The following is a 57,671-nucleotide window of genomic DNA, read 5'->3' as shown; positions in this document are numbered from 1 at the left end:
ACGCCCTGTCACCTTTGGCTGCAAGGAAATAGGCGCTTTCCAGCTGCCCGTCTGCCATCAGGTGGGAGATGTAACGGCATACACTCTGGTAAGATGGGATGGGCCAGCCATTAGCCGTACCGATTTTCAGCAGCTTGTCATACAGCATCTGGCGCTTTCCTTCATTCCGGGCAAAGTCCTTGTCGAACCAGATGTTGTGTATCTTCTGCTTCACTTCCGGCGTAAAGGTGGGGAAGGTATTGGAATCCTTGGGTTTCCGGCACAAGCACAGGACCTTGTAATAATCGTAGTTGGCCCCGGTCTCCCGCAGCATCTTCAGGGCCCACCCTGCCGCCTCCAGGTATTTGTCCATGTGGCGGTACAAAGTCCTTTGGCTCATTCCCAGCTCCGCCGCCTTACGGATGATGTACTCCGTCTTGTCTGCATCCGAATAGTTGATGATGTCCTGCAGGAGCCGGGACAGCTCCACCGCCTTGTAATATGCCTGGCTGTGGTTCTCTATGTACCAGTTCACATCGGTATCCAGGTACCAGGGCTCCTCTGGGGGCAGGTTCTCCATCACGATATCACTTCCTTCTTCTGTATCTATCTTCTTCATGGCCCGGTAGGCCTTCTGGGCTTTGGGGCTTAGGTCAGTAAGTTTGATGTATTTTCGCTCTTGGCCTCCCTTTTCAGATTTCTCTGTTCTGATAACCAACCCCTCTTTTTTTACTCTTTGAGAAACCTGTTTTAAGAATGTTTTATACACCGCTTCTTCCAATTTAGATGCATCTTTCATGGATATATAAATTTCTTCCATCAGATTTCCCCCTTTCTGTTGCAATTTGGCTGTTGGTATAGTACAATGTAGATGAGTATTTATCGGAACGCCCGACCTTCCCCCAGAAGTAGGGCGTTCTTCTTTTATGCAAGTCCATATCCAGTCCCCTATGCCACATCATTCTCATTTATTTTGAGAATTTTCAGCATTTGCTTCCGATACTTATACCCAGGTCTCTTTCCTTTCAGCATCCGGCACAGTTCTTGAGGGCTTGTACCCAATATATTTGCCAGCTGGACCTGGGTCATCTCCAATTCAATCAGACGCTTCTTGACAATCTTTCCAAGCTCCCTTGTCTTTACATCTGCCATCTTACTCACTCCTGTATAATCTTCTGGTCCGTTTCCTGCCTGCTCCAATCCGCTTAAGTTCCATTCTGCTTACCACTTCCAGAAACTCCCTGGTATCCTTTATCACTAGCCAGTTCTCTGGCTGCAGGCCATGAAGTTTTATCTCCTTTTTCTGGCTTAAGGTTGGCTTCTTGCCATTTTTCATGAGATTTATCACCTCTTTTCTAATTTCCTTTATACTGATATAATCAACGTGAAAGGAGTTGGTTATGAAAATGAAATTCACATATCCCTCAAAACGTGACTTTGAAAGGAACTGCCCCTGTAGCCAATTTATAGAGTCATATGCTCGTTCTATATCACCACGTTCCGCAGTTCTTGATTTTTGTATGGGGCATCAATCCATACAAGATGAAAAAACCTACTTTGCTACTTATGATGTTTTCCTTGCTAATAATCAGGGCCATTACCGTCTGGAGGTATCCTGCACGATACTTCCGAATCGTAATTACAGCTACAAGACAATTAGTAAAAGTGAAATTCATCAATAAGAAGACAATCACCAAGTGCAATTCTTGTCTTAAGAGTTGCTATAATCTTTCTCTCAATCCCATCTACTATTGTCACTTCTGCTGAATCGGCAGTTCCACATATATGTGCAGTTGCCGATTCATTCAAAAGCTTATCAATTATATATTCCAGCCTACATTTATCTGTTTTACATAATGCCTTCATTTCCCTCTGAATCAGCTTCATGATTTTCATAAGCATATCTGCTCTTTCATATGCCTGACTCCACTCCTTCTCATACCCCGTCTTTGGAGAATTCGGAAGTGTATCCGAAGTATACTTTTTAATAAGTTCTTTTTCTGACAGATATAATTCTTCTAAATACAATAGTTCCTTCTGCATCTCTTCGCCTCCTTTTGATTTGTTATCCAATCTTGAATTTAGGAACCTAAATCCAAACGAATATTTCTTAAAATATAATCAGACTTGATTAGATGTGATAAACTCTTTCTCTTTATTGTGAATTCAGGAACCTGAATCCGTAAGAACATTATTCAACCAGATTTGGTTGCTCCGATATGATAATTTTGGTTCTTTATGTCCTGATAATTCGATTTCAGTGCCATTTAACATCTGGCACAAGGAACCATCAGCTTTGGTTGGTGGTTCTTTCCTTTTATAATCATAGGCCAGGAACCTGGCTTTCAAAGAATGTTGCTTATTCAATCAGACTTAATTGCAGATATGTGATGAATTAAAGTTCTTTTGCTTGAAGTAATCTTCAAAGTATGTTACTTTTGTAGTGGCTTATAAATCATCCATACAGATATAATATATCTAATTTTAGATATTGTCAATATTCTTTTTTAGATTTTATCTTAAATTAGATAATCTGTATCAAAATGGGAGGTCAAATGGATAATATTGATAAAATGGTTGGGATAAGAATTAAAACTCGTAGAAAAGAACTTAATCTAACGCAAAAAGATGTTTATGCTGCTACTGGAATATCTAATGGTAACCTTAGCGAAATAGAGCGTGGTAATGTTTTACCATCTTCTAAAGCGCTAGTTTCGTTATCTAAATTGCTTCAAACTTCTATAGATTGGATTTTAACTGGGGAAGCATCAATTATAGATAATAACTCCCCAGAAATATCTAATATTGAATATGGCCTGAAATTAAATGAATCAGAAGAACTCATAATTTTTATGTTGAGGAGCCTTCCCCTAGAAGAACAACTCGATGTAAAAAACTATCTTCGTGCAAAGGTTGCTAAGTATGAAAAATCGGAGTTGTCATCAACCTCGAATCATGGAAAAAACGTCATGGACGGAAATAGCGAAATAGCTTAATTTTTTTATTATATTTTGGCCTATAAATAAACCATAATTTGCGACTTGCAATTATAAAAGCAAAATGGCTAAATCCCTTTTAAAATGGGCAAGTCGCACGTTTTTTAGCATTATCCAAATTTGCGACTTGCTCTATCTTCAAAAACTTACATTTTATTAAGTATTTTCAGATTATTATTAACGCGTCAAATCCTGATTTTACGTACTTTTCACATAATTTTATAACATTGATTAACGTTAATTTTTAACGGCTCAAAAAAAGGACCTTTCCGGCAATTTTCTTGGAAAAGGTCCTTTTTCTATATTATTCTCATTTTATTTGTCAATAGCGATTTTCCTCTAAAAACTGCCGAAACCCTTGATATACCGTCACTTCCCGCCATATCCCACTCACTCCTCCTCTGTCTCGGTTTTGTCAAATATCTTGGTAACCTACAGTGATGTTCCGGGCCTTCATCTCCTGGCGGAAAGAAACGCCATAAATCCTTTCATATTCCTTCATCCCATGTATATTCCAGAATGTATCATAAAATGGCACGGCATAAGCGCGCAGCCAGTCCCACATGACTTCCGGGTCCGCTACATTGGGATTATCAAGATGACAGCGGCTGCATAGCAGGACAAAATCAGAAGGCGTATCCCGGCCTCCCAGGGAATCCGGTATGATATGGCATCTCGCCAGCCCTCTTTTACACCCACAGCGCCAACATCTTTCGTGTGCTTCAGCAAAATCCACGCTTAATCCGCATTCATCCTCATGGCCTATCCAATAATCTACTATCTGTTCTTTTGTGGTTTTTATTTTTTCCCTCTCAGACACGTCCCTGCCCCCTGTCGTTGATTTTTAACAGTCATAAGACAATTATAACAGAAAACAGCCATACTGTCGCTTACATTAAAAATCATCCATGATAGAGTCACTCTACCAAAAATACAGAATATACTAATCATAAATCAACCATTAGGAAATTATTATGAATCAATTCAAATCATTGCCGCTTACTGCTGCACAGCTTTCTGAGGACTCCATGAATCCGGACGTTACATCGAATCAAAACTTATCTGTTGACCCAGATTTTTTAATTGACCCTGATTTCTCAGTTCCGGATTACGATGTCATAGTCCCTCCATTTGATGATGATATTGACCCGGATTTTTCAGTCATGCCGCCATATTATCCGGACCGTCCAATCTATCCGCCCATTAACCCCACGCCAATGCCCTGTCTCTTCTGCAACAACAATCAATGGCAGCGCGGAGCTGTCCGTTTTCTTAATGCGGCAACCGGCTATAACGCATTTACAGTCTACATTGATAACCGTCCTGTTTCCTGGAACCTTAATTTTCCAGAACTGACCTCCTATGAGCGGATATCCCAGGGGTATCATACTTTTACCATAGCGTCTAATGGATACACCTATCTGCGCAAGTCCCTGTATGTTGGGGATGGAATGGCTACCATTGCAATCATCAACTCTTCCAGGGGACTGGATTTAACTTCAATCCCTGACACCACATGTCCTATGTCAGGTTCCAATTCATGCTTCCGTGTATGCAATCTGGCATATTACAGCGGAGCAATCAACGCCGCCATTGGAAATGTATATTTTAATTCAGTCCGCTTTAAGCAGGCGGCCAGCTTCAGTTCCATGATGAGCGGTAATTATACGGTCCAGGTTTCCCGCTCTGCCAGACCAGAGACAACATTGGTCACCACTACTGTCTCCATGCGTCCAAGACGTATCTATACACTTTATATACTAAACTGGAATCCGTCACCAGATACGATTCAGACGTTAATGGTTGAAGATAGAAGAGATTAATCATGTGATATCAATAACAGCCAGGATGACAGGGATCATCCCTGAAACAGCCGGCCTCAAAGAATAAAAAGGCCTCTTTACCGGCATCCTAACAGAAAAACCGGAAAGGAGGCTTTTTATATGCTGATATACCCCATATATCCTGATTATCAAAACCAGAACGGACTGACCTATAATCCGTCTGCCCGTTTTGACCTGAACCACATGAATGGATACCATGAAAATGACTGCGGCTACAGCCTCAATGATATGAATGGGCTGACTTATATGGATGCTGTGCATTTTTCTTATCCGCAGCATATGCAGAGGGCGGAATCTTAGGTGTGATGGGGAGGCTGACATCATGGCGGGCTCCCCATGTGGCGGTGCAGCCATGGAATGGTGTGACAGCCCCTTCTGCACTTATTGCCCCGCCTGCACTATACCCCAAATTTTCATTCATATCCATTTTTGTAGCAGGATAAAAAATAATCGATAAATAATTTAGATTTTTTATCTAGCTTATCGTAATTCTTAGATATAATCCCCAGCTCCCAATACATCCCTTCATCTGCAATTGGAAGGCACACCAGATTTTCATGTGCGCTTTCTTCATACACATGCTTTACACACAGCAAAATCCCCTGCTTCTGCGACGCCATTTTCACAAGCTGGCTTACATCCGATGATTTATAAATAATATGCGGAGTAAATCCTGCCTTTTTACAACTTTCCTTTGTCCTGTAATGAATATTATAATGGCTGTTAAAGAACAAAAAATTCTCATCCGCCAACTGGCTTACATGTATCTCCTTTTGTCGGGCCAGAGGGTGTTCCTTGTGCGCAATAAAGAACATTTTTTCGCGATGCAGCGGGTTATATTGTAATCCCCGGTCATGCCATGGTTTCGTAGACAAGGCAAAGCGATGGCTGTCCGCAAGCACATATTCTTCCATATCCAAATCGGGAAATTCTACCTGCTCCAGCTTTAAGCCAGGATACAGCTTTTCAAAATTTATAAGGTAATTGGCAGATAAGCTCCGGAATACACCCGGCGCTACGCCAATGGTTATGGTCCCTTGCTGGATTTGGAAATATTGATACGATTCCTTGACTGCTTCCTCATACCCTGCACACACTGAGAGGAATTTATTTTTCAGATATACCCCGCTCTTTGATAATTTAATCCCCTGATTGGTACGAAGGAATAAACGTGTGTTTAATTCTGATTCTAAATTTTTGATTGATTTACTTAAAGCCTGTTGGGATATGAACAATTCTTTTGCCGCCTGGGAAATACTTGTACTTTCAGATAATTTTATAAAATACTGGATTTGTCTGAATTCCATCACTTTTCTCCACCGAAATATAGAACATGTTCTTGCCGACTCAGCTTTAGTTTATCATAACTATGAATGATGGTAAATACATTTTCCCGCCATACTCCCGCATTTCCGGGCAGCTTTTGGGCACAACTCCAGATTGTGGCAATCACAAATACTATCTGCTGTTAAAATATTAACAATGCTGTTAAAATGGACGTACATAGAACATTATTAAGGAGGAAGTAACAAATGAAAAACAAATACTACCCCAATTTAGCCAGTCCCATCACAATCAATGGCGTCACATTTAAGAACCGGATTTTCGGCGCGCCAATGTCTAATCCAGAATTAGATCCGGATTGCCACATGAGGGAAGAGGACATTGCATTCCATGCAAACCGCGGCCGCGGCGGTTTAGCCAGCGTATGTATTGGTCTTGGCATTGTGGAAGCCGTAGGACGTTCACACACAAAAGAAGTAATCCTTTATGATGACTTGTCCCTTCCATCCTTAAAAAGAATGGCAAATGAATTTCATAAACACAACTGCATGGCTACCATGGAATTAGCCCATGGCGGAAAATTCGGTGCTGCCAGAAGCCATTCTGCTGCCAAAAGTACCCTGATTGGGCCAAATGGCGAATTAAATGCCCAGGGCGTTCCTGTAAAAGCCATGACAGAGGAGCAGATTGAAGAAACCGCCACTGCATTCGGCAATGCTGCCAAGCTGGTAAAAGAGGCTGGTTTTGATATGGTCTTAATCCACGGCGGGCATGGATGGCTGTTAGGCCAGTTTGCTTCTCCATACTTCAACAAGAGGACCGACCGCTGGGGCGGGAGCCTGGAAAACCGTATGCGTTTCTCACTGCTTGTGGTTGAGAAGGTGCGCGAAGCGGTTGGCCCGGACTTCCCAATCGAATTCCGTATGAGCGGTTCTGAGTGTATTCCCGGCGGATATGATATTGATGAAGCAGTTGAAATGGCTAAGATGATTGATGGAAAGGTGGATATCATCCACGTATCTGCCGGTATCCATGAAAATAATGACGTATTTGTAATCACACATCCTTCCATGTTTATTGAACATGGATGCAATGTCCAATATGCTGCAGAAATCAAAAAACATGTGAAAACACCGGTTGCTGCATTAGGCGGTATCAACGATGTGGATATGATGGAGGAAATCATTGCTTCCGGTAAAGCTGATATCATTGAAGTAGCCCGTCAGTCCCTTGCCGATCCATATTTCCCGGAGAAAGCATTTTCCGGTAAAAAAGACGATATCACACAGTGCTGCCGCTGCTATTCATGTTTCTACAATTACTTATCCAACAGGAATTACTGCTGCGCATTTAATCCGGTCATTGGCGACGAGCTTGAACATAAATATGGCTTCCCGGCAACAACACCGAAAAAGGTCGTGGTTGTAGGCGGTGGCCCAGGGGGCATGGAGGCAGCGGTCACAGCCGCCCAGAGAGGACACTCTGTTACACTTTATGAGAAGAACAGTAAACTTGGCGGACAGATTGCACATGAACAGCACATCCCCTTCAAAAAGGATATGTATCACTTTATTGAAGTCCTTGCAAAGCGCTGTGAGGATGCAGGCGTAGACATCCGCTTAAATACAGAGGTTACTCCTGAAGAAGTTGCAGAAATGGGCGCGGATGTTGTAATGACAGCAGTTGGCGCAAAACCCATCATTCCTCAGATTCCAGGAATTGACAATGCTAAGGTTACCGGCCTGAAGGCACTTGAAAGTGAGACGCCTGCAGTAGGACAAAAGGTGGCAATCCTTGGCGGAGGCCTTGTGGGCTCAGAAGTTGCTATCTATCTGGATATGATTGGGAAAGATGTAACAGTTGTGGAAATGAAGGATACCTGGGCATCTGACGCTTATTGGATGCATAAGGTTGCCATGGACAAATATATCCGTGACAGCAGGATTGATATCAAAGTAAACACAACCGCCAAAGAAATTACCGACGCCGGCATTGTATGCAATACTCCTGATGGTGAAATCCTCATTGAAGCGGATACCGTCCTTCTTGCCGCAGGTATGAAAGCGGACCGTGCTTCTGCGGACGGATTTCTCAATACGGCTCCCCGGGTATTTGAAATCGGAGACGCCATCAAAGCCGGCCGCGTGGTTGAAGCAGTAAAGCTCGGATACTATAGGGCATTGGATATTTAGTTGTCAGCAACCTGAAAGGAACGAAAATGATGGACATTCTTGTTACAATTTTCACTGCCTTTATTTCAGGCGTACTTGCAACTGCCATGGGGGCCCTCGGTTCAGTGATCCTTACCGCTCTTGTCTCTATTGTTGGAGTATTCTCCATTATGGCGGGATGTGAATATAACATCATCGGGAATATTTGCTTTGGAATGTTCCTGGGGCCGCAGGTAGCCTTTGGACCAGCCCTCTGTGCAATGAATTATGCATGGAAAAAGGGATATATACAGGACAGCAAGGGACTGGCATTTCCATTGGGCTCACTTCAGAAAACAGATGTATTAGTAGTTGGCGGTATCTGCGCAGTGGCAGGATGGTACATAAATACAACCCTTGGCACCTTCCTTCCGGGACTCTTTGACTGCGTTGCGGCAACCATTGTAATCCTTAATATAGTTACAAAAATCATGTTTGGAAATCAGGGACTCATGGGAAAGGTACCTGAAGGCGATAAGAGGTTTGGCTTAAACAGTAAAAACAAGTGGCTTCCGCATATGACCTATGGTCATGGCTCCATGTTCTGGCTGTTCGGCGGCAGCGTTGGTTTTATTGCCGCATGGCTATTGTATCAAATGTGCCGGTTCTCTGAACAGGTGGGCAATCCCATGATTGCAGGCATTTCATTTGTTCCGCTTTGGGCCATAGCAGTTGTGTTTTTAATCTTCATGTGCTGCGGGCTTCCCTGCCCTGTATTTCATCATGTAGGACTTGTAGGCGCCTATGGCGCCCAGATGGCATATAATGCCGGATGTTCCGAAATCAGTGTTTACCTGTGGGGCTTTGCATTTGGTATCTTTGCACATTATGCCGGCGATCTGCTTGCGGATCTTTTCTTTGTATATGGGGAAGGATATGTTGACCCGCCGTCACTTTCCATGCTATTCTGCTCCGTATTTGCATTTGCTGTCATTCCGGCGCTTGGATTGGTTAATCCCAATGGTTTGATTTCCGTCATTGCGCCCATAGCTATTATCCTGGCATTTGGGATATTTGCATTTTTCACAGAAAAATGCAAAAAGGCAAATGTGATATAGGCAGACAGAGGCGGTGGGGGTATTCCTCTGCAGATATATGGTTGATATCAAAAGGGGGGCTGTCATTGCGGCAGCCCTCTGTAACATTGAGATGCCTTTGACATCCCTTTGACATCCCTCCTCCTAAGGAACCATCCGCTTATCATTCCTTCATCCACGGAGTGGACCGGGGCTCCATAATTGGTCCATACAGTTTTCATCTATCGTATCATTTTCTACTTCCAGCAATAAACTATTTCCTTATTTTCGACACAATTCGACGCAAACTTCGCAGTGTACCGCTATCTCATTATTGATGACATTTCAGCATCTCATCCCCTTGCTAGTTAATCATCAACCTTTTATTGGTTTGTACTTTCGACATGGAACAACAAGATTCAACATGTGGTTTGTGTGACAAAGATTCCTACAAGGCATAGTTGGGCCTTGGCGGACATGAGTATAAACTCTATATTACAGTATTGTCTCATTACCTAATTATGCAACTACTCACCAAAATACATTTCTTTGGCTATATCTGTTATTTTATTCATAGATATATTATTTATAGTTTTCTTTTCCACAAGACCTAAATCTCTTAATTTGCCTGTCCGTTTTCCGATTAACTGATAATTTTGATCTATAAATGATGAAATATCACTCGCTCTCATGAATCGGTTTTCTGACATAAGAATCTCCAAAATTTCCAATTCAACTTTTTCCAACATTAAATCCTTATTTAACTGTTCTAATTCATGTATATATCCTTCTGACAAATTAACTACTTTGCAGACTCCTATTTTACATTCAGGACAAATCCACTTAAAAAACTCAAAATGTTCCTTTTTATCCACCGAAAAAGAGGCTCCACACTCATTACATGTTATAGTCTGATGATTTGCCAAAAAAGTATGCAACACTCGATTATATGAAAAACATCTCTGAACGAAGTAACTTCTATCATCCCGTCTTCCTCGCGGATATCCCCATGGAATATTTTCTATTTCACAAAGGCCATAATTTAAGGCATATATTGATATTTCATTACCATCTTTATCCCTCATTTCATGATATTTAGTCAGGAAAAAATTGAACTCCAATGATGATAATATGTTTTCCAAATCTCTACTAATCGAAAAATGACTTGCGGGTGGATTATTTATATCCTCAAAATACTTCCCACCTATCTCATTTGTTATAATTTTCTTTCTGACATTTCTCACTTCTACAATAATCGTATTTAATAATTCTTCCTGAATATGTCTATCTAATTTTCTTTCAAATGGTTCCAGAGCAAATCTATTCAGCCTTTCAAAATATTGTTTTATCACTGTTTCATAATACTTTTGCGCGGCTAGTTTAATAGCTGTAGTATTTATTCTTAATCCCTGGGATATTCTATCATTATAACAATAATTTAATACAAATCCCATGATTCTCGGCACATTAAATGAGCACTCAAATAAAAGTCTTACAAATTCATCGATATCTATTTGGGAATCAAAATAATCTTCCATTTTTATGTCAAATGCTTTAAATCTCCTAAGCAATAGTCGTTTCGTGTATTCAATAGATCTTCGTTCTGTCGTTTGAATATCCGCATCTTTATATAATTTATAAAAATCAAGATATATAATGTCGACCTTACCAGGATCTATTTTCCCAAAATATACTCTTCCCGGATATCCTGCTACTTTTATTTTAATTTTTTCATCACTTGAGTTATTTAATGGTGATAAAACTACATCCACAAATAAACGCTGATCAAGATATCCTATTTCAGAAAAATCATCGAAAAAAACTATGAGTTTATTCATTTTTATTTTTTGTAAATATGATTTAATTTTCTTTAAAATATCACTAAAAGGAAAAGAGTGTAGCACTGCATCAGAATAATCTTGATACACCTCATTATCTGATAATAATTCTTCAAAATTATTTGTTTTATAACCTCCTATAATCTTTAATCCACCATTAGATACTTCTCCCATCATTTCGCAATGGTCATCTAAATGTTCTGTATGTTTTGTTTGATCATGCTTCTTCTTAGACATAAACTGTAAAATAGGAATCTCAGTGCTATCCAGCCTTCCTTTTTTTACTTCTTTTTGTAATTCTTCAAATTGCTCTATAGCTTTGGATATTTCACCCTTACGCCCTTTCAATCTTTCCCAAATATTTAGTTTTTTTGATGTATCCGATAATTCACTTAATATCTGCGACAATACTTCTCCCAAAAAAGTTTTTCTAAGATAATGCTCATACAATACACCTTCTGAAATATTATTTATTTCATTGACTGGCACATTAAAATTACCTATCAAATCATGTATCGCTTTTACATCTAAATATATAGAAAGGCAATCCCCTTTTTTTCTTATTACAGACTGGGCTTCTGCAAAAATTGTACTTTTTCCCGTCCCCTTTCTTCCTAACAAAAAAGTAGTATTAGACGATAATACCTGTTCTAAAATAGCGTTTGATGGCAATGGATCCGTATAGAGCAAATCTATCGCAGGGCTATTACCCAAATCTTTATCAAAATCTTTAAGCTCTGCCCTCCTATATTGTCGAAGCGAATCGGAAACAGCCAAAAATTTTTCTTTATTCATTTGTATACCTCCAAATATTTTTACTTATGCGTAATTCATCTTATGGTAAAATCCAGCGTTCCTATTTTCGGCACAATTTGACACAAACCTCGCAGTATGCCGTTACCTCATTATTGATGACATTTCAGCATCACATCCCCTTGCTAGTAAATCATCAACCTTTTATTGGTTTGTACTTTAGACATTAAACAAACGCACTCACAATGTGGTGAGTGTATAAAAATGATTTCAAAAAGGCACAGTTTTCTCCAGGTTTAGCTGCCACTGTCTCCCCCCTGTTGATATTCATGCATACCTCAAAATAGCAAAATTTGTTTTAGATGATTCATTTAATTTCAAAGAACCAATAAAACTTGAAGATAACGGATGGTTACGGCCCAATCATCATAATTGTAGTTCTTCATATACATCCATTTTTTGATTGGGACGTGATTTAACTGCAAAAAAGTTTCTTAATGGTTTATGTATAATCATATCTTCCGTGACTGCTAAATCATCATCTTCCATAAATTTAAAAATCATTCTTTGTCCAGTATTTCCAATTACGCCATACTCAAACAAATCATCAAGAACATTTCTCAACCTTTGATTCTTTTTAAAATGTAACACCCTATCGTCTATCTCTGCCATTTTTTCAATTCTTAGCGATAAATACTGATATGTAAATGGCACTTCAACGTTATTCAAAATCAATTTCAAAGCTGCAATGTCATCTTCTGAATATTTTAATCTCAAGCCTTCTACTATCTCAATCCAACTTGAAGAAGAGTATTTTTTCATTGCGCGATCAAACATCTCCTGCGTAAATTTGCTCTCCGATGCCCCTTCAAATGTAACGCCATTCATAAGCCTCACAATATCTCTAGGATGCATCCAACTATAATTTAAAATATATCTTTTCGTTTCGACTCCATTAATAAATTTAGGGAAATATTTTTCCCATACATCTCCATGATTACTAATTCCTCTCGAATCTTCACACGCAATAATCTTATTTTCTATTATTTTCAATAACTGATTACTTTCATAATTTCCCCCTCTTTGATACCACGATATAATGATACCATAATCTTCTATACATTTATTTATCTCATAACCTGCTGTATATACACTTTTTATAACTTCAGTTCTTATTGAAGCTAAAGTATAAATTTCCATACCATTTAATTTACATATTTCGTTTAGTTTATCAATAGCAATTATTAAATCTCGAACTAATTTTATGTCTCTTTGATGTTCCTTTTGAGAACGAACTGACAACTCCAATTCATCAAAAATAATATATGCTCTGTTTCTATCATATCTTAATCTTGAAAATCGATTAACTATTGTTTTTGCAATTCTATTAAAGTTTATATTCTCATTCTTATTTTTATATCCTATTTCCAATTGTAATTTTGCATCCAACATCTTCAATAGACTAGTTTCTACATTCAACTGTCCTCCTTTTATTTGAGGAACAATTCTCTCCTTGTAATCAGGATAAACTATTTTGAGAAGTTTTCTTATCTGATTTAACTCTTTTGTATCTTCGAAAAAATGATATTCTCCTACTTCTTCGCATGTAACAAATAATTTATTTATTATATAAACTTGCCATACAATTACCGCATCAGAACTATCCTTAAATTCTTCCCACCCCTCTGCAATCGTTTCTCTTACATTTGCTGATGCTCTAATCAAAGCTTTTTTATCTTCGCTATCTAAATCAGATTTAAACCTAATAGGAATTATAAGATTGTTTTCATCTTCCTCCAAAACGCATTGTAAATATCTCAAAAAGGCCGTTTTTCCAGTTCCTTTTTCCCCGCAAATATAATAGCTTTTACCATCAATAAAATCGTCCATTTTATATTTGCTATAAATAAAAAAAGCCTTTTTAAACCAATCGGCCCCATATTCTTTTAACTCATTAAAGGCATCTGTTTTACCAAATTTCAAATCACATAGTTTCAAATTATCCCCTCCCATTTTTATCCCCTTTCATAAAACAACCTAAAAATATCTAAGTATTTTTATTGTATCTACCTCTTACAGTATCATATACTATGATAATTTGTTTGTTCAGTTAATTATTTTCATACAGTTTTCTATAACTCCCACCTTAATGCTGTAGGATAGAATTCCATTTTCTACTATTATCTTCTTAGCAAACATGTTGGAAATCTCGATAGATTGAACTATGATCTATCTCATCATCTTTGTAAGTACGTCTCTCTTTACCCACCTACCCCTGCATATGGATTCCATTTTCTCACCCATGCTACAGGCATTACAGAAACATAAGTGCCCACATAAAATCACTATAACAGTTGAATTTCTTCATATATTTTGACCTGTCATACTATTAATTCATCTGCCGCTCTTGCTGAATTATTCTCCTGTGCCGCAACTATTTCTTCTTTTGTTTTTCCTCTACTATCAATTATCTTTTTTTGTTCAATTTGTAATTTATCAAACAAGAAATCATAATTGAGTTCAAACTCCGTAAATATTTCACTCCATGTTTTAACATATATTTTGAAATTATCCACTGAATATACAAGTGATCTCTCTCCGTTATGTTTTAGATTCCTTATTTCATTCTCAATTTGATTGTTGTATTTATTACCGACCAAATAAAATTTCCATTCTATACTAGGTGCATTAAAACGCGGTTCTTGAAGTATAACATCTTTATATCTTTTTACTTGCTCTAATTCTTTGTAACCCAATGTTACTTTAGGATGCTTTAATTCTACAATAATACTACTTTTGACATCACCATTTTTCATTTGGCGCACAGCAAAAATATCCATTTGTTTCCATTTATCTGAATCATTAATGATTATATCTTTTTTCGTATATGTATCACCATCAAGAATATAAATATATCTTCTCAATGCCTCTTCAAAATCAGGTTCTTCTGCCGTAACTAAATGATATTGTTCACCAAACAACCAACAATGTTTCTCTATAAAAGGTTGTATTGCATTAATTTCACCCGCACCAAAATCCTTATTGAAAACCAACTCCTTTAAATCGGCAACAGCCTGCGCCCTATCCTTCAACATTATAATAGTTCTAGAAATATTCGACATCGTCGTATATTTTAATGCTTCGGCTAACTCTACTCTTTCATCTTTTGACATATTTACAACACTGTCTATTATCTTAACAAAACTGTCTTTTTCTCCTGATTCCATTATTAACGCAAACATCCTTATAATAGTCTTTAATTGTGTTTTATTCAATCCTGACAATATTTTGGGTTCAACATAATATACTGTTGAAATTAATTCATCTAAACATTCTTTCTTAAAGTTATCTACAGGACTATTTTCATCAAAATCGGGATATGCTTCTTTTGCTTCAACAAATTCCAAATACATTCCAACAACCCATCAAAATAATTTCCACTGCATAGTTTTTTAACGTTCATCATCCAGAGCAAAGTACTTTTCCAATACCCATTTCACTTAATTTTACCATACTCCCCCCGCCATTACCATCTGAAAAATTTTTTCATTCCCTTAACCCGTACCTCTTCAATCAAACAATCTCATCTGTCTATTATTCTAATTCACATATCTGATATCCCTCTTTTTCAGCATAACAAATTATCAACTGCTTCTCATAAACATCTATTCTCTTTACTTTATCTTTTATGACATTTTCATCATATTCCCCATTGCACATAACTTTTCCCAACATCTCTCTTACATATTGATTGTTCAAGGTCGGTGAATTTTCACACTCCGTTCTACGCCTGAATCCTCCCCCGCAATCCCCACATACTAATAAATTACTAAGCAAATATTTGCTGCTATATCGGTTACCACTGCTAACCTGATTGCCGCCATCCGTTCTAAGCAGTCTGGCTCTATTAAGCATTTCCTCCTGCACTTTATCAAATATCTCCGGAGAAATAATGGCAGGATGACTTCCTTTCACATAATATCTGGTACGCTGTCCTACGTTTTTCTTACGTATACCATTCAGATAATCCTCGGTAAATGTTTTCTGAAGCATCATATCTCCCTTATACTTTTCATTCTTCAACATCTGCTGGATTACATTTGCACTCCATACCTTTTTGCCTGTTACCGTTTTTATACCACTTTCCTCCAAGTGTTTTTTTATCTGCGAAAACGTGTATCCCCTCAAATATAACTCAAAAATTAATCGTACTACTTTAGCCTGCTCCGAAACGATTACCAATTCCCCTTCCACACACCGATACCCCATAAAATGTTTGTAGCTGCTAAATAGCCCTTCCTCAAATTTTCTTTGAATACCCCACTGAATATTTTCACTCAAGTTTCTGCTTTCTTCTTGTCCCATTGCTCCTGATAAGGTTATTGCCGCTTCTGCATCCGGATCAAACGAATTCACATTTTCAATTTCAAAATACATTTGAATACCCCTTTCTTTCAAATATCTCATAATCTGCAATAGCTCTACCGTATTCCTGGATACTCGTTTTGCTGATTTAGTGATTATGTAATCGAATTTCCCCTCTATTGCACTTTCTAACATATGTTTCAATCCGTTACGGCCCTTTTTCCTTAATCCACTTCTTCCACAATCCCAGAATACTCCTGAAAATACCCACCCCGGATAATCTGATATCTGTTCTGTATATGCCATAATTTGATGAGCCAAACTGGCTAACTGTATCTCTTTCTTAGTGCTTACGCGGCAATATGCCGCCACACGCAGCGGTTCCAAATTCTCTTTTTTCACAGGTATATAATATATCTTTTTCACAACACACCCTCCCCCATCTCATCCATAAGGAAAAGGCGCAAAAGCCAAAAGCCTTCACGCCTCACCACACGGCAACTATCCAATCTCACCTAATCATCATTTAACACTTTTTTGCAACAGGACAATACTTTCCGTATGCACCGTAGCCGGAAACATATCCACCGGCCACACCCCCTCTGCCGCATACCCCAGCTTCTTCATATACCTCACATCCCGAGCCAGCGTCTCCGGGTTACAGGACACATATACCACCTTCCCTGCGCCCAGCTTAGCAATTGAATCCATAAACTCTTCCGTACTTCCGCTGCGCGGCGGATCCATAATCACCACATCCGCCTTATCCCCGCGTTCAGCCATGTTCACCAGGAACCGGCCTGCATCATTGCAATAGAATCGGATATTATCAATATCATTCATCTTAGCATTATTCACCGCATCCTTCACCGCATCCTGATTTAGTTCCACGCCAATTACCTGTCCGGCCTGTCTGCTGGCGATAATACCGATTGTACCAATGCCGCAGTATGCATCAATTACCACTTCCTGCCCCTTAAGCCCAGCTAGTTCCAATGCCTTTCCATACAGGACTTCGGTCTGAACTGGATTTATCTGATAAAAAGATTTTGACGAAATCCTGAATTTGCACCCGCACAGTTCGTCCACAATATAACCTTTACCATATAGTACATTCTCTTTATTCCCCAATACCATACTGGTGCCGCGGCCATTTATATTCTGTATGATAGTAGTAATCTCCGGATGCTTTTCCCGAAGCGCTTTTACAAAGTTATTTTTAGACGGGAATACCGGGGATGCAGTGACCAGCACCACCATGATTTCATTTGTTGAAAATGCCCTCCGAATCAGCACATGACGGAGAAGACCGTATCCCGTGTCCTCGTCATAGGTGCGGATTTTGAAGGATTTGAGCATTCCCCTGATTGTACCGATGATTTCATCAGCCTTTATATCTTCAATCAAACATGTTTCCACAGGAATCACATCATGACTGTTTTCCTGATAAATACCAGAAATAATGTTCCCTCTTTTATCCCTGTCAAATACAGCATGTACCTTATTGCGGTAGTGAAATGGATTCTTCATTCCTATTATGGGCTTTACAGGACATATTCCCCGGAATAATTCCTCCACCACCTTCTGTTTGCGCTTAAGCTGCTCCGTATATTCCATATCCAGCATCTGGCATCCGCCGCAATGCTTTTCAACCGGACAAAGACTTCTCTTCTTCCCTGTTTTCTTCCATTCTGCATTTTTTCCACTGACGTTTTTGTTAACACCATCTTTTGGCACAATGTTCTTCTGCATTTTATATTTTAGGGCCTTATCCTCCTGTGCTGTGCCCCTCAGTTCTCCCCTTTTTTCCCCTACGCGGTTCTCCTTCATCCCATAGGCTGATTTTGTCTTATATCCCGGGTTCCCCATACCGTCCTTTTTCATTTTTCTCATATCACCACCATATTCACCTGTGCTGTTATATGAATTTCCTGGCTTTTTGGTCTTTCCCGGCTCTCCGAATTTCCCATCCCTCTTATATGAAACACTTTTATAAGCGGCGCCCCTATTACCCGCACCGCTAATGCCCGCGCCCCTATTACCTACACCGTTGTTATCGGCGTTCCCATTACCCGTATCACCGAAAGCCGTACTCCTATTGCCTATACGGCTGTTTCCCACGCCTCGGTGGCCTGCGCTGCCCTTACGCACGCTCCTATTCCCAGCATTTCCGCTACCATTCTTATGATTCCCAGCATTCTCAGCCATTCCCTCGTTCTCCTATCGCTTTCATTCATTTATATTCTTAATTCGAATTATATCTGTCATAAAATCCTATGGACATTTTACCACACATTCCATCAAATGTGTTAATATAACACAGCAGGAATACGATAGCATACGCTAATGACCGTGTTTATCATAGCCGTCTGTCTTGACAAATCTATTAACATTATCTATTGATTGACCGATTATCTCCTGTTGATTCATCTCATGGCTGCTCATCTCATAGCTAATCATTCCCTGGCTAACCATCTCATGGTTAATCATCCCTGACTAACCATCCCCTGACTAACCATCTCCTGGCTAACTATCTCATGGTTAATCATCCCTGACTAACCATCTCCTGGCTAATCATCTCCTGGCTAACTATCTCCTGGCTAATCATCTCCTGGCTAACTATCTCCTGGCTAACCATCTCCTGGCTAACTATCTCCTGGCTAATCATCTCCTGGCTAACCATCTCCTGACTGCATCAGCCCACCAACCTCCCTACCTCCTGAAACAATCAACTTACCTATCTCTTGACCAGCCAACCACTCATGCCCACCATCCCCCCCCCCCCATCCTCCCAAAAAAATATATATACAACCAAAACAAGAAACCGGAACCGCCCAAGTCCACCCTCCTGAAGGGGTCTGTTTCCCCACCCAGGCAGTAATTCCCTGAACCACATTCCGGTTTCTTCCCATATTTCTAATCTCTGTTCCCAATCATCCTATATTGCAGCCGTGGCCTCCTTCAGCCACTCCCTTTCATCCTCCGTCAGATGGGGGCCAATCTTCTCATATACCTGTTTGTGATATTCATTGAGGAGCTTCACATCCCGCTCAGTCATCAGGGACTTCTCAACAGCGTCCAGGTCAATGGGCACATAGGTCAGGAATTCAAATTTAAGGAACTGACCATACTCATTCTTCTCGTCCTTTACACACAGGGTCAGGTTCTCCGTACGGATGCCGTGGCTTCCCTCTATATATAATCCCGGCTCATCGGATGTCACCATTCCCGGCTCCAGGACACCGTTGTCCTGACGTTCAGGAACCATTTTGAAACGGATTCCGTTGGGCCTCTCATGACAGCTTGAAAGATAGCTGACCCCATGGCCCGTACCGTGTTCAAAATTAAGTCCCCTGCTCCACAATGGCTCCCTTGCCACATAATCAATACTCAGCCCACGGCAGCCATGAAGGAACTTTACCGCCCCCAGGCGCAGCATGCTCATAAGCACCAGGGTAAAATGCTCCTTTTCTTCTGCTTTCAGCGGCCCCACCGCAATGGTCCTTGTGATATCGGTGGTGCCCTCATAATACTGGCCGCCGGAGTCAATCAGATACAGGCCCCTTGGCTCCAAAGGTATGTTGGTCTCCTCGGTTGCCGAGTAGTGGCACATGGCCCCATGTGCTCCGTATGCGGATATGGTAGCGAAGCTGGGACTGAGGCATCCTTCCTGCTGCTTACGCAGGTTTTCCATGTATTCACATACGCTGAGCTCATCCATGGGTATCTTCCCTATGTTTTTCTTCAGCCAGTAAATGAATTTTGTCACAGCCACCCCGTCTTTGATATGGGCTTTTTTCTCATTTTCAATCTCCACATCGTTCTTAACACACTTCATCAACGCAGTCGGATTCATTTTGTCTATTATTTTATTGGAACTGTCAAGCAGCCGATAGATGGCATAGTTTACCCGGCTTTTCTCCAGCAGTACCTTCTCATTCCTGAGACCTTCTACCATGTCGTACACTTTGTCATATGGACGTATGGTAACTCCAATCCCTTCCAGGTATTCCCTGGTGGTCGTGTCATCCGTGTTATCCAAATATGGATATGCCTTTCCATCTATCACATCCTCATTGATAAACAGATACAACTGATCCATGGTGAGGACTACATAGGACAGCACAACCGGATTATAAAGGATATCATCCCCACGGATATTTAAAAGCCATGCAATGTCATCCAGCGTGGTCAGCACATGGACGGTTGCGTGTGCCTTTTTCATGGCTTCACGCACATCTGCGATTTTATCCCTGCTGCATTTGCCCGCATACTGCGGCGCCAGCACCCAGGCCGGCTGTGCAGACAGGGCAGGGCGGTCCTCCCATATTTTTCCAATTAAGTCTTCCCCATAGGATATCCTGATATTCCTGTCCTCCAACAGATCTTCCAGGTTTAAACCAGCGGCCGCATTGACCACGCGGCCGTCAAATCCAAGACAGCCTCCGGCCGGAAGCTTCTGGTCCAGATATTCCTCAACCTCGGGAACGCCTTCATGCCCCATTTTCATCATGGTGACAGATGAACCTTCCAGCTCATGGGATGCCTGGACAAAATACCGGCCGTCCGTCCACAGACAGGCCTGGTCCATGGTAACCACGGCGGTTCCGGATGAACCGGTAAACCCGGTTATATATTTTCTGCATTTAAAATGCTCCCCCACATACTCTGTTTCATGATAATCTGCCGTAGGCACCAGATATGCGTCCATGCCCTGTTCTTTCATCAAGGCGCGGAGCGCGCTCAGTCTCTCCTGAATCACATTCATTATTGTTCCCTCTCTTTTCTTTGCTTATATTCTCTGACCCAAACCGGATTTAGACCGGATTCTGACGCATGGCATCCTCTATGGCCGCCCCAATCCCCTCATTATATGTGGGCTGCGCCCTCATGGCAAAGGACATTTCCTGCGCTGTCAGACCGTTGGCAATGGCCGTTGCGATTTCCCCAATCATATCCGTTGCCCTGGGGCACATCATTTGGGCGCCCACAATGGTATTGGAGTATGCCTCAAACAACAGCCGTATGAAGCCGTGCTCTTCGCCGGTAATAATGGATTTGCCATTATCCCTCATGGAAAAATGTCCGCAGCGCACTTTGAGTCCGTACTTTTTAGCTATCTCCTCCGTGATTCCCACAGTGGCAATCTCAGGGTCTGTATAAATACAGTTTGGCACAATTGGCAGCGATACAAACATGCCGTTTGGCACCACCTCAAGCTTGATGCTGTGGGGCCTTCCTGCAATCTTCTCCACCACATAGGTGCCCTGGGCAGCCGCCACATGGGCCAGCTGTGTCCTGGCAGCCACATCCCCGATGGCATATACGCCCGGCTCACTTGTCTCAAAATCACTGTCCACAGCAATCTTGCCGTCCTTCATGTCCAGGGAAATGTCTTTGCCTAAAAGCCGTGACACATCCGGCCGGCGGCCAATTGCCATCAGAATCTGCCCGGCCCGTGTCTTAACCGGTCCGCTTCCGTCATTTGGAGTAATGATGCAGCTTAAGCTGCCTTCCTCTTCCAGGATTTCCGTTACCGTTGCATCACAGTAAACCTTAATCCCTTTGCGCCTAAGCTCCTTTTCCAGTTCCACTGACATGACATCATCCATGGGCGCCATCAGGTGCTTCTGTTTTTCAACTATGGTCACCTGGGAACATAGGTTGTTGAACATAGTGGCAAACTCCACTGCAATCACGCCGCCGCCCATAATGGTCAGACGGTCAAAATTCCAGCTTTCCGCTGCCAGCAGCCGGTCGCTGTTCCATACCCCTGGCAGGTCGGCTCCCGGTATGTTGTTCATGATTGGGACAGCGCCTGTTGCCAGGATGACTGCATTTCCCTGAAGGAATTCGCGGCCCCCCTCTGCCAGCTCCACTTCCACGGTCCTGTCCCTGCGCAGCCTGGCGGTTCCATGGATAATATCCACATCCAGGCGCTCAAAGCCTGCTTCAATCCCTTCCCTGTACTTTGCCACTGCCTGCTTTTTATATTTCTGCATCTTGCCAAAATCAAATGCAATGAAATCCGTTGACACACCGAATGCATCGCAGTTCTGCATCATATGGAACATATCCGACGCATGGAGCAGCGCTTTGGTAGGGATACATCCGCGGTTCACACAGGTGCCTCCAATCTTCTTCGCTTCTATGAGCGCCACAGAAAGCCCAAACTGCGCAGCCTTAAAAGCAGCCGTATATCCTCCCGGTCCGGCGCCGATTATCACAACATCATAATTCCTAGCCATATGTAATCTCCCATCCTGTTATATTAAATCCATCCGAAATGCCTGCAGGCCTTCCATACCCCATCCCGGTCAATATCATCCGTAACATAATCCGCCACCATCTTCAGTTCCTCCACCGCGTTTCCCATGGCAATACCGATTCCCGCCTCCTGGACCACCTCGTAATCATTCATGCTGTCGCCAAATGCAACCGTGCGCTCCATGCTGATTCCATAGTGCTGGCAGATACGCAAAAGCCCTTTTGCCTTGGACGCTTCCCTCTCCACCACATCCGCTCCCATTTTTCCGGAAAACATGGGGAACTTGAATTCAGGGAAATGCTCCTCCAGCTCCTTTGCCCGGTCTGGCCCGCCTATATACACCAGGGTCCGCACCTGCAGTTCCATAAGCTCCCATCCATCCCTGAAGTTACGCTCCGACACACCCCAGCGAAGCTCATCCATACGCACAACCCCCTCGGGATGGATATAATAATCATATCCGCCTGTACCGATTCCAATGGAAATGCCATTTTCATCCGCATAGGCCAGAAGGCGCCCCAGACGCTCCTTATCCATTAAATGCTCATACAGGACCTTTCCCTCTGCAGCTACCTTCGTGCCATTCATATGGATGACAGCATCCGGCCTGATCATATCCCGATACATTGAGCTCATCTCGTGGTCCATGTTCCTGCCGCTGGCAATGACAATCACGGAGTCCTTTCTGAGACGCTCCAGTGTTTCCATTGCGCTGGACGGTATTTCCCATGTTGCATGGTCCAGCAGAGTCATGTCCAAATCAAAGCTGAATATCCGTTTTTTAACGGCATTTTCCTGTGTCATTTTACATTCTCCTGAATAAATTAAAATTAGGGCTTTTCAAAATGAAAAAACTTTGCTATAATACTAGAGGTTCACAAATAATAACGGAGTATGGCGTAGCTTGGTAGCGCGCTCGGCTGGGGGCCGAGAGGTCGCAGGTTCAAATCCTGTTACTCCGACTACAGAAACCCTTGATTTTACTGGAAGTCAAGAGTTTTTTATTATCCTCTTCGCAGTTTACATAAGTAACTCCCCTAACAGTTCTCCAACATCTTTTTATCAACTGGCAGTCCTGCAAATGAATCATTGTTATTATACCCCGAACATCGGTATTCTTCAAGACAATCTGAATAATGCAGTGAATTCATCTAAATATTCCGTATGATTCCTTCCATTCTACATGTTTATGTTTTTCACCTAAAGAACGGAGCCCTCTTAGCAGGCAAAACTATAACAAAAAATCCCTCCGGTGTGCAACACACACCGGAGGGGTAAGCCGTCCATACTGTACCTTCTAAATTTTAATAAGTCAATCATGCCGTGTCCGCTTGCGCCCCCATCTCTTCTGCCGTCAGCTTCCTTGTAAATTTCCCCATGAAAGCAAATACAATGTTTAATATAAACGATGTCCAGAAGGGAATCATGAAAAGGGTATATTCAAAGTTATTCACCCCCAGTACAGACAGGCAAAGCGCTCCGCTGGCAGACCATGGCAGCATGGCATTCCATAGGGCCCCGTTCATGGACATGGTTCTTGCAAGGACTTCCGGATGCACCCCCTTTTTCCGGTAGGCATCCTTATAGATGCTGCCGTTAAGCAGGCTGGAAACATTTGCGGAGCCAGTAAATGAAACCCCAATCAAGGTTGTAATGGATGTATACAATACCAGGAAACCGCTGTTCTCCACCTTTTTTAGCGCAGAATTCATGATCCGCTCCAGCATTCCCATCCGTTTGATGACGCCTGCAAAAGAAAATGCAAACAGAAGCATGATTATGGTTCCTGCAAAGTCCATGATTCCTCCCCTTGTTAAAAGGCCGTCCAAAAACTGGTCCCCCGTAGAACATACATATCCGGACCACATCATATTGGTAACCCCGCCCCAGGTCTCGCCCTGCAGAATGACAGCTTCCGCCATACCTATCAGTGAAGCAATGATTACTCCGGGCAATATCGGGAACTTTATAAACACAAGTGCAAATATCACCACCAGGGGAATAAGTGTCAGCACAGTAAGGTTAAACCCCTGGGCAAGGGAATTTATCAGGCTGTCCGCAGTATGGACCTGGGCCGTGCTAATAGTCATATTCATCCCTATAAAGAAATAGGCAACCGCACCTACAATCATCCCAGGAATAAAAGGAATCAGCGTACTTTTGATGGTACCAATGACATCAGCGGTACCTGCGCTGACGGAGGCAATGACCGGTACTTCATTGATAGGAGAAGCCACATCCCCTACAAAACAGCCGCTGACAATAGCCGCAGCAGCCAGCGGCGCAGGCACTCCCAAAGCTGTCCCGATTCCCATGAAAGCCAGGCCGATGGATGGCAGCAATGCCCAGGGCTGTCCCGTAAAAAAAGATGCAAAAGATGTAATCAAAAATGCCACAAAAAGAAATATGTCTGGATTCAATAATTTCAACCCCCAATAAAACAAAAAGGGAATGGTGCCACTGGCAATCCATGAAGCACTGATAAAACCAACAAACAGGCAGAAGAGCAAACCGAACAAAACCTCGGCTATTGTTTTTGTGATACTGTCAAAAAGAGAGTCCCAGGAGATTTTCAGTGCCAGCATTGCATAGGTACAGCATAAAACCAATGCCAGCAGAATGCCCATGGCGATAGGAAATTGTTTACTGAGTGCCGGATATCCTATAACAACAATAGACATGATAAATACCAAAACTGCTTCACCTAAATTTATCTGGCGTTCGGCTTTTATAACGTTTGCACCAGAATCATGTTTCTGATTTTTTTCAGACATTGTCTTTCCTCCTTAGCCTGCTTAATGGTTATCTTCAGGAAATGTTGTCCTTTGCCCGGTCAGATTAGTTTCGGCTGTGACCGCTTATCATATTAGAGCCAAGGTTGTTTTTTAGTATCTCTATTGAATCCTTACCTAATTCACGGCAAAGTATCTCCATTACTTTCGGGGCGCAGAATCCTCCCTGGCAGCGTCCCATGCCAGCCCGGAGACGGCGTTTGATACCATCAACCGTTTCAGCGCCGGGAATCCGGTGAATGGCCTGGACGATTTCAGCCTCTGTCACAGTTTCACACCGGCAAATAACCCTTCCGTAAAGAGGATTGGAAGAAATCATCCGTTCCCTTTCCTCAGGCGTGGCAGACGCAAAACAGGGAATAGCTGCCCGCTTACGGATATAGTGGTTTTTCCGTTCAAATACAATGCCGCTGTCCTCAAACATCATACGTACATACTTTCCAATCCCAATGCTTGTACCTATTCCATCGGAACGCATGCCGCTTACTTCAAAATACCCTTTTACCTTTTTTGAAAAACCAATGAAATAACCTTCCGGGGTCCTGGTTGGACGCAATCCGGAAAATTCAGTTATGGCATCGTCTAAATTCAAATTAGGGATGATGGCCCTTACGTCCTTTTCAATATCCTTTAACCCCTCATATGTTACTTTTGTATCCGATTTATCAGTGATATCCTCTGCCGTGGGCCCCACCAGCATATTGCCATGTGCGGTGGGCAGCATCAGCTTGCCGCGGGTGTAGGGGGTGGGCGCAGGCATTATGATATGGGACACCCTGCATTTTGTATTTTTGTCCAGTATAAAAAACTGACCTTTCCTCGGATGTACCGTAAAATCGGCCGTGCCTTCAAGCATTCTGGATATCTCATCGCTGTGCAGGCCGGCTGCATTGATTACCCATCGTGTCTGTATCCTGCCCTGGCTTGTGCTTATGTACCGGATTTCGCCATTCTCCACTTCTGCTCCCGTCACTTCACAGTTAAGGATGAACTCCACGCCATTGGCAGCACAGTTTTCAGCCTGGGCATATACCAGATCAAACGTATCCACCACCGTCTCCCTTGGGCTATAGATTGCCCCCAGCATTCCTTTTGCCAATTCCGGCTCCATTGCTTCAGCTTCATCCCTGCTCATGAACTCCACATCATAGTCACAGTTGGCTCTTGCATGCTCCAGCCTCTCTTTCAATACCTCCAATTGAAAACTGTCGTAGGCCGGCATGATACATCCGCAGGGATTATAACATATCTCCAAATCCCTAAGAACCCCGTCAAACATCATCCTCGATGCGTGGGAGAGCTGATACACCAGGCTTCCCGGGGTATTAGCATACCCCGTACCTATAATTGAACTACAGGCGGGCGTTGCATCCCCTCCCACATCGCCGTTTTTATCCACAACCAGAATCTTTATATTATAATGTGCAAATTCCCGGGCAATTGCAACGCCTACTGCTCCGCAGCCAATAATCAATATATCTGTCTTCATCATTTATCTATACCCTTTTTATACAGGTAGTTGCAACCACGTCAACTCCAGTGTCTGAAATATTATGTACAATCTGCTGATACATCCCTATGGGGGCCTCCATCTCCAGTAAGGTTATGACGCCCATACATTCTTTTATCTTATCCTTTGGGACAGGACCAGTTGTCCTCACAGAAAAGACAGGCTGCTCACCATGCCTTACCGCCACACTGGATGTGAGGGTGCGCACAGGGCATTTAAATTCATTTATTGCATACTCCTTACCTCTGGGACATCTGTTTCCTTTAACACTGCTAATATCTGTCCCTTTGCCCTCCACAACTATATTACAGCCAGAAGGGCAAATAACACATGTGATGTTTTTTGTCATTCCCGCTCCTCCTCCACACATATGGTAATATCCCCATCAACAGCCCGCATCATTTCCTTTGACAGGACCAGTTTATCCATTTCACCGGGACTTACACGGGCCGCCCTACGGGAAGTTATTACCTTGGGGCCACACAGAACGGACATTGTCACCTTATTCATGGGACGGCGCACCCTGAAGAATAGTTCAGCCTCATTTTCCGCACATGCAATCAGTTGTGGACAGACATAGCCCACCCCCCGGCCAGCGGCCGTATTGATATGTTTCATCTCAGGCAGTTTTCCCGCAGCATATAAAGCTGCGCTTCTTCCTGCAATCTCGCTTTCCCGGGTAACATTATCCACCAGATCATTGACATGCAGCACATTCCCACAGGCAAAAACCCCCTTGATGCTTGTCTGCATGAACTGATCCACAACAGGACCTTTTGTCGCAGCGGAAAGCTTAATGCCGGCATCCATGCTTATCTCATTTTCCGGAATTAGTCCCACTGATAACAGTACTGTGTCACATTCAATTATTTCCTCACTTCCCCTTACCGGCATTTTGTTATCGTCCACTTCACATATGGTCACGCTCTCAACTCTGTTTACGCCAGAAATATCAGTTATGGTGTGCGCTAATCTAAGGGGTATGCCAAAATCATCTAAACATTGGACTTTATTCCTGATAAGCCCGGACAGATAAGGAAGTATTTCTACAATAACCTTTACCTCTGCTCCCTCCAGCGTCATACGGCGTGCCATTATCATGCCAATATCACCTGAGCCCAGGATTACTATTTTCCTTCCTACCAGCTCTCCCTTTATGTTCAGCATACGCTGGGCAGCACCTGCGGTATATATTCCCGCTGCCCTGGTTCCCGGTATTTTGATGGCTCCCCGGGTTCTTTCCCTGCATCCCATGGCCAGAACAATGGCCTTTGCCTTCACTTCGAACATGCCTTTTTGTGGGCTGACCGCACAGATACATCCTTTTTCCAGACTCAGCACCATGGTGTCCAACATAATATTTATGTTGTAATCCACAGCCTTCCGGCAAAATCTGTATGCATACTCCGGCCCTGTCAGTTCCTCCCCAAAATATTCCAGACCAAAGCCTGGGTGTATACACTGCTGAAGTATTCCTCCCGGATGGGTATCCCGCTCAATGATAAGTATATTTTCCGCACCAGCCTCCCGCGCGGATATTGCGGCCGCAAGCCCTGCAGGTCCCGCGCCTATGATTGCTATGTCATATGTTTCCCTTTGTGCCATTGAACATTACCTTCCCTTTATTTTGTATGTATCCAATCCAGGCTTCGTTCTACTGCGCGATGCCATAACTCCACTGTTGTCTCACGCTGATCCTGGCTCATGGCAGGTTCAAAACGGTATTTTATATCCACACAATGTTTTATATCACTGAGTGCAGAAAATTCCCCTTGGGCGTAGGCAGAAAGGACAGCCGCCCCATAGGCACTCATTTCTTTTTCTTCAGGTACCTCTACCGGTAAATTAATTAGGTCGGCCTGAAGCTGCATGAGAAACTTATTCTCCACCATCCCGCCGTCAACGCGCACCCATTCAATGGGCAGGGATGATTCCTGTTTCATCACCTCAATAATATCCAGTACCTGCAAAGCAATGCTCTCCAGCATAGCCCGGACAATATGTTCTTTTCTTACTCCGCCGGTCAAGCCAATCATAAGGCCTCTGGCATACTGGTCCCACCAGGGCACAGCCAATCCGGAAAAAGCCGGAACAAACACAACTCCTGCACTGTCAGGAACAGACAGGGCCATTGATTCCGATTGGACCGGTTTTTCTAATAGATTAAGATTATTACACATCCAATCCAGACCGGCCCCGGCAATATAGGCGCTTCCGTTCAGGCTGTAACATTTTTTACCGTCAATCTGCCAGGGCAGGGCAGTCAGAAGTCCCTTTTTGGAAAATATAGGTCTATTTCCCACATTCAGATTCGCAAAACAGCCGGTTCCGTAGGAAACCTTAACGGTCCCCGGTTCAACACAGCCGTGGGCCAGAAGTGCAGAAGCCCCATCTGTTATGGATGCACAAACAGGTATGGAAACCCCAAAAAACACATCCGGGCTGGTATGGCCTTTTATAAAGCAGGTTTCTCCAATGGGAGGAAGAATGTCCGGGGGGATTTCAAACAGTTCCATCATCCTGTCATCCCAGTCAGCCTTCTCAATATCCATCAATAAGGTACGGCCCGCACTGCCTGGATCCGTAATGAATATTCCTCCTCCTGAAATCCGCCAGAGAAGATAGGTCTCCAGTGTTCCTGCACGCAGCTCCCCCCTGCGATGCATTTCCCTGACCCCCTCCACATTGTTAAGTATCCAGTTGAATTTGGAGGCACTGAAGTAAGCATCCGCATATAGGCCGGTTGTTTCCTCAATCTCCCCGCCATGTTCCCGGGCCAGATTGTTACACAGGTCGGCAGTACGTTTGTCCTGCCAGACAATCGCGTGATAGACCGTCTCACCTGTTCTGGCATTCCACATGGTACAGGTCTCCCCCTGATGATCCAGCCCAAGTCCTGCCAGTTCCTTAAAAGAGATTCCGGCATTTTGGACCGCTTCTTTACAGACCTCCAAAAGGGCCTTAAAGATTTCCTCCGAATCATGTTCAACCCAGCCAGGCCGGGGATATATCTGTGTATGCTTTTTATATCCCCTGCCCAGGACCTTCCATTTTCGGTCCAGCACAAGTGCGGTCGTACCAGTGGTTCCCTGATCAATTCCTAAATAATAATACCCCATCTTATTTTCCTCCGCTTAATTACTCCGCATACCAGGCCGTCACTTTTTAACGCACCACGGCCCTGGTATAAGGCAATGCCCAAAACACAAGAAGTATCACCGTAATGACGATTCCCAAAACAACGGATACCTGGGCATACTTAATGTTGCTTCTCAGTTCTTTTATATCCCGTTCTGTCTGAGGGCGTACGTGAAGCATTTTCCTGTAAGCATCTTCAGCGGGTGTAACCTTAGTAACAGCGGAACCAATCACCAGACCTAAAACCGATAGCCCCATTCCCAGGAATGCGCTGTCCAGATAAACAGGGACCCCTCCTCCCTTTAGCGTTGTAAACAGCTTTACCCCAAAGCATCCTGCAAATCCCAGGGACATACTTAGGATTGCACCATATTTATTGACCCGCCTGCTCCAGATACTGGCATAGGACATTGGAAGCCAGCAGCATGCCACCAGGGTAGCACCCAGATACATGATCCAAAACAGGGAGGGAGGATTGGCGTAAGCTAACAGAAAAACAATGGCTGAGGCTGCAACAATGGTAACCCTAGCCCAGAAAAGGCCATCCGACTTATCCTTTTTCCCCAATATATCCACTGTAAAGAATGACCCAATCAGAGAAAGGAAGGTGGTGGATGAGGAAATCCCCGCTGCCAGCATACCTGTAAGAAATACCACCCCAATAATGGTGGGCATCCTGTTCATGACAGTCCATAAAACCGCATGGCTCTGATTCTGGATGTCCGGATTAATCCTGTTGATAAATACGCCTGAAATATTTACCACAAATTCAATTAGAAAAAGGAAGATAGCTGCATAAGCGCCCGACCGTATGCATACGCTCTCATTCTTTGCCATCAGATAACGGCTTGACTGCCATGGCGCAATGCTTGCAATAGCTCCCCATACAATCCCATAACCGCAGGCCCAGATAAAATTCTGGATACCGGTAGGATACATATAATCAAGATTGCATGTCCAGGCCAGCAGCCCAGGCACCTTATCAAAATTTGCCAATGCCTCAATGGATGGAAACCAGCCGCCCGCAGCTTTTACAATAAATCCCAATCCAACAATGGAGGCCGATGAAAAAACGGCAAACATGATTGTGTCAGTCAGAAGCACCCCTTTTGAACCAGACAAAGCAGAAATCAGCGTGAATGTAATCATAACCAATACAATACATAAGATGTAAGGGGCGCCGGTAACAAAAGACATCAAGGTCCCCAACCCCTGTGTCACGGATAACAAATACACAACCATGGAAATAATTGCAATAACAGCTGACAGCTTCCTGACTGCTGTCGAATGAAAACGTACTCCATAGTATTCCGGAAGTGTTGTACAGCCGCTCCGCCGCAGATACCGTCCAAAGAAAACGGAGCCATAAATAGGACCTACCACCTTCATTGTAATAATGGTCAGAAGTGCCGCGAAGAAACCGGCATAACATTCACCGGCGTCCCCCATATACACCCCACATCCTATATATGAAGCAACGATGGATCCAACAATCAAGATAGTAGGCGCATTTCCTTCAGCAATATAGAAATCATTTGCACTTTTTAGTTTACGGCTTACCATGCCTCCGATAATAATATAAAGGGCCATGGAGATAACCATTCCTATAAAATAAATATTCATATTATATGCCTCATCTTCTGGTATTTGAGTCTGTTTCCTGATTCTCTTCTTCCAATTGTTTCAGTTCCCTTTTAAGTTTAATTGTTATTAACACACCAGACGCAGCAACCCAGCCGCCCAAAAAGAATGCCATAAAAATCTCCAAAGAACCCCTCCTTTAATTAATAAATCCATGTATTAGGTTGAATCATGCCTGCAGTTATATGACTAATTGCTCATTTATCTCACCCCCACATCCTTGTCTTTAAATCATTGACCTCCAATGATTTTTTATTAATTTTCACCATAAAACCATACTTTTATCAACATTATATGAATAATTCAACTATAAAACAAGTTAATTCAATTATAACAATCCTTGTATTAATGTCAATAATCATATTGTGTTTTTTGATTTTTTAGTCATTATAACAACATAATCCATAAATTATTATAGTTTTTTTCAATTTTAACGACCATATAATCATTTATAACATATCTTTTTTGGAACATTTAACTTCCCATCATTTAACCTTACAGAAAAAGGGGCAGAAATATCTTTGCTTTTTTGCCAAAAAAGGTATATGCAGTTGTTGAAATCATCTTTACATGATAAACTAGGCATAGAATTTCAGCAGCTTTATACTTCTATCACAAATGGAAAGGGGAACGCCTGATGCGACGCTCGAAAGAATATATGAATTCCAGATTAGAAGAACTAATTGACTATATTGAGCAAAATGGCAATGTAACTGTAACCGATTTGGTTGACAGATTCCACCTATCTCCCTCCACAGTGCGGAGGGCATTGGAGTCCCTAGAACAAAAAGGTCTGGCAATCCGCACGCATGGCGGTGTAAAATCGCTACAGAGAGAGAATTGTCTTTCTTTGGAGATTAAACCCAATGTAAATAACATTGTCCAAAAAAACAGAATTGCCCAAAGGGCACGAAAGTTAATCAAAAACGGAGATGTGATTGCCCTAGGATGCGGTTCCACAACCCTGTTTTTAGCCAAATTACTGCATGGCATGGACAACCTTACCGTTATAACCGACTCTGCTTATGTGGCGGTTGAGCTTATGGAAGAAGAAAATATAGAAATATATTTGAGCGGAGGAATCATTCACAGCAGGTCCGGCGCCGTCTACAGCGCACAGTGTAAAAATCTGTTTGAATCATCCCTTGTCAACAAGGTCTTTATCGGTGCTGACGGGATTTCCCTGGCCTCCCGCTCCATAACGGCCATGGCTCATCTTACGGAAGCAGAGCGTATGATCCTTACCTGCGGGGAAAAAGTTTATGTTTTGGCAGATAATAGTAAATTTGATAAGAAAACCGTCATTGAACGCCTGGCGTCTTTCAATGAATTTGACTATTTAATCACTGACAGAAAGCCTTCGGATGATATCATAGAAAAATTAGAGGAATACGATATAAAAGTTTTATATTAGCCCGATTGTTTGAATCCGGCTTATAAATACCATATATAACAAAGGCACTGCTTCAAAATCAATCCGCAGTGCCTGTTACATCCTTAATTACTATTTATCCGTCTATCTTTTTTTCAATCTCTTTCCTACTTATAAACAGCCAGCCCATCCATCAATATAACCGGGTCATCATAGAAATTGTCCGTCACCAGGGAAACCTCCACGCGCACCGTGTCCTGGCCGGTAATATCCGCACCGAAATAAATGGTCTTCTCATTATAATGGATATCCGGTGATGTATAAAGGACCGTGTCATTATCCCCGTACACCGTTATCTTTGCCATCAGGCCGCTGTCAAACTGGGATGACGGGGCCACGGCTCCTGCAAGCAGCTTGTACCCGCCCTTGGTGTCATACTTTACATAGCTGCCCTTTCCTTTCAGGCGGATTGCATTGGTCCAGCGTTCTCCGCTGGCATTCTTGCCGGATGTAATGATATTATATCCTTTTGTGGACAGTCCCTCCGACATGTTCTGAAGCAGGTATGGGGTATTAAGGTCCATGGTATTGGCAGGCTCTACCTGTCCCTCTGCCGGAATCCATACGCCGTCCTGGCCGATCTGGCGTCCGTCAATTGTTGTATTGACCGCCATTGCCCCGTTGGGAAGCAGGAAATACCACTTGTCGTTATCCTTGAACCATCCGTTCTGCATAACGCCTGACTGGTCCATATAATACCATACGCCGTTTATCTGCTGCCAGCCGGTCTTCATATAACCATCTTTATCAAGATAGTACCAGTTTCCATTATCCTTTACCCACTCATTGTAAGCAAATTTGTTTGCGCCTCTCTGATATTTCCATTGATCGTTCACATATTTCCATGTACCTGCATAGGCGGGTACTGCCATAATCACACTCAGCGCCAAAGCTGCCAATGTCATTGCCATACGTTTCTTCATGTTGGATCTCCTTTCATCAACCACCGCATCTGCCTTGTTCAGGGCAGAATCTAAACTTCCTGCACTTGTTACATTATAATTCATTATCCATTTTTATGCAACTGTGTCTTTATTCCAGCAAAACCGAACCAAAAAGGCATTGTCCCTGTTTCGTCATAAGAACAATGCCCTTCCATATCCTGTCCATATTATGTATTTAAAATGTTGGCTGCATCAGGTATTCTTCATGATTACGCTTTCCACGATATCCGCCACATGCTCACAGGCATCGCAGCACTTTTCCAGGTAAGAGTAAATCTCCCTCCATGCAATGATCTGAATGGGGTCTTCCTCTTCTGTGTGGAGCTTGCGCATAGAATCGATGAACAGGCGGTCCCCCTCCTCTTCCAGGGCGTTTATCTCAATAATCAGCCCGTGCAGTGTCTTGGACTTCTGGAAGTCGCAGAACTCCTCCATTACTTCCTTTAACGCCTGGCAGCAGCGGATGATTACTTTTGTAAATGCAACCGCTTCCGGCTTGATGCTATGTACATTATTGATGTAAATGCGGATCAGCACATCCTCAATCTTGTCTGTCACCTCATCAATGCCCTGGCTCAAAAGTATGATGTCCTCGCGCTCAATTGGTGTGATGAATGCCTTGACCAGCACGCCCATCATCTCATGCTTTTTCTTGTCCGCATCATGTTCAATCTGATGAAGCTCATCCAGCTTCTGCTGCAGGCATCCCGCATCAAAACTCATCAGGTTTTCCTCCAGCATCTTTGCCGCCTCGCAGCCGCACTGGACACATTCTATAAAATTCTGAAAATAGTAACTATCGCTTTTCTTAGACATCTCATTTTCTCCTTTATCTAACCGTGGAACAGCATCATGAACAGTTTAGCTATGAGGAATCCTATGAGGCCGCAGCCCGGGAATGTCATGATCCAGGTCATGACCATATCCTTAACCACCCCGAAGTTAATGGCGGAAAGCCGTTTCACAGCGCCTACGCCCATGATGGCAGTGGTCTTGGTGTGGGTGGTGCTCACAGGGATACCAAACAGGGAAAAGCCAAGCAGACAGGCGGCTCCTGCCATATCAGCGGAAAAGCCCTGATATTTCTCCAGGCGGACCATATCCATGCCAACGGATTTAATGATTTTCTTTCCTCCGATGGAAGTTCCCAGCGCCATGGCCGCGGAACCCAGAAGCAGCATCCACAGCGGAAAACGTACGCCTGCCGTACTGCTGCTGCCGTTTACCATACAGATTCCAAGAAGCATGACACCCATGAATTTCTGGCCGTCCTGGGCGCCGTGCATGAAGGCCATGGCCGCTGCCGCGCCGATCTGTGCATATTTGAAGAATCCGGTGGTCCTGCGCCTGTCCATGTTACGGCATGTCCAGGAAACCAGCCTGCAGGAAAAATATCCGCTGAAAAATCCAAGCAACACGGAAAATGCCAGTCCATAAACCACCTTCATCCACTCAGTCCCATTGATGGCTGAGAGTCCGCCCCGGATTGCAATGGCCGCACCTGTAAGGCCGGCAATCAATGCATGGCTCTCACTGGTAGGACAGCCAATGGACACTGCAAAGGATGACCACACCACAATGGAAAACAGGGCCGCGCACAATGCCACCAGGGCAATGGAAGTATCATCCCCAAAATTAACCATGTTGGTAATGGTGGAAGCAACCGTTGCATTAATCATGGTCATGACCACGATTCCGGCGCAGTTACACACAGCAGCCATGACAATAGCGACATTGACGTCCAGGGACCTGGTTGATACACAGGTGGCAATGGCATTGGGCGCGTCCGTGATACCATTCACACAGATGACCCCCAAGGTCAGCAGCACCGTTATCAATAAGGCCGGATTCGTCACCAGCTGCCGCAGGAAAAAGGAAAACGACATATCCATAATTCTTTTTTACCTACTCTCTTATTCATTTACTTTATCTTTACGTAAATTTTACATACTCACGGATTTAATTCTAGCACGGTTTTAAATAGTAGTAAAGTTTTAATTTCATTAACATGGAAGGAAGATAATCAAAAATAGATAATGCGGGGGCCGATGATATCCAATATCGGATATCATCGGCCCTCTGCCTTTTTTACCTGTTTTTACTGCATCAAATTGCCTATTGCTATTTTCCATTTTCGGTAAATAGGTATTTTTTTAATCCTACCCCCTGAAAAACACAACCAGAAGATATCCCAGCGTCAGGCAAAGCCCAATACAAAACAGCATAAGTCCAAATGAAAAACTTTCCTCCACCAGCTTTCCGGTACGTTTCAGCACTTCCTCCCCCTCAATGAGGCGCGGGATGACAGAACCGTTCCTTTCCCGTCCTTTTCTTCTTCCCGGCAGGCGGCGCCCCAGGCTGGCCACATAATCAATAAAATGTCCCAATATAAAAGCAGACCTGTCATTTCCCCACCGGACCATTTCCCCGTTCCTCTGCCGGTGGGTAGTCTTCCTGGCCAGCAGGATAAGGCCGTCCGCCATATGGTCAAGTGCCCGGCACAGGACCGCTGATACCTGAAGGAAGAGATTCACAGCCGTGGACACCAGATACCGGTCTACAAACCGGAAAACAGCTCCGAATATACCGGGAAGCGCCACTGCCAGGATGGGACGGTAGATTAATTCCTCTAAATCCAACCACTTAGGCCAGCGGTCCACATACCTGTACAAGTACAAACCGCACATTTTCCCGTTGACTTCGCGGTTGATTCTGCTGTTGACTCCGCTGTTGTTTCCGCTGTTAACTTCACTGTTGTTTCCACTGTTAACTCCACTGTTGTTTCCGCTGTTGCCCCCGCTGTTGTTTCTTCTGTTGACTCCGCTGTTGATTTCACTGTTAACTCCGCTGTTAATCCCGCTGTTGTTTCCACTGTTGTTTCCGCCGTTAACTCCGCTGCTGCTTCCACCATTATCCCACCGTACCTCCGGCTGTTCCCCGGATTCCGCCTTCTCCATCAGCAGGCCCCGCACCACAGCCATATACAGCACGATTCCTATGCCAATGGTTATGGCGGCCCCCTTCAGATTCCCGGCCGCAAAGTAAGAAACCTTATGTCCCAGCAGGTTCCCCTGAAAAAATCCCTGCCCCAAATCCGCCGCCCGGTCCATGAACAGCTGCGGGCATGACCCAAACACAGGAATCACAGACGCGCAAACGCACAGCACCGTGCGGCTCACCGGATTCATATAGCCAGAGGACATGGCATCAAATTCCTGCTGCCGCACCGGATGCCGGTCCACGAAAAGAACAATGAACAGCTTCAGCATATAAGCCAGGGTCATCCCGCCCGTTAACAGGAACAGCCACTCTGCCGCCTTCCATACGGCAGGCGCTCCAAGAACCGCACTTATTCCATAACTCCAGCCGGCAGGATGGACTCCCCCTCCCGCGGACCCAATCAGGCTGCCGGATGCCGGTCCCATTCCCCGCGCCAGCATTTCCCCGTATTCCACAATCCCTTCATGGAGCAATGTCTTGCTCACATATCCGCTCCACATGGGAATCCCGCTGATGCCCAAGGCCCCCATAAGGAAACAGAACAATAGGGCCGGTTTCTTCCTTCCGAATCCCCTTATGTCGTTCAGGTCCAGCTGGTGCAGGTTCATGAACACCACCCCGGCGCAAAGAAACAGTACCAGCTTAAACATGGAATGGTTCACCATGTGGAGGAAGGTGCCGCGGACCGCCAGCCCATTACCTTGGCCGGCGGACTTTAGAAGGCAGCACATCCCTATCCCTGTGAGGATGAATCCAATCTGCGACACAGAGGAGCAGGCCAGCGTCCGCTTGAGATTAACGGAAAACAGGGCAAGCAGGGCGCCCAGAAACATGGTGATGAACCCCAGCACCGCAACCAGCAGGCCCCAGTTCCCATCTGTCCCGAACATCACACAGGACACAACCACGATTCCGAACACACCGGCCTTTGTCAGTATACCGGACAGCAGTGCGCTGGCAGGAGCCGGCGCCACCGGATGCGCCTTGGGCAGCCAGATATGGAGCGGGAAGCAGCCGGCCTTGGCGCCGAACCCGAACAGCAAAAGCCCTCCGGCCGCATACAGCCTGCCGGTACCTCCGGAGCCATATACCCCATTACCGGATAATACCTCCTCCACTGCCCGGCCCAGTCCATCCATCTCCAGTGTGCCGGTCATATCATACAGGAGGAACAGTCCCATAAGCATGACAAGTCCGCCGATTACCGCTACTGCCAGGTAGGTTTCCGCCGCCCTCAGGCTTTCCTTCTTTTCATCAAAGGCCACCCACACATAGGAGGTAAATGACATGATTTCAAAGAATATGAATGTGGTATACAGATCCGCTGAAAGGAAAACGCCTGCCGTTGCCAGGAAGGTTATCCAGAAAAAAACATAGTATCTTCTGCGATTCCCATAATGCCTCATATATTCCAGGGAAAACAGGCCGCACACGGCCCACATCACAATGGCTATGAGCACGTAAATAATCCTGAACCCATCCAGTCTCAGGTGCATCCCCATGCCGCAGAATCCCGGGATTACCAGGTCCATTGTATCGTTCATCCTGCCTTACCTCCTATTGCCCGCAATACCTTCATCAGCGGAACCGGGTGGAACCCGAAACAGATAATCACGCCTGCAAATATCACAAGGGGAACCAGCATCATCCAGTTAGGGTCCGTCACCTCCGCGCCGGTTATCGTCCCCTGCTTTGGGACATACGCCCTTACCAGGACCGTAAACATGTAAACCGCTGTCATTAACGCTGAATACAGCAGCACACACGCCCCTGCATAGGGAAGCCAGTATCCCCCCTTCCCTGCCTGGTTCAGGAACCGACCGCAGTCAAACGCAGATTGGGCAATGTTCCATTTACTGATGAATCCTGCAAAGGGAGGGATTCCCGCCAGGGATATGCTGGCAATGGTAAGGCAGGCAAAGGTAACCGGCATTTTGAAGGCCATGCCGTCCAGCTCATGGACATATGTTTTCCCGGACTGGTGCATCACTGCCCCTGCGCAGAAAAAGGAACAGATTTTCATAAATGCATGGAACACCATATGGCTCAGCGCCGCAATCAGGCCCAGTGGGCTCATCATGGCGGTTCCAAGAAGGATATAGGAAAGGTTGCTGATGGTGGAATAAGCCAGCCTCCGCTTCCAATGAACCTCCCTAACCGCCATGGTGGAGCCGTAAACCACTGTGGCCATGGCTGCCCCCATGACAATATACTGGGCAAAACTCCCCCTTAAAAGGGCGGTGCCAAAGCTATAGTAGGTCAGGCGCATCACTGCAAATGCGCCTGACTTCACCACTGCCACGGCATGGAGCAGGGCCGTGACCGGCGTGGGCGCGGCCGTGGCGTCCGGCAGCCATCCATGGCAGGGAAACAGCGCTGCCTTTACGCCAAAACCGAAAAATGCCAGCACATACACAAACAGAAGCGTCCGCCTCTGCGCCGGGTCCGCCCCTGCATCCATGATTCCCCCCGGGATAAACTGGGTATTGCCCGTGGTGGAAAAGTTAAGGACGAATATAATTCCGATAAATGCAAAAGCCGCGCCGCCAATGGCATAATACAGATACTTCCTGCTGGCCCGCACCGCTGCCTTTGTCATGGGATGAAGCACCAGCGGAAACGTCACAAGGGTCAGCAGTTCATAAAACAGGTACAGGGTCACCAGATTCCCTGCAAACGCAATCCCCACCGTCACACCATAGGTCATCAGATAGTAGGAAAAGAAAACCGTCTGCCTCTCCTCATTCCTCATATATTCAAAGGAATACAGCACCGCCAGGGGCCACAGGAACGCAATCAGCCCGGCAAACACGCTGCCCAGGCCGTCCAGGCTGAACATGACCCTCAAATCCCCATACAGCTTAAACAGCACCATCTGCTCACCGGTTCCCGCCTTATGGACAATCAGCCAGCCGATGACCAGGCTGTTCACCAGGGTGATTCCTTCCACCAATAGCGCCAGCCGCCTGTACCGGAAGACGGCATTTCCCTTAAAATGATTCATAATCAGCAGGACCACACCCCCAAGAATGGGAAGGAGCGCCGGAACCGCCAGTAACATTCTGCTCATATGCCAACCTCCGTCAAAGCACTGCAGCTGCAATGGACTCCAGCATGGATATCAATTGTCCGGGAAAGCAGCCAAAGAGGATTGCCCCTGCGGTCAGAACCAGCATGGGAACCGTCATAAGCCAGGAAGGCTCCTGGCCCCCAAGTCCCCTGGACCGTATCTCCCCCTCATCAAAACCAGCCCCCGGAAAGAACCCCCGTATGGCCAGGGGCAGAAGATACCCAGCTGTCAGCAGTGCGCTGATTAACAGGATGATTGGCCCAAGCCAGGACCAGACACCTGTACCAGAAGCCAGGGCCCCTGTGGCAAGATACCATTTGCTTACAAAACCGCTGGCCGGGGGAATCCCGATCAGGGCCAGGGAAACCAGGGTATAACATCCCAGCATCACGGGCATCACCCGTCCCAGTCCGTCCATTTCCCGGGTCCTGGTCCACCCGGTTTTAAAGATGATGGCCCCGGCTGCCAGGAACAGCCCGTTCTTTACCAGGGAGTGGAATACCACATGTGACAAAGCCCCTACAAAGCCCGCCGCGTTAAATAGTCCCAGGCCAAATAAGATATACGACACCTGGCTCACCGTGGAATACGCCAGGCGTTTCTTGAGCACCGGCTCCTTATACGCCAGCATGGACCCCATGAATACAGTGAGAAGTGTAAGGAACATCCACACATCCTGCACCCATGTCCCCCTCAGACGGTCCGGCCCCACAATGTAGTACGCAACCCTGATAACCGCCAGCACGCCCGACTTGGTAATCAGCCCTGAAAGCACGGCGCTGGCAGGCGCCGGGGCCACCGGATGGGCTGTGGGCAGCCAGCCGTGCAGGGGAAACATGCCCGCCTTTGTCCCAAACCCCACCAGCATACAGCACACAGCGCCTAAGAACAGCCCCTCATGGCCATTTATAGACAATCCCATGGAAACCCCGCCCGGTGTGAACGTCAGGCTCCCCGCCGCACCGTACAGGTAAAATATGCCAAACAGCGCAAGGAATGCGCCTGCCACGGAATAGAACAGGTATTTAAGCCCTGCCATCACCGCTTCCTTTGTCATCTCATGAAGCACCAGGGGCAGGGAAGTCAGGGTCATCATCTCATAACATACGTAGAAGGTGACCAGGTTGGCAGAAAAATCAAGCGCGGTCAGGACTCCCAGCACAATCAGGTAAAAACCGAAAAAACGGAATTCATCCCTTTCATGGGTCATATAGGAAATGGAATATATCCCCACCAGCAGCCATACCCCTGATGTCAGGGCTGCAAACAGACGGCTAACCCCATCCACTGCCAGGGCGACCGTTATATCCTCCGTCATCTGCCACAGCGTAAGCCTCCCCCCTGTCATCAGGGCCGCCCATGTCAGGATGACGCCCACGGCCAGGGTACCGGACACGGCTGCAATCAGCAGCTTCCTGTTTTTTCTGAATCCCTTTGCCGTCAGGACCAGGCTTCCCATAACAATGGGGAGCAGGATTGGCAAAAGCAATAACACATTTCCGTCCATATGGTATCTCCTTTTAATCAAACATGGCAAGCCCGTCCCAAATAGCCTGCACAACGGGCTGGGACTTAAGCCCCAGAACCAGGTTCAGCAGGATGAAGCACAGGATAGCCGCCCTGAGCTTCCAGGAGCTTGCCTTTCCTTTCTTCTCACTTCCCCCGCCCGAGTAAAGGGTGATGACCAGGCGCAGGAAATAGATGGCGTTAAGGATGGTACTGACAGCCAGCACGATCAGGGTGGGAATCATCTTGTGAGGGCTTTGAAGGGCTGAGGTTGCAAAAAGCAGCTTGGAAATAAATCCCGCCAGCATAGGGAATCCCACCATGGACAAGGCCCCCACTGCAAAACCGATTCCGGCCAGCGGATTGCGGTATCCGGCGCCCCGCAGGCTGCGGTAATCCTTTTTATCTCCTGAAACCTCATACAATCCCACTGCGCTGATGAACAAAAGGGCTTTGGTGGCGGAGTGGGTAAACATATGGAACACGGCAGCCACCATCCCGGCCTGGGTTCCCAGGCCGATTCCCATATAGATGTAACCGATCTGGGCCACTGAGGAATAGGCAATCATCCGCCTTGTATCCTCCTCCATGATAGCGTGCACAGAACCCATGATCATCCCCGCCAGTCCGAACAGGTACAGGACATTCACAATCTGGCTGGCAATCACATTTTCCCGTCCAAGCACCCTGTAAAATATCTTAATCAGCAGGAATATATACCCCTTGGATACCAGACCGGACAGGATGGCGCTGGCCGTGGGCGTGGCATAGCCATAGGTGTCCGGAATCCAGTAATGGAACGGATACAGTCCGCTTTTAATGGCAAGGCCAACACTGATGACAGCAAGGATGACCAGCATGGGAATCCCATATATGCCGGCCGCCTCAATCAGCGCCACAGCCTCCTTGGCCGGACTCATAAGCAGGTGTCCGGTCACATCATAGAGCAGGCTCAGGCCAATCAGGAACAGGCCCGACCCCAGCTGGCTCATGATCATATACCGTATGGCCGCTGAAAGGCTCCTCCCCTTCTGCCGTATCATGATAAGCCCGCAGCCCGCTATGGTATTGATTTCCACAAACACATAGGCGGTAAACAGGTCATTGGTGTAAATCAGGGCCAGCAGGGAACTGAGCATCATATCAATCATGATGAAAAACAGATTAAGCTTGGTCCCCTCCACATCCTCATAGGTGTGGTCCATGCCGCCCGCAACGGACAGCAGCATGACCACGCCGAAAACCGTTGCCGTCAGCCCCTCCAGGACCCCTGCGCGGATTTCATTTCCCCAGGGCGCCGGGAAATGGCCCATCCTATAGGTATAGCTTGCCCCTGCATCCATACAATACAGGCATACGGCAAAGGACATGACCGTTACAAGGCTGATTGCGCCAAGGCTCACATTCCTGGCACGCCTGCCGTTAAGGGCCAGGGAAAGGATACCGGAAAACATGGCAATAATGATGGAGAAAAAAGGAAAATTCTGCACAAGCGTCATGCCTTTTCTTCCTCCTTTGCCCGTGTAAGGATTTCATCCAGATCAAGGGACCCGTACCGCTCATAAAGCCGTATGGTCAGAGCCAGCATCAGGGCCGTGGTGCTCACGGAAACCACGATTCCGGTAAGCACAAGGCCGCTGGGAACCGGATTGATATAGGCAGACACATCCCGGATCCCATCCACCACAATCGGCACCATCCTGCCCCGGATATACCCCTTTGCAGCCAGAAAAAGGTACACAGCCGTATCCATGATATTCATGCCCATGATTTTCTTAATCAGGTTCTGATGCAGCAGGAGCATGGTGAATCCAATGCCGAACAGGATGACCGACACGGTTTCTTCCACATTCAGGAACAGATGTGACATCATCCTACATACCTCCTTTCCGGAACAGGGTATAAAACGCATACATGGTGCAGGCCACAACCAGGCCCACGCAGATGTTCAGGGGAAGGATCAGGCCGCTGCTTAAAATAGCGCCCGGTGTTCCCAGCGGAATATGGCTTTCCAGACCATTGGCGCCCGTATAAAACGAATAACTCTTCGCCAGACAGTAAAAGGTCAGGGCTGCCAGCGTAATCCTGCGGTACACCTTTTCCGTAAAAAAACGCTCTGTTTTCTGAAAACCAAATGCATTCAGGTAGAGGATAAGCCCGGATCCCAGAACCGCCCCGCCTGAGAAGCCCCCGCCCGGTGAAAGATGGCCGTTAAGCACGATGTAAATACCAAAGACCAGTATAAGGGGCACCAGCACACAAGCGCATTTCTGGAGAATGATATCATTTTTAGGCTCAAATAAACGGTCGTTGGCCTCCTCCAGCCGTTTGGCCGTCTGCCTGTCCCTGCCGGCCGCGTCAATCCGCAGCAGCGCAAATACACAGCAGGACGCAATAAACAGGACACAGGATTCCCCAAACGTATCAAACGCCCGGTAATCCAATATCATTCCGGTCACAATATTCACTGCCCCGGTTTCATCCAGCCCCTTCTCAATATAACGCGCAGACACTTCATTGTTGTCCGGGTTGCCTGCATTGCCAAATACGGGCAGGTAGGCAATGGTCCACAGCAGGACAAATATGATACTGAAACACAGAAGCACCGACATGACCTGGTAAATGCGGTGGAATATCCGGATTCCGCGTTCTTCGCGTATCAGGAGGGATCCGGGGGACGCATCCGGCCCAGACTTACCGGCCAATCCTCCATCTTTCCTGACAGTTCCCGCTTTGCCGCATTCCCCTCCTGCCCCGCCTGTATCCTGGGTTTCTGCGCCGCCATCTTCACTTCCCGGTATCTTTATCTCCATTCCATGATCCAGAGGGTCGATTTCCCCGTCCACCCATTTCCTGAACTTCATCCACCGGCTGTTCTCATAATCATCCCTTCTCCTGCTCATCCCGGCCCTCCCCGCAGATGGTCCTGCCGTCCGCTTCATCGTGAACCTTGCTTATGGCCCTGATTTTCTTCAATGTAATGAAAAACAGGATGCTGGTGACCCCCGCCCCCACGGCAGCTTCCGTAATGGCCAGGTCCGGTGACTGGAGCAGGATCCAGATAACACACATGATCAGGCTGTAGGACATGAAAATAACAATGGAGGTCAGCAGATCCCTGGCAAATCCAACCGATACCGCGCATACTACCAGACTGACCAGAAGTATGATTTCAAACAGCCTCATCTGTGCCCTCCTCCTTCCCCGTCTTCCGGATGATCAAGATCTTACCCAGTTCCTCATCTGTCATGGCCTCCAGCCTGCTTATCATATGGCCTGACACAGGTCCTGCCGACCAGAAGAAAAGGATGACCAGGAACAATTTAAGGGAATCCATGGAAAATCCCCGCATCACGATTAATCCTGCAAACACAAACAGGATTCCCAGCGTATCCCCCATGGCCGCGGCATGCATACGGTTCAGGGCCTTATGGAAGCGGTTTACTCCAAACACAGCCAGGACCATGAATATGATTCCAACCAGAAGGCAGGCAGCCGCTGCTGCCAGCTGTATCCATCTCCACGTCATATGCCTTCCTCCTTTTCATAGGTGTCTGATGCATCCGCCGTATCAACCCCCTGCCTGTTTACATTATCCTCAATGGCTCCCAGGTCAGCCTTCCTATTCTTCCTCTGCAGATAGACACCCGTGTACACCTTGCAGAGGACCACCACCCCAAGGAAACTCAGCATGGCATAAATCAGGCACACATCCACCAGGTAATTCTCATCCAGGTACACGGAAAGGATAGCTATTATCATGATAATCATGGTTCCAATCATATTAACCGCAATAATCCGGTCCGCAATTCCAGGCCCCCGGACCGAACGGATGATACTTAAAATAATCAGGACAGCCAGTACAATGACCGAACCGCCCAGCAACCTGTCATATACCTGCCCAATCACATCCATCTGCTTTCCACTGCCTCCATTTCCAATAAAAGCCCCACAAACACGGAATCCTCCATCCCCTCTGCCAGTTCCCGGTCCAGGCAATGCACGCAGAAGCGGTCATTTTCCACAGAGACCGTAATGGTGCCCGGCGTCAGGGTAATGGAGTCAGCCAACATCACCTTAGCCAGCCCTGTCCTGAACTTTACATCAAAATACACAAAAGCAGGTTCCGGTTCCAGTTCCGGCGAAACGATGATTTTCAGCACGCACACATTTGCCCTGACGATTTCCTTTACCAGAACCCAGAAATACCGGATGAACAGCGGCGTCAGGCGGAACAGAAGCAGTTCCTTGCGCAGGCCGTACTCCATGTACCTGCACATGAAATAAAAAAGAGCGGCGGAAATCAATGCGCCAAGGACGCAGATTTCCACCGTTATTTTACCATTCAATATAATCCACACCGCCAATAACAGAAGAAACATAGGATTATCCCCCTTTGATCCGGTATATTCTCCCTGTATTGCCATCAGCAAATCTTAGACCATTATACTCTTATTTTGTCATAAAAACAAGAATCTATAACGGAACCGCTCCTGACGGATCCGCGGACCCATGAACCTCCGTAATTCCCACATCCATGCTCCCGGACCGGAACCCTTCCAGATCCAAGGCCACATAGGTAAATCCCAGGCCCTTCAGCTGCCGTACCACATCCGCCCTCCTATCCAGCAGCCTGGCAAATGCCTCATTGTCCACCTCCAGCCTGGCAATCCCTCCATGAAGCCGCAGACGTACATTTCCAGGCAGCACATCCCTCAGATACGCCTCCCCCTGTGCAATCCTGTCCAGCACATCATAGTCAATCCTGGTATTATAAGGCAGCCTTGTGGCCATACAGGGGGTTGAGGGCCTTGACGCCACTGAGATCCCGTATTCAGAAGCCATCCCCTTGACCGCCTCCTTTGTGATATGCAGTTCTGCAAGAGGGCTTATGATACCCAGTTCCTTTAAAGCCCGTATTCCCGGTCTGTACACATGCATATCGTCCTCATTGGTGCCGTCCAGTATCCGTCTGACCCCCTTTTCCCCTGCCAGCTTCTTAAGGGTCATGAAAAGATGGCGTTTGCACAGATAGCAGCGGTTTACAGGGTTCATCCGTATCTCTTCCTGTTCCAGTTCATCCACTTCCATGACCTGGTGGATTCCTCCCAGTTCACCGGCCACCTGCCTGGCAATCCTTAAATCACAGGAGGGGTGGAGCCTGCTGTCAAATGTGACCGCATACACCTTTTTCCCTGTTTCTGCGGCCGCATCCGCAGCCACTTTCAGGAGGAGGCTGGAATCCACGCCGCCTGAAAACGCAAGGCAGATATCCTCAGAAACCAACTCCCTCATCCTGGCCTGCAGCATTTCCCTGTCGCCCATCCTCACAATCCTTTCCGCTCTGCTTCCAGGCGTACATCCTGGTACACAGCCTTAAAATCCCGGCCCGTATCCCGGCAGAGACGGCGCACCCCCTCATATTCCGGATAATAAAATTTCCTGTCTTTATAAGTGCATACTTTCACATCTGCCGGTCCGCAGGCCGTATCCACGGTCACCCTTTTTCTGGCAAGCACGGTCCTTGCCACAGGATACTGCCTGATTCCAATGGTCGTTGTATGGATCAGTATGATTTCCTCCAGCTTCTCCCGTTCTTCCCTCCTGCACAGGACAGACAGTGTGTAGGCAGGTCTGTTCTTTTTCATATATATCGGTGTGTACCACACATCCGCTGCGCCTGCCTCCAGAAGCAGTTCCATGACAAATCCCAGGATTTCCCCTGTACAGTCATCCAGATTGGTTTCCATTACCCACATGGATTGGCCGTCCAATGCCATTTCCCCATTGTCTGCCCCTGCATCTGTATGGGAAGTCTCCATCAGCATGGCCCGGAGCACATTGGCCTGCCTGAATACCCGGTTTCCAGCCCCCATTCCGATTTTAAGAAGGCGGCAGGAATCCGGCAGGCTGTCCCTGGTGCGCAGGGCTGCCGCAATTGCAGCCCCGGTGGGTGTAACCATCTCCCCGTCATTATCCGTAAACCGGAGATCCAGCCCATAGGCGGACGCAATATTAGCTGTGGCCGGCACAGGAACCGGAAGGACTCCATGCTGGCAATGCACATGGCCGTGTCCCTCTGCCAGGGCGGACACCACCACGTCATCCACCCCCAGGTTATCCACGCACACCGCCACGCTGATGATATCCACAATTGAATCAATGGCCCCCACTTCGTGGAAATGCACCTGGTCAACAGGCAGGCCATGGGCCTTTGACTCAGCCTCCGCCACTATCCTGAACATCCTGCGCGCCAGTTCCTTCACACGGTCATTGGACTCCAGTTTGTCAATAATCTGATATATGTCAAACAGGTTTCTATGAACATGGGGGTGTCCATCCCCGTGCTGATGGGCATGGGAATGCCCGTGATGGTCCTCATGAGAATGAGGATGGTCATGCTCATGGTCATGCTCATGCCCATCCTCCTTCAGATGCACATCAAAATCATACGAATCCAATCCACATACATCTTTCCGCCCAAAGTGCAGATGATATCCGCCTACCCCCAGGCTTTTAAGGGCATGTTCCAGCACATGCCGGTCCGCTCCCAGGTCCAGAAGCGCACCAACGGTCATATCCCCGCTGATTCCAGAATTACATTCCAAATACAATATTTTTCCCATTTTATCTTACCGCCAATCTGTTTATTTGAGTGGCCAGATATCCGGCCCCGTATCCGTTGTCAATATTCACCACTGAAATCCCGTTGGCACAGGAATTCAGCATGGTCAAAAGAGCAGACAGTCCATGAAAGCTGGCCCCATATCCCACCGATGTGGGGACCGCAATGACCGGGCAGTCCGCAAGCCCTGCAATCACGGTCCCCAGGGCGCCTTCCATTCCCGCCACCGCAACAATACAGTTGGCTTTCATAATCCTGTCCCGCTGTGAAAGCAGCCTGTGGATTCCCGCCACCCCCACATCGAAGATCCGGTCCACTGCGCATCCGAAATACTCCGCTGTCTGTGCGGCCTCCTCTGCTACCGGTATATCTGCCGTACCTCCCGTACACACAGCAATAAGGCCTTTCCTTTCCTTGCCCCGGCGTTCCACCTTAAGGATTCTGGAAATAGGGTCATAGACCACTTCCGGTACCGCTGATTTTACCAGCACATGCTGTTCCTCAGACGCCCTTGTCCCCAGCACCTCGCCGTCCCGCTCATAAAACCGCTTATAAATCTCCATCAGGTATGCATCCGGCTTTCCCTGGCAGAACACGGTCTCACCGAATCCGGACCTGAGTTTTCTGTGATGGTCCAGCTTTGCATACCCCAGATCTTCATACGGAAGGTCCTTCAGCGCCTTTTCCGCATCCTCTATCCCAACCGCCCCTGATTTCACCTGTTCCAGCAGTTCCCTTACGTCCATATTGATATTTCCTCCTTCAAATCCACAATCCTGGTACATACCCGCTCCAGCAGTTCCCCGGAGTGGCTCACCACCAGCAGTCCCATCTTCCGGCGTTTCACCTCTTCTAAAAGGAAATTCCATATCTGGCTCTGGGTTATCAAATCCAGCATGGTGCTGATTTCATCTGCCAGCAAAAACCGTGTCTGTCCGCCAAGGGCCCTGGCAATGCAGAACCGCTGCAGCTCGCCTCCGGACAGTTCCCCGGGATACCGGTTCATCCAGTCCGGTTCAATGCCCAGCCCCCTGATGATCCGCTCCTCCACCCCATCCCCTTCCTTTATGACTTCCCTCATTTTAAGCTTTGGGTTCACCGACAGTTCCGGATGCTGCCACACCATCTGGACCGGGCAGTACGCCCCATATGCGGACAGAGGTTTTTTGTCCAGCAGCACGCGCCCGGAATCAGGTAATTCATATCCAGCCAGGATCTTGCAGAATGTGGTCTTCCCAAATCCGCTGGGAGCAGTAATCCCCACCCGTTCCTCCTGCTCCAGACCCATGCTTACATTGTTCAGTATCTTCCTGTTTCCATTATCATATTGAAAGGAAATGTTTTCTGCTTCCAGTCTCATGTTCCTGCCTTCCTACATTTTACCATACCGCCTTCATAAGCGCGATACTCTATTTCTTCCATGCAGCCCTGGTCTGCTATCGGACATCTGGGGCCATAGGGACATCCCACGGGCAGGTCCTTTACATAGGGCTGCGCCCCTGGCTGAACCTCAAATCCATGGCTCGGCATGGCTCGGTACAACGCTCTTGTATACGGATGACGCAGGCGCTCTTCCTTCTGGAAGTCAGACACAGCAGCCTCCTCCACATTGGTTCCTGCGTAAAATACCACAATCCGGTCAGCCACCTGAAGGGCCAGTTCCAGGTCGTGGGTAATCAGCAGCACACCAGCCCCCCCGTCCGCAATCTCCCGGAAATGTGACAGCACCCTCTTGGCCGCGCTGATATGAAGCCCCGGGGTCGGTTCATCCGCAATCACCAATTCGGGTTTCTCCATGACAGCCGTGGAAATCAGCACCCGGCGCGTCATTCCTCCAGACAGCTGAAACGGATAAAGCTCCTCCGTATCCTCCCCCAGCCCATACCTGCCAAGAACTTCCCTGCTTCTGGCTCTGGATATCCCATCTTTATGCCCTCTCCTCACCTGGTCCCCCACCTTCATAAGCGGGTCCAGATACGAAACGCTCTGAGGCACCAGCACCATCTGCCTTCCCCTCAGTTCCCCCACCCTTTTTCCTGTCAGTTCCTCTCCCTTAAAGGCAATCCTTCCCTTCCAGGAAGCATTGGCAGGCAGAAGCCCCATGACCGCATGGGCCAGCAGGCTCTTTCCCGAACCGCTGGATCCCACCACAGCCACGATTTCATGCCCTTTTATATTAATACTCAGATCCCTGATGACCGGAAGCTGGATTTTCCTCCACCCTCTCTCATATTGGGAAAATGAAATCATCAGATGTTCCACCGACAATATTGTTTCCATCCTGCCAATCTCCTTCCAAGCGCCCATGGGCCGCCCTGTACGGTTCCCATTGCCATTCCCATTCCCTGCACAATTTTCCTATGCGCCCATATACCTGCAATTGCCGTATATGGGCTTCACCGCCATACACACTCCACACCCTGTTCCATCTCCCCCGGTCCAGCTACGCCAGCCCAGCCATGCCGGCCCAGCCACCCCGGACAGCCTACATATGCGCCTGATTGGGGTTGATCAGCGTCATCAGGGTATCACCGATAAAATGGAACAGCACCACCACCAGTACCAGCAAACATCCGGGAAACAGGGCCAGCCACCATTTTCCCATGGCCAGATACTTCATGCTCTCTGAAAGGATGACCCCAATGGCCGGCTGTTCCGGCGGAAGGCCGAACCCAAGGAATGTGATACTTGCCTCATGAAGGATGGCGTGAGGAAACAGAAGCACCACCCCCACCAGAAGCTGGGGCAGGAGATGGGGCATCATATGCTTCCACGCTATCTGCATTTTCCCCATTCCCAGTTTTCCCGCAATCTTTATGTACTGACGCTCCTTCAGCTGCATCACCTCTGCCCTCAAAAGTCTTGACAGGGATGTCCAGTGTGTCAGGGAAATCCCCGCCATCACGCCCCAGAATCCCTTTCCTGCGGCAAAGGAAATCAGGATCAGCAGCAGGATATGAGGAATTCCCATGACCAGGTCAATGACAATCCCCACCAATCCATCTGCTGCTTTTCCCAGACAGGCTGCGGCCGTTCCCATAAAACAGGCAATGAGCGCACTCACTGCCGCTGTTAGAAGTCCAATCCGTATGCTCAGTGAAAGACCTGTTATGGTCCTTACAAACATATCCCGGCCCATCCAGTCCGTCCCAAAGGGATATGCCGGACATGGCGCCAGATTCTTCCTGGAAAAATCCGTCACCATGGCCTCATTTTCCAATACCCTGCCCCCAATGGTAATGACCGTCAGCATAAGGGCAGCCATTATGAGGAAAATAAAAAGGGTCTTGCGCCGGTTCCACGCCGTAAACCATCCCATCACCCTGCCCTCCTTTTTCTGATTCTGGGGTCCACTGCGCCATACAGTATATTGGCGGTGAAATTGCCTGCAAACACAATGGCTGCGCTTATGACAGTAATCCCCAGCAGCAGCGGCACATCCCCTCCCAGGCCTGCCGTAACAGCTGCCTGCCCCAATCCGGGATAAGAAAATACCTGCTCCACCAGGACCGATCCCCCGAATATCTCGCTGACCGAAGCAAACTGCAGGGTCATGGCAGGAAGCAGGATATTACGTATGCCATGCCGCTTCACGATTTCCCACTCCGATTCCCCTCTTGCCCTTGCAAACAGCACATAATCGCTCTCCATGACCTCTGCCATCTTCTCTCTTGTATGAAGTGCGATATTGGAAATGCCGGTAATGGACAAGGCTGCCACCGGTAGGATGCCGTGGACCAGCCTGTCCCCCAGCGTGACAGCGGATGCCTCCATTCCAATGGGAACACTGAGTCCGATAGGAAGCACCTTAAGCCACACTGCAAATATCATCAGCAATACCAGCGCCAGCCAGAAAGCCGGGATGCTGGCAGTTAGCAGCGCATACGCAGAAATCAGCTTATCTGTCAGCCCCCCTTTCCTGGCCCCTGCAGCCACGCCCAGCACAAATCCCACTGCGCCGGATACCAGCCAGGCCGATGCCATCAGCCACAAGGAATTAGCCAGCTTTTCCCCAATTACCTTAGAAACCGGCTGACGGTACAGAAGGGACGTCCCCATATCCCCCCGCAGGAAATCCGCTGCCCAGGACACATACCGTTTAACAGGCGGCGTATTCACGCCCCAGTACTCCTCAAGCTGTGCAATCTGCTCCTGGCTCATGCTTCCCAGCGCTGCCTGCCCCACATTTGTCCTCAATGGGTCAAGAGGCGACACCGTGACCAGGAAAAAGGCCGCAATACTGACCAGCACAAGCAGCACTGACATCCGCGCAATATTCTTACCAACCTGTCTTAAACCCATGTCATTGTCCTTTCATCACAGCCATCCGCTGGTTTTGCATTTACTTACAGTTCCCACATCCAGCCGTTAATCCCGCAGTCATTTACCAATCCCACGGCTATCTGCGGCTTTTTCATTCATTTACGCAACCCACAACAGTACGCTGGCGCCGCTATCATATCTTAATCCGTCTTCTCCCGGCATCATTCCCAGCTCCACTGATCCACATTATTCACAATTGACCAGCCATGGCCGTGGGGATGCAGCTTCTGATCCGCCACCTTAAGATTCTCCCTGGCCCAGTACAGATGGTCAATATTCACCAGCCAGATCCATGGGATGTCCCCATCCTGGGTAATCCCCGTATTTCCATCCCACTGCGCCTTTTTCCAAAGCTCGTAGGACTGTTCCAGGTCGCTGGAGGCCAGGGCCGCATCCATATAACGGTCCACGGTCTCATTGGCATAAGGAGAATACTCTGCCAGCCCCGATTCCTTCATCGTATGGTAAATGTTATAGAGCTCCATCGGCGTATGCGCGCCCCAGCCCCACATCAGGGGCTCTGCCTGCGCCCTGTCATAAGCCGTGTCCCAGCCAACGCCCTCTGTCTTAACCTCAATCCCAACTTCCTTTAACTGGTTGGCCGTGTCTGCTGCCAGGGCCTGGCGGACAGAATCACTGGCCGGGTACATAAGGGTCATGGAGGCCCTGACGCCGTCCTTTTCCCTGATTCCATCGCCTCCAATCACCCAGCCGGCCTTGTCCAGTATGTCCGCTGCCTTTACCGCATCGTACCCAACCTGCGCAGCATCATTATACCATGGCATCTTGTCACAAACGCTGTAGGCCGGGCTTCCGTAACCGCTCAGCACATTGTCAATCATCTCATTCCTGTCAATGGCAAGGTTGATGGCCCGCCGCACCTGCACATCACTTGTAAAATCATTACCAATGGATATGCCGTCCTCTGTCTTCCCTTCATCCGGCACGGCAGGAAGGTTAAATCCCCTGTTATCCACGGTCTCAAAGGCCAGCAGTTCATACCCCGGCAGTGTCTGGTCCGAATAGGAAGCAGCCGTATAGGCCAGGTCTGCCTGTCCCGACATGACAGCTGCGTAGGCCGCATCCTCCTCCATGAACAGGATGGTAACCTTTTTCATGATTGGCGCTTCCCCATAATAATCCGGATTAGCTTCCAGGATTACCTGCTGCCCTTTATCCCACTGCTTCAACATATAACGGCCCGAGCCAACCGGATGCTCCCCGTATCCAGCCCCATAGGCATGTTCCGGCACAATCCCCACAATGGCCATGGTATATGGCCATATGGAGTACGGGCGGTTCATATGGAATTCCACCGTTGTATCATTCACCGCCTGAGCCTCTTTCAGCATGGTAAAATCATTAACTGAACTGGTATCCCTCAATGTATTATAGGTAAATGCCACATCCCCGGCAGTCAGTTTCTCCCCATCTGTAAATGACACGTCATCCCGTATGGTCACGGTCCAGGTAAGGCCATCATCGCTGGCTTCCATACCCGTGGCCAGGTCATAGCCGATTTTCAAATCAGTGGTTGTCACAGTCAGGGTACTCTGGATCAGCGGCTCATGCACATGTTCCCCTGCCCCCCATCCATAAGCAGGATTAAATCCCGCCTCTGGTTCGGATGTGGGTCCCATTACAACAATCACATCATCCCGTACCGTTCCCTGCTGTCCGGTCACTTGTCCTGTTTCCTGCTGCCCCTCCGCCTGTGCTGTCCCCTGTGTTCCCTGCTGCTCCTGCCCGGATGCCGTTACATCTGTGGTACCGGAACCATTTCCCCCGCACCCAGTCGCCAGCATGGCTGCTGCTAACACGGCTGCCATGGTAAAATTAAAACATCGTTTCATTCCCGTCCTCCTATCAGTCCTGAAAACCACCTCATATGGTTCAGGCCCATCTGTTTTTTCGTCTCCCTCTTCCGGATGTTTTTAACACACAAAAATACCAGGAAAACAGACCTATCCCTTAGGGATATCCATTACCTTCCTGGTATTCTCCTGATATCATAAACGCATTGCTGTTAATTACCGTCCGGACCTTAGGTCCATACAGGATTCTTACCCTGCGCAAATGCTGACTTCTGTCAGCCATTAATAAAAATTATACGAAAAACTTGGTGGCCCGTCAATCACTTTCTTTTGAAAACATGTTCTACGGCCTCCTCCTTTTCCTTTTCCCTGTCCGGCCCTTCAGTTCCGGCCTGTTCTGTATCTTATACGCCCTGATTACCTCTTCAATCCGTGTATAATCCCGCTCAAATAGTTCCTCGCTCACCAAGACGGACAATTGCTCCCCAGGCACCTTTGCCAGTATTTTTTCAATGACAAATGCCTTGCTCTTCTCTTTATATCTGGGCATGGCGGTAAGCTCCTGGATATGCGCCAGTTCCGGACGCCACAAAAGGCTGAGTTTACGTTTCCAGTTCATCATAGGGTTTTCCTGAGGTTGCCGCAGAACATAAAAATCAATTTCCCGGTCATTCTGCTCCACTGTTATGATTCCCCACCATCCCGGAACATGTTCCCTGACATGGGCCGCGTGGCTGGAACCTGCCACCACCATATTGCGGTCAAAGAAGCGGTCATAATCCTTAACCTGCCGCGACAGACGCACGTAAGAATCAGCATCACTTTTAATCTCAATTCCCGTCAAAAGCCCGGGTAGGACCATCACAATATCCGCCCTTGATTTCCCTACCTGTTTTTCTTCTATAATCCTTAACTTGCCATAAGCTTCCTCCAGGAAATCAAAAAGGGGCTCCCTTATATCTTTATCATACAGCATGCATATTTCCCTATCCTTGCGTATTCCCAATCCGCTCCCATATTTTTGAAAAGCTCTTCTCCGATAGGATTTCATTGGTAACAAACGCTCCATTATAAAACAATGCATATGTTGTAAATGGAACAGGCGCTGCCTGTGCATCCTCTTTGGTTTCAATCTTCCGGAACCTGCACTCCAGCCCAAGTTCCTTCAGATTCCCAGCAAGAAGCGGTACATATTTAGATGTATGCGGACATTGGTCAGAATAATACAGCACCAATCCCTTCTCATCCACACAGCCATTCTTTGCCACATCCTTTATGGACGGCACTGTTTCCGAATCGGAAAAAGGCAGATAGAACAACTCATAATAAGGGCTGGCTGTATCTGCCACCTTAAATCCCCGGTGCTTAAGATATCCCGGATCTGAAAGAAACGGCATCTTTTTTTTAGATGACAGGCAGACAAGACCCCTTTTTCCCTTGGCCTTGCTGTCAGCAATACATTGATCCAGCAGCTGGTCCCCATACCCTTTTCCCTTGTATTGCCCGGAAACCCATAAACAGTCAATATACATATAACCATCTGCATTAATGGGCGCCCAGGCAAATTCTGCCGGTAAATATTCTATGAACACCTTTCCCCGTACATCCAGCTTGTTGAACACAAGCCCCTCCTGCATCCTGTTGCGAAGCCATGACTTCTTGGATGACACACAATTTTCACCTTTCTTATCGGAAATGCAGCAGCATATATGTTCTGCCTCCAGGTTTTCCAATGTGACCTGTTTAAAAACCGGACTATGGTCCATTTTATGATTCCCCCTTAACAAATGACCCAATCTCAACCAGATTGCCTTCCGGATCAGCCACATAACAGGTCCGCTGCCCCCAAGGCTCCGTAACAGGTGCCATGACCGGCACAGCCCCCTTTTCAATCACACTATTATATGCCTCATCTACCGCCGCATAATCGGATACTGTTAATGCTATCTCAAAATGACCGTTCACCTTATCTGCATAGCAGAACCTCCTGCCAGTCATCTTCTCTAACCCGTCACGCCCATAAAGCAGGAACAATGTACCATCCTTTTCCAGGAATACATTCTCACTCTCTTCATTTTCCTTTATCCCAAATCCCAAAACATCACGGTAAAACCGTATCATAGTCCCCATATCCTTGACGAAAATACCAAATCCATCTAACCTCATGTGTTCTCCCTCTTCCTGTTTTTCCATATTATATCAGAAGAAACATGACATCTGTATGTCATCATTAGGGACTGCGGTTATCCCTCCCGCTTTGTCCGGCTCCATCACCCTTGTCATCATACTTTTTGTTCAATCTAAAAGGAGCCCTTTTATAAGGCTCCTACTATGCGGCTAACAGGACTCGAACCTGCACGGTCTCCCAATGGGACCTAAACCCATCGTGTCTGCCAATTCCACCACAGCCGCAAATCCAATATAATTACAAGAAAAGTCCCAACGCCTTACAGCATCAGAACTTAATTGCAATGCGGGTGGCCGGACTTGAACCGGCACGGTATCGCTACCGAGGGATTTTAAGTCCCTTGTGTCTGCCTATTCCACCACACCCGCATAATACAAATGGGGCCTACAGGGCTCGAACCTGTGACCCTCTGCTTGTAAGGCAGATGCTCTCCCAGCTGAGCTAAGACCCCAAAATGTATATGAATTATGTCGCATTATAAAATGCAAACGACCCGGAACGGGTTCGAACCGTCGACCTCCGCCGTGACAGGGCGGCGCTCTAACCAGCTGAGCCACCGGGCCATTATTTGGATTATATAGTTCTCAATCTGCTTTAGTTAGGAAAGAGTGGACCTTCGGGGACTCGAACCCAGGACCGACCGGTTATGAGCCGGTTGCTCTAACCAACTGAGCTAAAGGTCCGAACTATATTATCTCTTATAAAATTTACTGTTGTCACAGTAAAGCCGATGATCGGACTCGAACCGATAACCTGCTGATTACAAATCAGCTGCTCTGCCAATTGAGCCACATCGGCATGTTCATGCCAATTATCCTGAAACTAAATGACCCCAACGAGATTCGAACTCGTGTTACCGCCGTGAAAGGGCGATGTCTTAACCGCTTGACCATGGGGCCTGAATAAGGTAGTGGTCGCCATGGACTTCCACTAAAAACTCCCCGAGTAGGACTTGAACCTACGACAGCGCGGTTAACAGCCGCGTGCTCTACCGACTGAGCTATCGAGGAATAATGGTACAACTAATTGTCTATTGCGCTGACCAAATCATTATACAATAATTTAATCCAAATTTCAAGCACAAATTCAACAATTTACGTACCCTCAAAACCACATATTGAAAACCGAATTGAAC

At 46.6% G+C, this 57,671-nt stretch carries 53 protein-coding genes and 9 tRNA genes (1 of these 62 running past the window's edge); 7 read left to right on the top strand and 55 right to left on the bottom strand.

The genetic code is table 11. From position 1 onward, the window contains the following. From DWX59_RS19925 to DWX59_RS19905, 4 genes are all read right to left on the bottom strand, one after another. A protein-coding gene (locus DWX59_RS19925; protein WP_117560945.1) for a Mu transposase C-terminal domain-containing protein crosses the window boundary here: on the bottom strand, positions 1–799 show its beginning. The gene continues 1,274 nt to the left of window position 1, outside the view; only the first 799 of its 2,073 coding nucleotides appear in the window; it begins with the start codon at positions 797–799; its stop codon lies off the left edge, out of view. Positions 800–927: 128 nt separating this feature from the next. Then, positions 928–1,131 carry a transcriptional regulator gene (locus tag DWX59_RS19920; RefSeq protein ID WP_002593001.1) on the bottom strand — a complete coding sequence of 68 codons (204 nt, stop codon included), beginning with the start codon at positions 1,129–1,131 and terminating at the stop codon, positions 928–930. Position 1,132: 1 nt separating this feature from the next. Further along, on the bottom strand, positions 1,133–1,315 hold the full coding sequence (locus DWX59_RS19915; protein ID WP_117560944.1) for a DUF6906 family protein: 183 nt from the start codon (positions 1,313–1,315) through the stop codon (positions 1,133–1,135). A gap of 320 nt (positions 1,316–1,635) precedes the next feature. Further along, on the bottom strand, positions 1,636–2,022 hold the full coding sequence (locus DWX59_RS19905) for a hypothetical protein (protein WP_117560942.1): 387 nt from the start codon (positions 2,020–2,022) through the stop codon (positions 1,636–1,638). Between the two features lie 512 nt (positions 2,023–2,534). Here DWX59_RS19905 and DWX59_RS19900 point away from each other — a divergent pair. Then, positions 2,535–2,975: a helix-turn-helix domain-containing protein gene (locus DWX59_RS19900; protein WP_002592997.1), complete on the top strand. Its 441-nt coding sequence runs from the start codon at positions 2,535–2,537 to the stop codon at positions 2,973–2,975. 415 nt (positions 2,976–3,390) lie between these two features. On the opposite strand, the gene DWX59_RS19895 is transcribed toward DWX59_RS19900, so the two are convergent. Beyond that, positions 3,391–3,795, bottom strand: a complete 405-nt coding sequence (locus DWX59_RS19895; protein WP_207660451.1) for an HNH endonuclease — start codon at positions 3,793–3,795, stop codon at positions 3,391–3,393. A gap of 208 nt (positions 3,796–4,003) precedes the next feature. On the opposite strand from DWX59_RS19895, the gene DWX59_RS19890 reads away from it, so the two are divergent. Together DWX59_RS19890 and DWX59_RS19885 are read left to right on the top strand one after the other, a co-directional pair. Further along, entirely contained in the window at positions 4,004–4,798 is a 795-nt protein-coding gene (locus tag DWX59_RS19890) for a DUF4397 domain-containing protein (RefSeq protein ID WP_117561004.1), read from the top strand. Positions 4,799–4,918: 120 nt separating this feature from the next. Beyond that, entirely contained in the window at positions 4,919–5,119 is a 201-nt protein-coding gene (locus DWX59_RS19885; protein WP_117560941.1) for a hypothetical protein, read from the top strand. 113 nt (positions 5,120–5,232) lie between these two features. Here the strand turns inward: DWX59_RS19885 and DWX59_RS19880 are convergent, their stop codons facing one another. Then, positions 5,233–6,126, bottom strand: a complete 894-nt coding sequence (locus DWX59_RS19880) for a LysR family transcriptional regulator (protein ID WP_117560940.1) — start codon at positions 6,124–6,126, stop codon at positions 5,233–5,235. Positions 6,127–6,351: 225 nt separating this feature from the next. Here DWX59_RS19880 and DWX59_RS19875 point away from each other — a divergent pair, with 225 nt between their 5' ends. Next, entirely contained in the window at positions 6,352–8,295 is a 1,944-nt protein-coding gene (locus DWX59_RS19875; protein ID WP_117560939.1) for an oxidoreductase, read from the top strand. Positions 8,296–8,444: 149 nt separating this feature from the next. After that, a complete protein-coding gene (locus tag DWX59_RS19870) occupies positions 8,445–9,371 on the top strand; it encodes a DUF7973 family transport facilitator (RefSeq protein ID WP_235845118.1) in 927 nt (308 codons plus the stop codon). Positions 9,372–9,856: 485 nt separating this feature from the next. Here the strand turns inward: DWX59_RS19870 and DWX59_RS19865 are convergent, their stop codons facing one another. The 10 genes from DWX59_RS19865 to DWX59_RS19830 form a co-directional block, all read right to left on the bottom strand. Next, positions 9,857–11,962, bottom strand: a complete 2,106-nt coding sequence (locus DWX59_RS19865) for a transcriptional regulator (protein ID WP_117560937.1) — start codon at positions 11,960–11,962, stop codon at positions 9,857–9,859. 384 nt (positions 11,963–12,346) lie between these two features. Beyond that, positions 12,347–13,933, bottom strand: a complete 1,587-nt coding sequence (locus DWX59_RS19860) for a P-loop ATPase, Sll1717 family (RefSeq protein WP_117560936.1) — start codon at positions 13,931–13,933, stop codon at positions 12,347–12,349. A gap of 368 nt (positions 13,934–14,301) precedes the next feature. Next, on the bottom strand, positions 14,302–15,327 hold the full coding sequence (locus tag DWX59_RS19855) for a hypothetical protein (protein ID WP_147325840.1): 1,026 nt from the start codon (positions 15,325–15,327) through the stop codon (positions 14,302–14,304). Between the two features lie 187 nt (positions 15,328–15,514). Next, positions 15,515–16,711, bottom strand: coding sequence for a recombinase family protein (locus DWX59_RS19850; protein WP_117560934.1), 1,197 nt, complete (start codon positions 16,709–16,711; stop codon positions 15,515–15,517). 96 nt (positions 16,712–16,807) lie between these two features. Beyond that, positions 16,808–18,436 (bottom strand): 23S rRNA (uracil(1939)-C(5))-methyltransferase RlmD, encoded by a 1,629-nt coding sequence (rlmD, locus tag DWX59_RS19845; protein ID WP_353626775.1) that lies wholly within the window; start codon positions 18,434–18,436, stop codon positions 16,808–16,810. Beyond that, positions 18,388–18,522 carry a hypothetical protein gene (locus DWX59_RS29680; RefSeq protein ID WP_268878119.1) on the bottom strand — a complete coding sequence of 45 codons (135 nt, stop codon included), beginning with the start codon at positions 18,520–18,522 and terminating at the stop codon, positions 18,388–18,390. The genes rlmD and DWX59_RS29680 overlap by 49 nt, the downstream gene beginning before the upstream one ends. 308 nt (positions 18,523–18,830) lie before the next feature. Further along, positions 18,831–18,953: a hypothetical protein gene (locus DWX59_RS29675; protein WP_268878116.1), complete on the bottom strand. Its 123-nt coding sequence runs from the start codon at positions 18,951–18,953 to the stop codon at positions 18,831–18,833. A 270-nt stretch (positions 18,954–19,223) separates the two neighbouring features. Continuing rightward, a complete protein-coding gene (locus DWX59_RS19840) occupies positions 19,224–21,053 on the bottom strand; it encodes an aminopeptidase P family protein (protein WP_117560933.1) in 1,830 nt (609 codons plus the stop codon). Between the two features lie 49 nt (positions 21,054–21,102). After that, positions 21,103–22,533, bottom strand: a complete 1,431-nt coding sequence (gene lpdA, locus DWX59_RS19835) for a dihydrolipoyl dehydrogenase (RefSeq protein ID WP_117560932.1) — start codon at positions 22,531–22,533, stop codon at positions 21,103–21,105. Positions 22,534–22,556: 23 nt separating this feature from the next. Further along, positions 22,557–23,357: a Cof-type HAD-IIB family hydrolase gene (locus DWX59_RS19830; protein WP_117560931.1), complete on the bottom strand. Its 801-nt coding sequence runs from the start codon at positions 23,355–23,357 to the stop codon at positions 22,557–22,559. An 84-nt stretch (positions 23,358–23,441) separates the two neighbouring features. Between DWX59_RS19830 and DWX59_RS19825 the strand changes: the two genes are divergently transcribed. Then, positions 23,442–23,515 (top strand) — tRNA-Pro (locus DWX59_RS19825). 354 nt (positions 23,516–23,869) lie between these two features. On the opposite strand, the gene DWX59_RS19820 is transcribed toward DWX59_RS19825, so the two are convergent. The 7 genes from DWX59_RS19820 to DWX59_RS29670 all read right to left on the bottom strand — a co-directional run bounded on the left by DWX59_RS19820 (position 23,870) and on the right by DWX59_RS29670 (position 31,761). Then, on the bottom strand, positions 23,870–24,949 hold the full coding sequence (locus tag DWX59_RS19820; protein ID WP_207660450.1) for a Na+/H+ antiporter NhaC family protein: 1,080 nt from the start codon (positions 24,947–24,949) through the stop codon (positions 23,870–23,872). Between the two features lie 442 nt (positions 24,950–25,391). After that, positions 25,392–26,837: an NAD(P)/FAD-dependent oxidoreductase gene (locus DWX59_RS19815; protein WP_117560929.1), complete on the bottom strand. Its 1,446-nt coding sequence runs from the start codon at positions 26,835–26,837 to the stop codon at positions 25,392–25,394. Positions 26,838–26,841: 4 nt separating this feature from the next. After that, entirely contained in the window at positions 26,842–27,204 is a 363-nt protein-coding gene (locus tag DWX59_RS19810; RefSeq protein WP_117560928.1) for a DUF1667 domain-containing protein, read from the bottom strand. Continuing rightward, on the bottom strand, positions 27,201–28,460 hold the full coding sequence (locus tag DWX59_RS19805) for an NAD(P)/FAD-dependent oxidoreductase (RefSeq protein ID WP_117560927.1): 1,260 nt from the start codon (positions 28,458–28,460) through the stop codon (positions 27,201–27,203). The genes DWX59_RS19810 and DWX59_RS19805 overlap by 4 nt, the downstream gene beginning before the upstream one ends. A 17-nt stretch (positions 28,461–28,477) precedes the next feature. Continuing rightward, positions 28,478–29,974, bottom strand: a complete 1,497-nt coding sequence (locus DWX59_RS19800) for an FGGY family carbohydrate kinase (RefSeq protein WP_117560926.1) — start codon at positions 29,972–29,974, stop codon at positions 28,478–28,480. Positions 29,975–30,020: 46 nt separating this feature from the next. Continuing rightward, positions 30,021–31,616, bottom strand: coding sequence for a sodium:solute symporter family protein (locus DWX59_RS19795; protein ID WP_117560925.1), 1,596 nt, complete (start codon positions 31,614–31,616; stop codon positions 30,021–30,023). A gap of 10 nt (positions 31,617–31,626) precedes the next feature. After that, positions 31,627–31,761, bottom strand: a complete 135-nt coding sequence (locus tag DWX59_RS29670; RefSeq protein WP_268878115.1) for a hypothetical protein — start codon at positions 31,759–31,761, stop codon at positions 31,627–31,629. 531 nt (positions 31,762–32,292) lie between these two features. Here DWX59_RS29670 and DWX59_RS19790 point away from each other — a divergent pair. After that, positions 32,293–33,048 carry a DeoR/GlpR family DNA-binding transcription regulator gene (locus tag DWX59_RS19790; RefSeq protein ID WP_166460272.1) on the top strand — a complete coding sequence of 252 codons (756 nt, stop codon included), beginning with the start codon at positions 32,293–32,295 and terminating at the stop codon, positions 33,046–33,048. Positions 33,049–33,173: 125 nt separating this feature from the next. On the opposite strand, the gene DWX59_RS19785 is transcribed toward DWX59_RS19790, so the two are convergent. The 32 genes from DWX59_RS19785 to DWX59_RS19630 all read right to left on the bottom strand — a co-directional run bounded on the left by DWX59_RS19785 (position 33,174) and on the right by DWX59_RS19630 (position 57,546). Then, positions 33,174–33,989 carry an NPCBM/NEW2 domain-containing protein gene (locus DWX59_RS19785; RefSeq protein ID WP_117561002.1) on the bottom strand — a complete coding sequence of 272 codons (816 nt, stop codon included), beginning with the start codon at positions 33,987–33,989 and terminating at the stop codon, positions 33,174–33,176. Between the two features lie 213 nt (positions 33,990–34,202). Then, positions 34,203–34,826, bottom strand: a complete 624-nt coding sequence (locus DWX59_RS19780) for a DUF47 domain-containing protein (RefSeq protein WP_117560923.1) — start codon at positions 34,824–34,826, stop codon at positions 34,203–34,205. A 17-nt stretch (positions 34,827–34,843) separates the two neighbouring features. Next, on the bottom strand, positions 34,844–35,902 hold the full coding sequence (locus DWX59_RS19775) for an inorganic phosphate transporter (RefSeq protein WP_117560922.1): 1,059 nt from the start codon (positions 35,900–35,902) through the stop codon (positions 34,844–34,846). A 267-nt stretch (positions 35,903–36,169) separates the two neighbouring features. Beyond that, positions 36,170–38,554 carry a complex I subunit 5 family protein gene (locus tag DWX59_RS19770; protein WP_117560921.1) on the bottom strand — a complete coding sequence of 795 codons (2,385 nt, stop codon included), beginning with the start codon at positions 38,552–38,554 and terminating at the stop codon, positions 36,170–36,172. Continuing rightward, a complete protein-coding gene (locus DWX59_RS19765) occupies positions 38,551–40,080 on the bottom strand; it encodes a complex I subunit 5 family protein (protein WP_117560920.1) in 1,530 nt (509 codons plus the stop codon). The genes DWX59_RS19770 and DWX59_RS19765 overlap by 4 nt, the downstream gene beginning before the upstream one ends. 13 nt (positions 40,081–40,093) lie before the next feature. Beyond that, positions 40,094–41,587 (bottom strand): complex I subunit 5 family protein, encoded by a 1,494-nt coding sequence (locus DWX59_RS19760; RefSeq protein ID WP_117560919.1) that lies wholly within the window; start codon positions 41,585–41,587, stop codon positions 40,094–40,096. A gap of 13 nt (positions 41,588–41,600) precedes the next feature. Then, on the bottom strand, positions 41,601–43,085 hold the full coding sequence (locus tag DWX59_RS19755) for a complex I subunit 5 family protein (protein WP_117560918.1): 1,485 nt from the start codon (positions 43,083–43,085) through the stop codon (positions 41,601–41,603). Continuing rightward, positions 43,082–43,456: a sodium:proton antiporter gene (locus tag DWX59_RS19750; protein WP_431834444.1), complete on the bottom strand. Its 375-nt coding sequence runs from the start codon at positions 43,454–43,456 to the stop codon at positions 43,082–43,084. The genes DWX59_RS19755 and DWX59_RS19750 overlap by 4 nt, the downstream gene beginning before the upstream one ends. A 4-nt stretch (positions 43,457–43,460) precedes the next feature. Then, a complete protein-coding gene (gene mbhE, locus DWX59_RS19745) occupies positions 43,461–44,489 on the bottom strand; it encodes a hydrogen gas-evolving membrane-bound hydrogenase subunit E (RefSeq protein ID WP_166460271.1) in 1,029 nt (342 codons plus the stop codon). Beyond that, complete coding sequence (locus DWX59_RS19740; protein ID WP_117560916.1) at positions 44,470–44,772, bottom strand: hydrogenase subunit MbhD domain-containing protein; 303 nt, start codon at positions 44,770–44,772, stop codon at positions 44,470–44,472. Before DWX59_RS19740 ends, mbhE begins: the two co-directional genes overlap by 20 nt. Continuing rightward, the gene (locus tag DWX59_RS19735) at positions 44,759–45,115 is read right to left on the bottom strand and encodes a cation:proton antiporter (RefSeq protein WP_117560915.1); all 357 of its coding nucleotides are present in this window, start codon (positions 45,113–45,115) and stop codon (positions 44,759–44,761) included. The genes DWX59_RS19740 and DWX59_RS19735 overlap by 14 nt, the downstream gene beginning before the upstream one ends. Beyond that, positions 45,112–45,501 carry an MrpF/PhaF family protein gene (locus DWX59_RS19730; protein ID WP_117560914.1) on the bottom strand — a complete coding sequence of 130 codons (390 nt, stop codon included), beginning with the start codon at positions 45,499–45,501 and terminating at the stop codon, positions 45,112–45,114. Before DWX59_RS19730 ends, DWX59_RS19735 begins: the two co-directional genes overlap by 4 nt. After that, complete coding sequence (locus DWX59_RS19725) at positions 45,492–45,968, bottom strand: Na+/H+ antiporter subunit E (RefSeq protein WP_117560913.1); 477 nt, start codon at positions 45,966–45,968, stop codon at positions 45,492–45,494. Before DWX59_RS19725 ends, DWX59_RS19730 begins: the two co-directional genes overlap by 10 nt. Before the next feature lie 94 nt (positions 45,969–46,062). Continuing rightward, positions 46,063–46,911 carry an ATP-dependent sacrificial sulfur transferase LarE gene (larE, locus tag DWX59_RS19720; RefSeq protein WP_117560912.1) on the bottom strand — a complete coding sequence of 283 codons (849 nt, stop codon included), beginning with the start codon at positions 46,909–46,911 and terminating at the stop codon, positions 46,063–46,065. A gap of 2 nt (positions 46,912–46,913) precedes the next feature. After that, complete coding sequence (gene larC / locus DWX59_RS19715; protein ID WP_117560911.1) at positions 46,914–48,212, bottom strand: nickel pincer cofactor biosynthesis protein LarC; 1,299 nt, start codon at positions 48,210–48,212, stop codon at positions 46,914–46,916. A gap of 1 nt (position 48,213) precedes the next feature. Continuing rightward, a complete protein-coding gene (gene larB / locus DWX59_RS19710) occupies positions 48,214–48,957 on the bottom strand; it encodes a nickel pincer cofactor biosynthesis protein LarB (RefSeq protein ID WP_117560910.1) in 744 nt (247 codons plus the stop codon). After that, positions 48,948–49,571: an ABC transporter ATP-binding protein gene (locus DWX59_RS19705; RefSeq protein WP_117560909.1), complete on the bottom strand. Its 624-nt coding sequence runs from the start codon at positions 49,569–49,571 to the stop codon at positions 48,948–48,950. The genes larB and DWX59_RS19705 overlap by 10 nt, the downstream gene beginning before the upstream one ends. Then, on the bottom strand, positions 49,568–50,491 hold the full coding sequence (locus DWX59_RS19700) for an ABC transporter ATP-binding protein (protein WP_330668283.1): 924 nt from the start codon (positions 50,489–50,491) through the stop codon (positions 49,568–49,570). Before DWX59_RS19700 ends, DWX59_RS19705 begins: the two co-directional genes overlap by 4 nt. A gap of 205 nt (positions 50,492–50,696) precedes the next feature. After that, a complete protein-coding gene (locus tag DWX59_RS19695) occupies positions 50,697–51,530 on the bottom strand; it encodes an ABC transporter permease (RefSeq protein ID WP_117560908.1) in 834 nt (277 codons plus the stop codon). Beyond that, positions 51,530–52,513: an ABC transporter permease gene (locus tag DWX59_RS19690; RefSeq protein WP_117560907.1), complete on the bottom strand. Its 984-nt coding sequence runs from the start codon at positions 52,511–52,513 to the stop codon at positions 51,530–51,532. Before DWX59_RS19690 ends, DWX59_RS19695 begins: the two co-directional genes overlap by 1 nt. A gap of 182 nt (positions 52,514–52,695) precedes the next feature. Next, positions 52,696–54,387, bottom strand: coding sequence for an ABC transporter substrate-binding protein (locus tag DWX59_RS19685; RefSeq protein ID WP_117560906.1), 1,692 nt, complete (start codon positions 54,385–54,387; stop codon positions 52,696–52,698). Between the two features lie 304 nt (positions 54,388–54,691). Further along, a complete protein-coding gene (locus DWX59_RS19680; protein WP_117560905.1) occupies positions 54,692–55,324 on the bottom strand; it encodes a sce7726 family protein in 633 nt (210 codons plus the stop codon). Positions 55,325–55,334: 10 nt separating this feature from the next. After that, complete coding sequence (locus tag DWX59_RS19675; RefSeq protein WP_117560904.1) at positions 55,335–56,114, bottom strand: GNAT family N-acetyltransferase; 780 nt, start codon at positions 56,112–56,114, stop codon at positions 55,335–55,337. 1 nt (position 56,115) lies between these two features. Further along, a complete protein-coding gene (locus DWX59_RS19670; RefSeq protein WP_117560903.1) occupies positions 56,116–56,514 on the bottom strand; it encodes a VOC family protein in 399 nt (132 codons plus the stop codon). A gap of 166 nt (positions 56,515–56,680) precedes the next feature. Next, positions 56,681–56,760: transfer RNA gene (locus DWX59_RS19665), tRNA-Leu, on the bottom strand. A 60-nt stretch (positions 56,761–56,820) separates the two neighbouring features. Next, positions 56,821–56,904, bottom strand: a tRNA-Leu gene (locus DWX59_RS19660). Positions 56,905–56,914: 10 nt separating this feature from the next. Beyond that, a tRNA-Val gene (locus tag DWX59_RS19655) sits at positions 56,915–56,987 on the bottom strand. Between the two features lie 38 nt (positions 56,988–57,025). Then, positions 57,026–57,099, bottom strand: a tRNA-Asp gene (locus DWX59_RS19650). 46 nt (positions 57,100–57,145) lie between these two features. Further along, positions 57,146–57,219, bottom strand: a tRNA-Ile gene (locus DWX59_RS19645). 42 nt (positions 57,220–57,261) lie between these two features. Beyond that, positions 57,262–57,334 (bottom strand) — tRNA-Thr (locus DWX59_RS19640). Between the two features lie 29 nt (positions 57,335–57,363). Then, positions 57,364–57,435 (bottom strand) — tRNA-Glu (locus DWX59_RS19635). A 38-nt stretch (positions 57,436–57,473) separates the two neighbouring features. After that, positions 57,474–57,546: transfer RNA gene (locus DWX59_RS19630), tRNA-Asn, on the bottom strand. Positions 57,547–57,671: the final 125 nt, after the last annotated feature.

Source organism: Enterocloster aldenensis (assembly GCF_003434055.1).
GTDB classification, from domain to species: Bacteria; Bacillota; Clostridia; order Lachnospirales; family Lachnospiraceae; genus Enterocloster; species Enterocloster aldenensis.
Note: the sequence above shows the minus strand (reverse complement) of the source record. Positions and strands in the feature narration are given on the sequence as shown.

Coding starts and splice junctions, on each gene's coding strand:
- DWX59_RS19920 (WP_002593001.1), bottom strand. CDS start 1,131: ATGGCAGATGTAAAGACAAGGGAGCTTGGAAAGATTGTCAAGAAGCGT.
- DWX59_RS19915 (WP_117560944.1), bottom strand. CDS start 1,315: ATGAAAAATGGCAAGAAGCCAACCTTAAGCCAGAAAAAGGAGATAAAA.
- DWX59_RS19905 (WP_117560942.1), bottom strand. CDS start 2,022: ATGCAGAAGGAACTATTGTATTTAGAAGAATTATATCTGTCAGAAAAA.
- DWX59_RS19900 (WP_002592997.1), top strand. CDS start 2,535: ATGGATAATATTGATAAAATGGTTGGGATAAGAATTAAAACTCGTAGA.
- DWX59_RS19890 (WP_117561004.1), top strand. CDS start 4,004: ATGAATCCGGACGTTACATCGAATCAAAACTTATCTGTTGACCCAGAT.
- DWX59_RS19885 (WP_117560941.1), top strand. CDS start 4,919: ATGCTGATATACCCCATATATCCTGATTATCAAAACCAGAACGGACTG.
- DWX59_RS19880 (WP_117560940.1), bottom strand. CDS start 6,126: ATGGAATTCAGACAAATCCAGTATTTTATAAAATTATCTGAAAGTACA.
- DWX59_RS19875 (WP_117560939.1), top strand. CDS start 6,352: ATGAAAAACAAATACTACCCCAATTTAGCCAGTCCCATCACAATCAAT.
- DWX59_RS19870 (WP_235845118.1), top strand. CDS start 8,445: ATGGCGGGATGTGAATATAACATCATCGGGAATATTTGCTTTGGAATG.
- DWX59_RS19865 (WP_117560937.1), bottom strand. CDS start 11,962: ATGAATAAAGAAAAATTTTTGGCTGTTTCCGATTCGCTTCGACAATAT.
- DWX59_RS19860 (WP_117560936.1), bottom strand. CDS start 13,933: ATGGGAGGGGATAATTTGAAACTATGTGATTTGAAATTTGGTAAAACA.
- DWX59_RS29680 (WP_268878119.1), bottom strand. CDS start 18,522: ATGAATGAAAGCGATAGGAGAACGAGGGAATGGCTGAGAATGCTGGGA.
- DWX59_RS29675 (WP_268878116.1), bottom strand. CDS start 18,953: ATGATTAGCCAGGAGATAGTTAGCCAGGAGATGGTTAGCCAGGAGATA.
- DWX59_RS19840 (WP_117560933.1), bottom strand. CDS start 21,053: ATGAATGTGATTCAGGAGAGACTGAGCGCGCTCCGCGCCTTGATGAAA.
- lpdA (WP_117560932.1), bottom strand. CDS start 22,533: ATGGCTAGGAATTATGATGTTGTGATAATCGGCGCCGGACCGGGAGGA.
- DWX59_RS19830 (WP_117560931.1), bottom strand. CDS start 23,357: ATGACACAGGAAAATGCCGTTAAAAAACGGATATTCAGCTTTGATTTG.
- DWX59_RS19815 (WP_117560929.1), bottom strand. CDS start 26,837: ATGATGAAGACAGATATATTGATTATTGGCTGCGGAGCAGTAGGCGTT.
- DWX59_RS19810 (WP_117560928.1), bottom strand. CDS start 27,204: ATGACAAAAAACATCACATGTGTTATTTGCCCTTCTGGCTGTAATATA.
- DWX59_RS19805 (WP_117560927.1), bottom strand. CDS start 28,460: ATGGCACAAAGGGAAACATATGACATAGCAATCATAGGCGCGGGACCT.
- DWX59_RS19800 (WP_117560926.1), bottom strand. CDS start 29,974: ATGGGGTATTATTATTTAGGAATTGATCAGGGAACCACTGGTACGACC.
- DWX59_RS19795 (WP_117560925.1), bottom strand. CDS start 31,616: ATGAATATTTATTTTATAGGAATGGTTATCTCCATGGCCCTTTATATT.
- DWX59_RS19790 (WP_166460272.1), top strand. CDS start 32,293: ATGAATTCCAGATTAGAAGAACTAATTGACTATATTGAGCAAAATGGC.
- DWX59_RS19785 (WP_117561002.1), bottom strand. CDS start 33,989: ATGAAGAAACGTATGGCAATGACATTGGCAGCTTTGGCGCTGAGTGTG.
- DWX59_RS19780 (WP_117560923.1), bottom strand. CDS start 34,826: ATGTCTAAGAAAAGCGATAGTTACTATTTTCAGAATTTTATAGAATGT.
- DWX59_RS19775 (WP_117560922.1), bottom strand. CDS start 35,902: ATGGATATGTCGTTTTCCTTTTTCCTGCGGCAGCTGGTGACGAATCCG.
- DWX59_RS19770 (WP_117560921.1), bottom strand. CDS start 38,554: ATGAACGATACAATGGACCTGGTAATCCCGGGATTCTGCGGCATGGGG.
- DWX59_RS19765 (WP_117560920.1), bottom strand. CDS start 40,080: ATGAGCAGAATGTTACTGGCGGTTCCGGCGCTCCTTCCCATTCTTGGG.
- DWX59_RS19760 (WP_117560919.1), bottom strand. CDS start 41,587: ATGGACGGAAATGTGTTATTGCTTTTGCCAATCCTGCTCCCCATTGTT.
- DWX59_RS19755 (WP_117560918.1), bottom strand. CDS start 43,085: ATGACGCTTGTGCAGAATTTTCCTTTTTTCTCCATCATTATTGCCATG.
- DWX59_RS19750 (WP_431834444.1), bottom strand. CDS start 43,456: ATGTCACATCTGTTCCTGAATGTGGAAGAAACCGTGTCGGTCATCCTG.
- mbhE (WP_166460271.1), bottom strand. CDS start 44,489: ATGAGCAGGAGAAGGGATGATTATGAGAACAGCCGGTGGATGAAGTTC.
- DWX59_RS19740 (WP_117560916.1), bottom strand. CDS start 44,772: ATGAGGCTGTTTGAAATCATACTTCTGGTCAGTCTGGTAGTATGCGCG.
- DWX59_RS19735 (WP_117560915.1), bottom strand. CDS start 45,115: ATGACGTGGAGATGGATACAGCTGGCAGCAGCGGCTGCCTGCCTTCTG.
- DWX59_RS19730 (WP_117560914.1), bottom strand. CDS start 45,501: ATGGATGTGATTGGGCAGGTATATGACAGGTTGCTGGGCGGTTCGGTC.
- DWX59_RS19725 (WP_117560913.1), bottom strand. CDS start 45,968: ATGTTTCTTCTGTTATTGGCGGTGTGGATTATATTGAATGGTAAAATA.
- larE (WP_117560912.1), bottom strand. CDS start 46,911: ATGGGCGACAGGGAAATGCTGCAGGCCAGGATGAGGGAGTTGGTTTCT.
- larC (WP_117560911.1), bottom strand. CDS start 48,212: ATGGGAAAAATATTGTATTTGGAATGTAATTCTGGAATCAGCGGGGAT.
- larB (WP_117560910.1), bottom strand. CDS start 48,957: ATGGACGTAAGGGAACTGCTGGAACAGGTGAAATCAGGGGCGGTTGGG.
- DWX59_RS19705 (WP_117560909.1), bottom strand. CDS start 49,571: ATGAGACTGGAAGCAGAAAACATTTCCTTTCAATATGATAATGGAAAC.
- DWX59_RS19700 (WP_330668283.1), bottom strand. CDS start 50,491: ATGGAAACAATATTGTCGGTGGAACATCTGATGATTTCATTTTCCCAA.
- DWX59_RS19695 (WP_117560908.1), bottom strand. CDS start 51,530: ATGGGATGGTTTACGGCGTGGAACCGGCGCAAGACCCTTTTTATTTTC.
- DWX59_RS19690 (WP_117560907.1), bottom strand. CDS start 52,513: ATGGGTTTAAGACAGGTTGGTAAGAATATTGCGCGGATGTCAGTGCTG.
- DWX59_RS19685 (WP_117560906.1), bottom strand. CDS start 54,387: ATGAAACGATGTTTTAATTTTACCATGGCAGCCGTGTTAGCAGCAGCC.
- DWX59_RS19680 (WP_117560905.1), bottom strand. CDS start 55,324: ATGCTGTATGATAAAGATATAAGGGAGCCCCTTTTTGATTTCCTGGAG.
- DWX59_RS19675 (WP_117560904.1), bottom strand. CDS start 56,114: ATGGACCATAGTCCGGTTTTTAAACAGGTCACATTGGAAAACCTGGAG.
- DWX59_RS19670 (WP_117560903.1), bottom strand. CDS start 56,514: ATGAGGTTAGATGGATTTGGTATTTTCGTCAAGGATATGGGGACTATG.